Source organism: Paraburkholderia sp. RL18-085-BIA-A, assembly GCF_046027075.1.
Classification (GTDB): domain Bacteria; phylum Pseudomonadota; class Gammaproteobacteria; order Burkholderiales; family Burkholderiaceae; genus Paraburkholderia.
This window is the reverse complement of the sequence record NZ_JARESU010000016.1, coordinates 57672-112688: the sequence shown is the minus strand read 5'-3', so window position 1 is coordinate 112688 and position 55017 is coordinate 57672. Positions and strand designations below refer to the sequence as shown.

General features: G+C 63.7%; 54 protein-coding genes and 2 pseudogenes (2 of these 56 running past the window's edge). 38 read left to right on the top strand and 18 right to left on the bottom strand.

The window, feature by feature from the left end; genetic code table 11:
- Window positions 1-575, top strand: a pseudogene (gene phoU, locus P0D89_RS14235) (phosphate signaling complex protein PhoU); it begins 134 nt to the left of the window's first position.
- Window positions 576-1183: 608 nt separating this feature from the next.
- Entirely contained in the window at window positions 1184-1606 is a 423-nt protein-coding gene (locus P0D89_RS14230) for a hypothetical protein (RefSeq protein ID WP_408358530.1), read from the top strand.
- 754 nt (window positions 1607-2360) lie between these two features.
- On the opposite strand, the gene P0D89_RS14225 is transcribed toward P0D89_RS14230, so the two are convergent.
- From P0D89_RS14225 to P0D89_RS14215, 3 genes are all read right to left on the bottom strand, one after another.
- Window positions 2361-3689, bottom strand: a complete 1329-nt coding sequence (locus P0D89_RS14225) for an SUMF1/EgtB/PvdO family nonheme iron enzyme (RefSeq protein WP_408358529.1) — start codon at window positions 3687-3689, stop codon at window positions 2361-2363.
- Window positions 3690-3822: 133 nt separating this feature from the next.
- Window positions 3823-4479: a helix-turn-helix domain-containing protein gene (locus tag P0D89_RS14220; RefSeq protein WP_408358528.1), complete on the bottom strand. Its 657-nt coding sequence runs from the start codon at window positions 4477-4479 to the stop codon at window positions 3823-3825.
- 358 nt (window positions 4480-4837) lie between these two features.
- The gene (locus P0D89_RS14215; RefSeq protein WP_408358527.1) at window positions 4838-5305 is read right to left on the bottom strand and encodes a universal stress protein; all 468 of its coding nucleotides are present in this window, start codon (window positions 5303-5305) and stop codon (window positions 4838-4840) included.
- Between the two features lie 287 nt (window positions 5306-5592).
- Between P0D89_RS14215 and P0D89_RS14210 the strand changes: the two genes are divergently transcribed.
- Window positions 5593-6282, top strand: a complete 690-nt coding sequence (locus P0D89_RS14210) for a FadR/GntR family transcriptional regulator (RefSeq protein ID WP_408358526.1) — start codon at window positions 5593-5595, stop codon at window positions 6280-6282.
- Window positions 6283-6338: 56 nt separating this feature from the next.
- On the opposite strand, the gene P0D89_RS14205 is transcribed toward P0D89_RS14210, so the two are convergent.
- A complete protein-coding gene (locus P0D89_RS14205) occupies window positions 6339-6932 on the bottom strand; it encodes an acyl-homoserine-lactone synthase (protein WP_408358525.1) in 594 nt (197 codons plus the stop codon).
- 153 nt (window positions 6933-7085) lie between these two features.
- Here P0D89_RS14205 and P0D89_RS14200 point away from each other — a divergent pair, with 153 nt between their 5' ends.
- Complete coding sequence (locus P0D89_RS14200; RefSeq protein ID WP_408358524.1) at window positions 7086-7403, top strand: helix-turn-helix domain-containing protein; 318 nt, start codon at window positions 7086-7088, stop codon at window positions 7401-7403.
- Here P0D89_RS14200 and P0D89_RS14195 read toward each other — a convergent pair.
- Window positions 7387-8091 (bottom strand): helix-turn-helix transcriptional regulator, encoded by a 705-nt coding sequence (locus tag P0D89_RS14195; RefSeq protein ID WP_408358523.1) that lies wholly within the window; start codon window positions 8089-8091, stop codon window positions 7387-7389. The two genes, P0D89_RS14200 and P0D89_RS14195, sit on opposite strands and share 17 nt — an antisense overlap.
- Window positions 8092-8655: 564 nt before the next feature.
- On the opposite strand from P0D89_RS14195, the gene P0D89_RS14190 reads away from it, so the two are divergent.
- From P0D89_RS14190 to araD, 7 genes are all read left to right on the top strand, one after another.
- Window positions 8656-9591: a dihydrodipicolinate synthase family protein gene (locus P0D89_RS14190; RefSeq protein WP_408358522.1), complete on the top strand. Its 936-nt coding sequence runs from the start codon at window positions 8656-8658 to the stop codon at window positions 9589-9591.
- A gap of 30 nt (window positions 9592-9621) precedes the next feature.
- Window positions 9622-10560, top strand: a complete 939-nt coding sequence (locus tag P0D89_RS14185; RefSeq protein ID WP_408358521.1) for an SMP-30/gluconolactonase/LRE family protein — start codon at window positions 9622-9624, stop codon at window positions 10558-10560.
- Between the two features lie 270 nt (window positions 10561-10830).
- Window positions 10831-12000: an extracellular solute-binding protein gene (locus P0D89_RS14180; protein WP_408358520.1), complete on the top strand. Its 1170-nt coding sequence runs from the start codon at window positions 10831-10833 to the stop codon at window positions 11998-12000.
- A gap of 95 nt (window positions 12001-12095) precedes the next feature.
- A complete protein-coding gene (locus P0D89_RS14175) occupies window positions 12096-13175 on the top strand; it encodes an ABC transporter ATP-binding protein (RefSeq protein ID WP_408358519.1) in 1080 nt (359 codons plus the stop codon).
- The gene (locus P0D89_RS14170; protein WP_408358518.1) at window positions 13172-14062 is read left to right on the top strand and encodes an ABC transporter permease; all 891 of its coding nucleotides are present in this window, start codon (window positions 13172-13174) and stop codon (window positions 14060-14062) included. The genes P0D89_RS14175 and P0D89_RS14170 overlap by 4 nt, the downstream gene beginning before the upstream one ends.
- A complete protein-coding gene (locus P0D89_RS14165; protein ID WP_408358517.1) occupies window positions 14062-14991 on the top strand; it encodes an ABC transporter permease in 930 nt (309 codons plus the stop codon). Before P0D89_RS14170 ends, P0D89_RS14165 begins: the two co-directional genes overlap by 1 nt.
- Before the next feature lie 31 nt (window positions 14992-15022).
- Window positions 15023-16774, top strand: a complete 1752-nt coding sequence (araD, locus tag P0D89_RS14160) for an L-arabinonate dehydratase (RefSeq protein WP_408358516.1) — start codon at window positions 15023-15025, stop codon at window positions 16772-16774.
- 138 nt (window positions 16775-16912) lie between these two features.
- Here araD and P0D89_RS14155 read toward each other — a convergent pair whose 3' ends face one another.
- On the bottom strand, window positions 16913-17518 hold the full coding sequence (locus tag P0D89_RS14155; protein WP_408358515.1) for a short chain dehydrogenase: 606 nt from the start codon (window positions 17516-17518) through the stop codon (window positions 16913-16915).
- Between the two features lie 251 nt (window positions 17519-17769).
- Complete coding sequence (locus P0D89_RS14150) at window positions 17770-18222, bottom strand: DUF3005 domain-containing protein (protein WP_408358514.1); 453 nt, start codon at window positions 18220-18222, stop codon at window positions 17770-17772.
- 27 nt (window positions 18223-18249) lie between these two features.
- On the opposite strand from P0D89_RS14150, the gene P0D89_RS14145 reads away from it, so the two are divergent.
- The 3 genes from P0D89_RS14145 to epsC all read left to right on the top strand — a co-directional run bounded on the left by P0D89_RS14145 (window position 18250) and on the right by epsC (window position 19851).
- On the top strand, window positions 18250-18444 hold the full coding sequence (locus tag P0D89_RS14145; protein WP_408358513.1) for a hypothetical protein: 195 nt from the start codon (window positions 18250-18252) through the stop codon (window positions 18442-18444).
- A gap of 94 nt (window positions 18445-18538) precedes the next feature.
- Entirely contained in the window at window positions 18539-18772 is a 234-nt protein-coding gene (locus P0D89_RS14140) for a hypothetical protein (protein ID WP_149671047.1), read from the top strand.
- 152 nt (window positions 18773-18924) lie between these two features.
- Window positions 18925-19851, top strand: a complete 927-nt coding sequence (epsC, locus tag P0D89_RS14135; RefSeq protein WP_408358512.1) for a serine O-acetyltransferase EpsC — start codon at window positions 18925-18927, stop codon at window positions 19849-19851.
- Window positions 19852-20081: 230 nt separating this feature from the next.
- Here the strand turns inward: epsC and P0D89_RS14130 are convergent, their stop codons facing one another.
- From P0D89_RS14130 to P0D89_RS14120, 3 genes are all read right to left on the bottom strand, one after another.
- Complete coding sequence (locus P0D89_RS14130) at window positions 20082-20594, bottom strand: metal-dependent hydrolase (protein WP_408358511.1); 513 nt, start codon at window positions 20592-20594, stop codon at window positions 20082-20084.
- Window positions 20595-20735: 141 nt separating this feature from the next.
- On the bottom strand, window positions 20736-21086 hold the full coding sequence (locus P0D89_RS14125) for an LptM family lipoprotein (protein WP_408358510.1): 351 nt from the start codon (window positions 21084-21086) through the stop codon (window positions 20736-20738).
- A 249-nt stretch (window positions 21087-21335) separates the two neighbouring features.
- A complete protein-coding gene (locus P0D89_RS14120) occupies window positions 21336-22487 on the bottom strand; it encodes a porin (protein WP_408358509.1) in 1152 nt (383 codons plus the stop codon).
- A gap of 633 nt (window positions 22488-23120) precedes the next feature.
- Here P0D89_RS14120 and P0D89_RS14115 point away from each other — a divergent pair.
- On the top strand, window positions 23121-23657 hold the full coding sequence (locus P0D89_RS14115) for a hypothetical protein (protein ID WP_408358508.1): 537 nt from the start codon (window positions 23121-23123) through the stop codon (window positions 23655-23657).
- A 40-nt stretch (window positions 23658-23697) separates the two neighbouring features.
- On the opposite strand, the gene P0D89_RS14110 is transcribed toward P0D89_RS14115, so the two are convergent.
- Window positions 23698-24129 carry a hypothetical protein gene (locus tag P0D89_RS14110; protein ID WP_408358507.1) on the bottom strand — a complete coding sequence of 144 codons (432 nt, stop codon included), beginning with the start codon at window positions 24127-24129 and terminating at the stop codon, window positions 23698-23700.
- 239 nt (window positions 24130-24368) lie between these two features.
- On the opposite strand from P0D89_RS14110, the gene P0D89_RS14105 reads away from it, so the two are divergent.
- The 5 genes from P0D89_RS14105 (at window position 24369) to P0D89_RS14085 (ending at window position 29274) form a co-directional block, all read left to right on the top strand.
- Window positions 24369-25070 carry a CDP-alcohol phosphatidyltransferase family protein gene (locus tag P0D89_RS14105; RefSeq protein ID WP_408358506.1) on the top strand — a complete coding sequence of 234 codons (702 nt, stop codon included), beginning with the start codon at window positions 24369-24371 and terminating at the stop codon, window positions 25068-25070.
- Window positions 25067-25882: a HalD/BesD family halogenase gene (locus P0D89_RS14100; RefSeq protein ID WP_408358505.1), complete on the top strand. Its 816-nt coding sequence runs from the start codon at window positions 25067-25069 to the stop codon at window positions 25880-25882. The genes P0D89_RS14105 and P0D89_RS14100 overlap by 4 nt, the downstream gene beginning before the upstream one ends.
- The gene (locus P0D89_RS14095) at window positions 25879-26904 is read left to right on the top strand and encodes a lysylphosphatidylglycerol synthase domain-containing protein (RefSeq protein ID WP_408358504.1); all 1026 of its coding nucleotides are present in this window, start codon (window positions 25879-25881) and stop codon (window positions 26902-26904) included. The genes P0D89_RS14100 and P0D89_RS14095 overlap by 4 nt, the downstream gene beginning before the upstream one ends.
- A 27-nt stretch (window positions 26905-26931) precedes the next feature.
- Complete coding sequence (locus P0D89_RS14090; protein WP_408358503.1) at window positions 26932-27696, top strand: phosphocholine cytidylyltransferase family protein; 765 nt, start codon at window positions 26932-26934, stop codon at window positions 27694-27696.
- A 174-nt stretch (window positions 27697-27870) separates the two neighbouring features.
- Complete coding sequence (locus P0D89_RS14085; protein WP_408358502.1) at window positions 27871-29274, top strand: MFS transporter; 1404 nt, start codon at window positions 27871-27873, stop codon at window positions 29272-29274.
- Window positions 29275-29378: 104 nt separating this feature from the next.
- Here the strand turns inward: P0D89_RS14085 and P0D89_RS14080 are convergent, their stop codons facing one another.
- Complete coding sequence (locus tag P0D89_RS14080; RefSeq protein ID WP_408358501.1) at window positions 29379-30422, bottom strand: S1C family serine protease; 1044 nt, start codon at window positions 30420-30422, stop codon at window positions 29379-29381.
- Window positions 30423-30552: 130 nt separating this feature from the next.
- Here P0D89_RS14080 and P0D89_RS14075 point away from each other — a divergent pair, with 130 nt between their 5' ends.
- Together P0D89_RS14075 and ppk2 are read left to right on the top strand one after the other, a co-directional pair.
- The gene (locus P0D89_RS14075) at window positions 30553-30957 is read left to right on the top strand and encodes a VOC family protein (RefSeq protein WP_408358500.1); all 405 of its coding nucleotides are present in this window, start codon (window positions 30553-30555) and stop codon (window positions 30955-30957) included.
- 264 nt (window positions 30958-31221) lie between these two features.
- A complete protein-coding gene (gene ppk2, locus P0D89_RS14070) occupies window positions 31222-32148 on the top strand; it encodes a polyphosphate kinase 2 (protein ID WP_408358499.1) in 927 nt (308 codons plus the stop codon).
- 97 nt (window positions 32149-32245) lie between these two features.
- Here ppk2 and P0D89_RS14065 read toward each other — a convergent pair whose 3' ends face one another.
- Complete coding sequence (locus P0D89_RS14065; protein WP_408358498.1) at window positions 32246-33832, bottom strand: inorganic phosphate transporter; 1587 nt, start codon at window positions 33830-33832, stop codon at window positions 32246-32248.
- Window positions 33833-34035: 203 nt separating this feature from the next.
- Entirely contained in the window at window positions 34036-34629 is a 594-nt protein-coding gene (locus P0D89_RS14060; protein ID WP_408358497.1) for a short chain dehydrogenase, read from the bottom strand.
- Between the two features lie 305 nt (window positions 34630-34934).
- Between P0D89_RS14060 and P0D89_RS14055 the strand changes: the two are divergent.
- Window positions 34935-35488: pseudogene (locus tag P0D89_RS14055) on the top strand (GGDEF domain-containing protein); the annotation flags it as partial.
- A 73-nt stretch (window positions 35489-35561) separates the two neighbouring features.
- On the opposite strand, the gene P0D89_RS14050 reads toward P0D89_RS14055, so the two are convergent.
- The 3 genes from P0D89_RS14050 to P0D89_RS14040 all read right to left on the bottom strand — a co-directional run bounded on the left by P0D89_RS14050 (window position 35562) and on the right by P0D89_RS14040 (window position 38943).
- The gene (locus P0D89_RS14050) at window positions 35562-36593 is read right to left on the bottom strand and encodes a VTT domain-containing protein (protein ID WP_408358496.1); all 1032 of its coding nucleotides are present in this window, start codon (window positions 36591-36593) and stop codon (window positions 35562-35564) included.
- A 592-nt stretch (window positions 36594-37185) separates the two neighbouring features.
- Window positions 37186-37824 carry a GTP cyclohydrolase I FolE gene (folE, locus tag P0D89_RS14045; protein WP_408358495.1) on the bottom strand — a complete coding sequence of 213 codons (639 nt, stop codon included), beginning with the start codon at window positions 37822-37824 and terminating at the stop codon, window positions 37186-37188.
- A 189-nt stretch (window positions 37825-38013) separates the two neighbouring features.
- On the bottom strand, window positions 38014-38943 hold the full coding sequence (locus tag P0D89_RS14040; RefSeq protein ID WP_408358494.1) for a LysR family transcriptional regulator: 930 nt from the start codon (window positions 38941-38943) through the stop codon (window positions 38014-38016).
- A 463-nt stretch (window positions 38944-39406) separates the two neighbouring features.
- On the opposite strand from P0D89_RS14040, the gene P0D89_RS14035 reads away from it, so the two are divergent.
- The 5 genes from P0D89_RS14035 (at window position 39407) to pcaC (ending at window position 43623) form a co-directional block, all read left to right on the top strand.
- Window positions 39407-40114, top strand: a complete 708-nt coding sequence (locus tag P0D89_RS14035) for a 3-oxoacid CoA-transferase subunit A (protein WP_149671026.1) — start codon at window positions 39407-39409, stop codon at window positions 40112-40114.
- Between the two features lie 13 nt (window positions 40115-40127).
- Complete coding sequence (locus P0D89_RS14030) at window positions 40128-40787, top strand: 3-oxoacid CoA-transferase subunit B (protein WP_408358493.1); 660 nt, start codon at window positions 40128-40130, stop codon at window positions 40785-40787.
- A gap of 264 nt (window positions 40788-41051) precedes the next feature.
- On the top strand, window positions 41052-42431 hold the full coding sequence (locus P0D89_RS14025) for a 3-carboxy-cis,cis-muconate cycloisomerase (RefSeq protein WP_408358555.1): 1380 nt from the start codon (window positions 41052-41054) through the stop codon (window positions 42429-42431).
- Window positions 42432-42436: 5 nt separating this feature from the next.
- Window positions 42437-43228, top strand: a complete 792-nt coding sequence (pcaD, locus tag P0D89_RS14020) for a 3-oxoadipate enol-lactonase (protein ID WP_408358492.1) — start codon at window positions 42437-42439, stop codon at window positions 43226-43228.
- Window positions 43225-43623 (top strand): 4-carboxymuconolactone decarboxylase, encoded by a 399-nt coding sequence (gene pcaC / locus P0D89_RS14015; protein ID WP_408358491.1) that lies wholly within the window; start codon window positions 43225-43227, stop codon window positions 43621-43623. The genes pcaD and pcaC overlap by 4 nt, the downstream gene beginning before the upstream one ends.
- 58 nt (window positions 43624-43681) lie before the next feature.
- Here pcaC and P0D89_RS14010 read toward each other — a convergent pair whose 3' ends face one another.
- The gene (locus P0D89_RS14010; protein WP_408358490.1) at window positions 43682-44455 is read right to left on the bottom strand and encodes a TetR family transcriptional regulator; all 774 of its coding nucleotides are present in this window, start codon (window positions 44453-44455) and stop codon (window positions 43682-43684) included.
- A 372-nt stretch (window positions 44456-44827) separates the two neighbouring features.
- Here P0D89_RS14010 and P0D89_RS14005 point away from each other — a divergent pair, with 372 nt between their 5' ends.
- From P0D89_RS14005 to P0D89_RS13960, 10 genes are all read left to right on the top strand, one after another.
- Window positions 44828-46441 carry a 6-hydroxynicotinate reductase gene (locus P0D89_RS14005; protein WP_408358489.1) on the top strand — a complete coding sequence of 538 codons (1614 nt, stop codon included), beginning with the start codon at window positions 44828-44830 and terminating at the stop codon, window positions 46439-46441.
- Window positions 46442-46498: 57 nt separating this feature from the next.
- Window positions 46499-47455: a UPF0280 family protein gene (locus P0D89_RS14000; RefSeq protein ID WP_408358554.1), complete on the top strand. Its 957-nt coding sequence runs from the start codon at window positions 46499-46501 to the stop codon at window positions 47453-47455.
- Entirely contained in the window at window positions 47431-48021 is a 591-nt protein-coding gene (locus tag P0D89_RS13995; RefSeq protein ID WP_012426218.1) for an amino acid synthesis family protein, read from the top strand. The genes P0D89_RS14000 and P0D89_RS13995 overlap by 25 nt, the downstream gene beginning before the upstream one ends.
- Window positions 48022-48104: 83 nt before the next feature.
- Entirely contained in the window at window positions 48105-48689 is a 585-nt protein-coding gene (locus tag P0D89_RS13990) for an amino acid synthesis family protein (RefSeq protein ID WP_149671018.1), read from the top strand.
- Between the two features lie 164 nt (window positions 48690-48853).
- On the top strand, window positions 48854-50797 hold the full coding sequence (locus tag P0D89_RS13985; protein ID WP_408358553.1) for an ABC transporter permease: 1944 nt from the start codon (window positions 48854-48856) through the stop codon (window positions 50795-50797).
- Window positions 50794-51603 (top strand): ABC transporter ATP-binding protein, encoded by an 810-nt coding sequence (locus P0D89_RS13980; RefSeq protein ID WP_408358488.1) that lies wholly within the window; start codon window positions 50794-50796, stop codon window positions 51601-51603. The genes P0D89_RS13985 and P0D89_RS13980 overlap by 4 nt, the downstream gene beginning before the upstream one ends.
- Window positions 51600-52313: an ABC transporter ATP-binding protein gene (locus tag P0D89_RS13975; protein WP_408358487.1), complete on the top strand. Its 714-nt coding sequence runs from the start codon at window positions 51600-51602 to the stop codon at window positions 52311-52313. The genes P0D89_RS13980 and P0D89_RS13975 overlap by 4 nt, the downstream gene beginning before the upstream one ends.
- Window positions 52314-52385: 72 nt before the next feature.
- Window positions 52386-53585 carry an amidohydrolase family protein gene (locus tag P0D89_RS13970; protein WP_408358486.1) on the top strand — a complete coding sequence of 400 codons (1200 nt, stop codon included), beginning with the start codon at window positions 52386-52388 and terminating at the stop codon, window positions 53583-53585.
- A 31-nt stretch (window positions 53586-53616) separates the two neighbouring features.
- Window positions 53617-54123, top strand: coding sequence for a (2Fe-2S)-binding protein (locus P0D89_RS13965; protein ID WP_408358485.1), 507 nt, complete (start codon window positions 53617-53619; stop codon window positions 54121-54123).
- Window positions 54120-55017 carry the 5' end (the start) of a molybdopterin cofactor-binding domain-containing protein gene (locus P0D89_RS13960; protein WP_408358484.1) on the top strand. Its footprint extends 2723 nt past the window's final position, so only the first 898 of its 3621 coding nucleotides appear in the window; it begins with the start codon at window positions 54120-54122; the stop codon falls past the right edge of the window. The genes P0D89_RS13965 and P0D89_RS13960 overlap by 4 nt, the downstream gene beginning before the upstream one ends.

Below are 55017 nucleotides of genomic sequence, written 5' to 3'. Positions count from 1 at the left end.
AACTTGTTCAACAAGTCCTCGACGGCGAACGCCGACTCAACGAGATGGAAATCGAAATCGACGAAGAAATTAGCAATATCATTGCGCGTCGACAGCCGGCCGCGCGGGACCTGCGCCTATTGATGGCCGCTTCAAGGTGTGTCACCAACCTCGAGCGTGCTGGAGATGAGGCGCGGAAGATTGCGAAGCAGACACGCCGCATCGCCATGGGTACCGCGGCCCGGAGCATCAACATCTCTGAAATCAAGGCTTCCGGCGAAATGGCCTTACACATTCTCCGCCGAGCGCTGGATGCATTTGCGCGGATGGATACCGTTGCAGCAGCTAAAAATATCAAGGATGACGAAGCCATCGACAATGAGTTTCGAGCCTTCGTACGCAAGCTCGTGACGTACATGATGGAAGATCCTCGGACAATCTCGATTGGACCGGACCACCTGTTTATTGCGAAGGCCATCGAGCGTATTGGTGACCACGCGACCAATATCGCCGAGACGGTTGTGTATGTGGTTAGCGGCACCGATGTTCGTCATGTACCCCGAGACCAGCTTGGATGCGACGCCTTGGGCAACTGAGACCACAGTAAGGAGAGGCAACATGCGCCACTTTGGTTGTCGAAGCATTTGGAATACGGCTGCACAGTGTTGCTCGAATGGAAATCTCAGGTCACGCAAAGGCACATAACGACTTCGACCTCATCTGGTCCGGACGCGACGTCCGCCTCTATATCCCTCTGGAAAGCGCTCTCTCGGTGTACTCTCCGCTGATAGCCAGAGCACACAGGGGCGGCAAACAAGAACACGCTCCACGGCAAGACGGAGTCGACGCAAACGTCTATGCGTAACCAGGAAAGTCAGAGGTTACGGCGGCCGCTATAGGCAATGCTCGGGTGCCGCATCGGCGTCGTAACCGAAAAACTGAATCTGCCTTTGGAGTCCTTAAGCTTGCATTCAGTTGTTCCGGCTAGACTTCGCTGAGTGTTGAAGAGGCCTTACGGTTCGATCGATAGTTTGGTTGTATAGCGCAAGCGAATGCAGAGGTAACTGGTGAGTGATCGAGTGAGGGGGCGCAGACGGTTTGCAGAGCCGTAATATATTGCCGGTCGAACTAGAGCGACATCTGGCGCTTTTCTAGCTTCTTGTATGACCGAGTAGAGAAAGTCGGCACACACAAAGGTGGCGGAGTGCTTTTACTCGATTTAGGGAGGTGCGAGACAGTGAGGAGCCCAGCTTGGCTTCGAATCCTGCTGATTCCGAGCGTTGATGACAGCCCATTTTTCAGTGACGGGTTTCAAGCCGAGCTACGGGCCTTTTTCCAGGCGCTTGATGCCGGCGACATCCAGGTCAATTCTGTAGCCTTGAACATGGACATTGTTGACGCTCGCAGGCCCCCAATGGGCGAGTTCGTTTTTTCTCTCGCCCAAGTAGGACCGGCACTTAGTGCCGCTGTAGGGGCGTGGTTAGAGGCGGATTCTGGCCGGAAAATACGCCTGAAAATGGATGATGTTGAATTCGAGGTCAACACGATGACGCAGCTAATCCAGGTGCTCGGTAAGGCGATCGCGCTGAGAGAACAACGTGTGAAGCAGGCAGGCTGCGACAAATGAAATCGCAGGGGCGATTCAGTCCCGGCACGCCGGGTTCGTGTCGCCACCTCGGCAAGCAAACGCGGGTCTGCGATTCATGGCGATCCCCAACCAACACACTCGATACGCGTTGTGTCGTGATCGAGTGAATTGCTCGTGGGATGCGCCGTGCTGGCGTGAGGAAGTTGACGCGTGCCCAGTCGCGGCACGGGGCTGCTTCACGTTGAAACTGCGCAACACGATCCGATGAGACGCCGCAGAACTTCTCAGCAAAGCCTGTATCGGTCAAAGCTCACCTGGTATGTTTAAGCGTCCGCAGCCTGGATACATCCTCGTCATTTGAAGGCGGCGATGTGTTCCAGCTTCCAGGTCCTGTCGAAAAACGATGACATCGGCCCATAGAAACGGAACTTCGGGAACCGGCCTTTTCCGGGCACCGTCCTGATCCAGTTTGCTTTTTTCTTTCGGTTCCTTCGCATCAAAAACGATATCTATCGAACGTTCTGCGCTGACGCCTGGTTTGGTGAATGTGCTAACAGACGGGAAGGGTTGCCCATTCTGCAATTCCGATCTGCTTAGGTGATCGTAGACAGGTCGTGCATGAGCGATATTTCGGCCTATCCATAGGGTTGCTGAAAGACGAAGAACTTTATAAGAGAAGTCGAGCCAAAGTGAGATCAAAAAAATCGGAATAGCGCCAGCCGTTAAGCAATAGTTGCTCGTTCCTTTCGCTAAAGCAAAAGGTGGCCTTTTGAGTCACTTTTTGCTTTACTTGTCATCGCGACACACACCGAAACCCCGCATACACATACTGATAATGCGGCTGAAACCAGTTCCGGAAGGCAGGTCGCAGCATGCACTCAGCGGTGCGTGCCGAACCGCCTTTGAGCACGTAATGTTGCCCATCGAAAAAATTGGCCGAATAGCCGGCATAAAACGGAAAAGCTTCGAAGCCGGGCAACGCGTCGAATAGCGTCGAGGTCCACTCCCATCCATTGCCGAACTGACCTTCCACGCCGAACGCGCTGACGTTGTCTGGATACGCGTCGACGGGCTTCGGGTCCCAGCTGCGGAAATCGAAATTGCCCGATGCGGCGTGCGGTGCGCCATGTGCCGCACGTTGCCATTGCGCCTCGGTGGGTAGGGCCTTGCCGGCCCAGCGTGCATACGCACTGGCTTCGGCATGACTCACGTATGCGGGCCAGTCGAGCGGCAGCGGCACTTCGTCGAACATCGTGCGCAGCAGCCATGCGTGATCCGAATTTGGCGCGCTGCCTGCCGCTGTGTCGCGCCGCGACCAGCAAGCCGGATGCGCGATATGCTCGGCCACTTTCCACGCCCAGTCCTTTTCCGACCACCACTTCGGCTCACGATAGCCGCCGGCCTCGATGAACTCGCAAAACGCGCCGTTTGTCACCATGTAGCGATCAATCTCGAACGCGGGCACGTCGATACGCACTTCCTCGAATTCGTTGTCCCAACCGAAATGCCCCCCATCGCGCGACATGCCGAGCGTGGTCGCACCGGCCGGCACACCGACCGTCGACGACAACGCCTGCCGGCGCCCGGGCCGTGTCACCACGTCCTCGCGCAATTCAGTGACCTTCTGTGCAAGCGGCAACTGATGGAGCATGTACGCCAGCGTTTCGGCGTGCATCAACCGATGCTCGATCGCGACGTTCAGCAACTGCCCGGAGCCGCCGGCCTGCGCGCCGTCGCGGCGAAACTGCGCGGCGTCCGCCAACCCAGCGAGCGCCTGGTCGATCTGCGCGCGCGCACGCGATCCGTATTCGCGTATGGTGTCGAGCGACGGCCAGTCGCCAGGTTGATCGGTCGGAAAGCCGCCGTCCACGGGGTCGATGCCAAACGCGAAAAGCTGGTCGAGTTCCGGACTGAATGCCGGCAACTCGCACACCCGTTGATCGAACAGATTGCGATCGAACGCTTCCAGATGGCCGATGTAAAACACGATCCGGTGACGTTCGCGGATCGGCCGCTCGTACAGGAATTCGGGTTTGACGATCGCAAACAGTGCGTCAGTGACCTGGCGGGCATCGATCAGACGCTGGACGAGCGGGTGATGTGGGGCGGGGTCGCGATTCATTTCGCTGGGTCTCCTTGCGGGGGACGGACTAAAGACTGTACCCGCTCGCAGGAGCCGTGCCAAGACGCAAGCGCCTCGGGCAGAAGATGAGCGGCGCACGGCGGCGGGCGCCGGCCAGCCCCGGCAGGGCGGCTCAGACCTGCCGCAGACCCGCCAGGTCGACGATCCGGATGTGCTTACCCTGTGTGTCGATCAGGCCGCGCTTTTGAAATCTTGACAGGGTGCGGCTGACGGTTTCGAGCGTCATGCCGAGGTAACTGCCCATGTCCTCACGCGTCATGCGCAGATTGAATTCCGCCGAAGAGTAGCCGCGCTGCGCGTTGCGCTCCGACACATCCAGCAGAAACGCGGCGACCCGTTCGTCCGCGGAAAGCGAGCCGAGCATCATCATCTGCGCGGCCTCGCGAACGATCTGCGAGCCGAGCAGTTTATGCATGCGCTCCTGCATCGAGCTGATTTCGCGGCACAGCAGCTTGAGCGCGCTGTAGGGGACGATGCAGACGGTGCTGTCTTCGAGGGCGACGGCGCTGCATGCATGCACGTCCTCGCTGATGCCGTCGAGGCCGAGCGCTTCGCCGGCGAGCCGCAGCCCGGTGACCTGCTCGCGGCGGTCGCGGTGCGCCATCACGGTTTTCATCGAACCGGAGCGCACGGCGTAAATGCTGTCGAAACGGTCGCCGCTGCGATACAGCGCTTCGCCGCGCTGAACTGAGCGCGCCGAGCAGATGAGCGTCTCCAGTTTCGAGAGTTCATCGGACGACAGGCCTTGCGGCATACAGAGCTGCCGCATCGAACAGCTCGAGCAGCGCGCCCTGGTGCGCGCGGTTGCCCGCACCGGAGCCGCCCGGCGGCGGCCGCGCGCCGAGGGCAAACCTGCGGCGGAATTGTCAGTGCCGGTGGAGCGCGTAACAGCGGAAGGATTGAGCATGTTCTGCAAGTGAATGTCGGAGTATTGGCGGATTGTCCCACCCGCCACACCAGGCGTTCGGCGACAAAGTGACTCGTTGCGCCGGCTAGGGAACTTGAGCGATATCGCGCGCTCGCGGGTGAACCGGGTTATGGACTGCTATGCATCTCACGAACCGCGGTGCAATGCGCACTGCCGCTCGACACGGCGAATGACAGGTGCCACGCGAGCCGCCGCCGGATCAGGCCGGTTCCTTGTCCTGACCGGCCGCGGATGGAATCAGCAACACGGGTAGGCTCGCCTGGCGCACGCAGCGCTCGGCGACACTGCCGAGAATCAACCGCTGGAAACCGCGTCGGCCGTGCGTGCCCATCACCAGCAGGTCGGCATTGAATTCGGCGGCGGCGTGCAGCACGATCTCCGACACGTCGCCGAGCGACGACGCCTCGCTCACGGCGGGGTCTCCCTTCACACCTTGTTCGGCCATGGTCTTGGCGAATTCCGCGCGCAGTTCCTTGCCTTCTTCGATCAGACGGTTGCGCAGAATGGACGGGTCGTAGCCCGGCGCTTCGAAATACATCGGCGTGTTCTCGACGACGTAGAACGGCCGCAGAACAGCGCCGCTGGATTTGGCGAGCTCGAGCGCTGCTTCGAATGCACGGCGGGAGGTATTGCTGCCGTCGACCGCTACAAGGATGCGTGTGTACATATCGGCTCCGCGTCTGAAAAATCCGTTTGCCGCAGCCGTTCTTCACGGCGAGGCTCATTGATCTTTTATACCAACGAAGCTTAGATGATCGCTGAAAAAGATGCACTCAACCAGGATGTAAATCAAATACTTGTCAAATTTTCGTCGTTGGCGCTTCGGCGGCGAGGCCTGATCGGGCGGGCGTCGGCGCGCTTCGCATCAATCGGAACGCATATTCGCGAAGGAGTGCCAGCCAAGGTTGGCCTTACAATCAGGCCATATTCAGACAAGCTGCTTCAGCCCCGCTGATGACCGAACGCAAAACCACGGGCCTGCCCGAGAAGATTTACGGCGACATCCTCAATCGCATTCTTGAGGGCGAGTACAAGGAAGGCGAGCGCTTGCCGACCGAACACGCGCTGGCCGAACGCTTCGCCACGTCGCGGCCGACCGTGCGCGAAGCGTTGGCGCGCCTGCGGGCGGACGGCATCATCACGACGCGGCACGGCTCGGGCACCACGGTCGCTCGGCGGCCCGATCCGGACGTGCGCCGCTTCGCGCCGCTGGAAACGCTGTCCGATATTCGCCGCTGTTATGAGTTTCGGATCATCACCGAGGCCGGCGCGGCCGAGCAGGCGGCGCTCAAAGCCGATTCCGACGACATCGCCGCGATTCAGCATGCCTGGGATGAACTGGAGCGCGTCATCGAAACGCGGGGCATCGGCGCGCAAGACGACTTCATGTTCCATCTGGCGGTGGCGCGCGCGTCGAAGAACCCCTTTTTCATCACGGTCATGTCGTTCATCGAGGAGCAGATCCTGTTCAGCATGAACCTGTCGCGCAATCTGTCGCTCGTCAAGACGGTGGAGCGGCAGCGACTCGTACAGGCCGAGCATATGGCAGTGCTCGACGCGATTCGTCGCAAGGACGCCACAGGCGCCGCAACGGCGATGCGGGTCCACCTGCAGAATGCGCTGGAGCGGATGTTCGGCTCCTGAGTTTTCGCGCATCGATCCAACCGGGTCATCGGAAAAGCCGGCGCTGCGCCGGCAGCCTAGGCAGCCACTGCGATCGGCCCGAACAGGGCCGTGAGCGTCTTGGGACTCACCGCGACATTCAGCGCGACCGCCCGCTCGACGCCGATCTGCACCGGCGCCCCGAGCCGGCTAATGTCGATGCCGGTTCTGCGCAGCAGCCGTTCGATTGGCGTCGTGGTCACGGTGACGTAGCGCGTGATGCCCATCCGCTGCGCGAATTTCATGACTTCCTGGATAGCCTGAATCGTCAGGTCCGTGAAGCCAAACGACTGTTCTTCGCCACCGGTTTCGATGGCAAACCGGCTCAACTCCCAGATCTCCCGTCCGACCGGCGCCTGCGCACCGTGCAGCAGTTGGGGGAAGGTGTCTTTCAGCATATTGGGGCCTTCTGTCGGCATCATGCGCCAGCAGCCGCGCAACTTGCCGCCATCTGCATGAATCAGCATGTAGTGCGGGCCGAGGGCGTCGTACCCGTCGATCTCCATGCCCGCGATAGTCGGGATGTCCCATCCGAGCCGGCCGTGAAACACCCGGGCCCGCAGGCGATACATCTCGTTGATGTCCGCGTTGTCAAATTCTTGCCGCATTCCGATCCGGATGGCTGTTTGCATGACGTTCTCCTGAACGTGTTGGGATACCAATACGCTGGAAAACTTATGCATTTTGAATTGTTACGCCACCTACCTACCTGGATAGGTGTGCATGCTTATCGGGTCACGCAGAATTCGAGACACGTATCCGCACTCAACCGACAGGGCATCCAAATGGAACTTCTCGAAAATCACTGGCAACCGCAACCCGGTCTTCAGGCGCGTCCGGCGGAGGTTTCTTCGGCGGTGGATCGTGTACTGATCATTGCTTACCGCAAGAAGAAAAAAGAGAGCCAGCGCCGCTTCTGGGCACGCTTTGGCGTTACGCAGTCGCGCGGCAGCCGGTTTGAATCGGGTGCGGAAATCCCGGCGCCGGTCTCGATCCTGCTGGGCCTGTACTTCACCAAGACCGTTTCGGACGCCGATCTGGGCCGCGCCGAGCGGGTGCTGTACAGCCGCGACGCCGCTGCGTTGCTCAACCCGGGTCAATAAGCCCGAGTTGCGCCGCAATCACGGCAGCCGCACGCCGCGAATTCACACCGAATTTCGTCCTGATGTTTTTCATATGGAAGTTCACCACGGCTTCCGAACAGTTCAGGATATGGGATATTTCCCAGGTGGATTTGCCGCGTGCGGTCCATTTGAGGCACTCTCGTTCGCGCGGCGTGAGCTTGGGCAATAAGGTCTGAGCGTGCGTCTCCAGATGGCGCTGGCTGGTATCGATCACCAGGTCGCGCAATAACACCAGATTCGGCAGTGCCGCGTTGACATGGCGCTGAAATTCGTCGGTCGAACTGCTGTCATTGACAAAGCACATCATGCCGGCTTCCTGGTTCGGTCCATGGATCGGTATTGTTACCCCGGCGCGCAACCCGTATGAGCAGGCTTCCTCGTACATGGATCGCTGCGCGGTGGTCGCGAAAATTCCGGGCGACCAGATCAGCGGTGCGGCGCGTGTCATGCAATGCTCGACGGTCGGGTCGATATGAGCCAGCCCCTCTTTGTCATACGTCTGGCGCCATGCCGCCGCGTAGGTGCTGCGTATGTATGCATCTTCCAGGCGCATGGTGGGGCGCGGCAACATGGCGATCAAAAGCCTGTCGAAGCCCCACGTCTCGGCGAGCCTTGCGATTGCACCGAACCATTCCGCCTCATCGGCGGCGTCCAGTAGCGGTGCCATCTGCTCGATAAAATGTAGCGACAATTTCTTAACTCTCTCAGGCTCGCAAACATCCTGTTGCGGTTAATTGCGGCACGGCATGCCGTGCCGCTGCTTTTGTGTCGACAATCTAACACTAAATTTATTCCACAGCGCCGGCAGCGCTTCCGGATAAGAGCCGCTGCAGCGGGGGTTCCACGAGCAAATCAACACGTCGCTATTCGAATCCGCTTTTTAGCCTGATTAAGTTTCGCGGATCATGAAATTGTAATTCCCCTGCGGCAGTCATTTTGATGCCTTTCGTTCCCAATATTATTATCGATCAATTTTAATTAACCGCTACTAGCCAATTGTCGGACACAACCGCACTAATTTGCCAGAGCGCCTGCGGCTGCCCACAATGCGGCAACGTCGGGGCGCTGCGCTTGGGCCCTATTGTCGTGCAGAACAACCGCCCCGCAGTTCGCTATCTTCGCAAATTTCGATGGCAGATCCGCTACGCCAGCCGTGATCCAAGTTGTTTGACAACATTGCGAAACCGATGCTACCGTGAATGCCTCCATCCCGCTGGAGGCTTGAGGCGTCATGAACGAATCCCCGCTCCACAGTGGCGAGCTCGCCGCGTCGGTCATGGCGGTGCCACCATTGGCGCGACGCGCCGACTATACGCTCGACCCCGCCGGAAATCGCGCGCTAATCCGCCATATTGAAGCCGGCGGCGTGCGCACGCTGCTCTATGGCGGCAATGCGAACCTCTATCACATCGCGGTCAGCGAATACCGCGATTTGCTGGACCTGCTGGCCGAGGCCGCGAGCCCCGTCACGCGCGTGATCCCGGCCATCGGTCCCGACTACGGGAAGATGCTCGATCAGGCGCGCATCCTCGCGCAAACCCACTATCGGACGGCCATGGTGCTGCCGCTCGGCGGCTTCACGACTTCCGGGGGTGTCGAGACGGGGCTCACGCGCATCGCCGACACAGCGGGCATGCCGCTGACGCTGTATATCAAGAGCGAAAACTACGTGGAAGTGGACGCCCTCGCGCGGCTGATCGAGCGAGGCACGCTGCTCGCCGTCAAATATGCGATCGTGCGCGACAACCCCGCGGACGATCCGTATCTGCGCCGGCTTCTGCAGCACGTGCCGGCCGGCCAGGTCGTGTCGGGCATGGGCGAGCGGCCGGCGCTCGTGCATCTGCGCGAGTTCGGCCTCGCGGCATGGACCACGGGCTCGGGCTGCATCGCGCCGCGTATGGTGATGGCGTTGCTGCAAGCGGCCAAAAGTGGCGATCGCGAGACCGCGCAACGTCTGTACGAGGCATTCATGCCGCTCGAAACCCTGCGCGACGAAATCTCGCTGATCAGCGTGCTGCACGACGCGGTCAGCTTCACGCAGATCGCCGACATGGGCCCGCTTTTGCCGTTGCTCAGTTCGACGCCGCCCGAACATCATGCGAAGATCGGCCAGGCCGCGCGAGCGTTGCTAGGACAGGAGCGCGAGTTCGCGCACACCAGCCCGTAAATTTCCCGACCCAAAGCACCAAGCACCAGCATGACTGACAACAGCCGACGCTATCCCGACCCTTCCATCCGCACATTCGATCCGCGCTTCAAGTCGCTGATCCTCGCCTCCGCCTCCGTCGAGTGTCTGTATCAGGGCACGCGCTGGTCGGAAGGGCCGGTCTGGTTCGGCGACGGCCGCTATCTGCTGTGGAGCGACATCCCCAACGACCGCATCCTGCGCTGGGACGAACCGAGCGGCACGGTCAGCGTGTTCCGGCAGTCATCGAACAATGCGAACGGCAATACGCGCGACCGCCAGGGCCGCCTCGTCAGTTGCGAGCACCTCACGCGCCGTGTGACGCGCACCGAATACGACGGCTCGATCACCGTGCTTGCCGACCGTTATCGCGGCAAGCGTTTCAATTCGCCGAACGACGTGATCGTCAAATCGGACGGCTCGATCTGGTTCACCGATCCCACCTTCGGTATCGACGGTTTCTACGAAGGCGAGCAGCAGGAGTCGGAGCTGCCAGCGTGCGTGTATCGCATCGACGGGCAATCCGGCGAAGTGTCGATGGTCGCCGACAACGTGCTCGGCCCGAACGGCCTCGCGTTTTCGCCGGACGAGTCGGTGTTGTACATCGTCGAATCGCGCGGCGAGCCGCGTAAGATTCGCGCATTCGATGTCGATGCCAATGGCGCCACGCTGTCGAACAACCGTGTGCTGATCGACGCGGGCCCAGGCACGCCGGACGGCTTTCGTGTCGACGTGCACGGCAACTTGTGGTGCGGCTGGGGCATGGGCACCGACGAACTCGACGGCGTGCGTGTGTTCACGGCGCAAGGTGAGCCGCTTGGCCACATCGCATTACCGGAGCGCTGCGCAAACGTGTGCTTCGGCGGACGCCATCGCAATCGCCTCTTCATGGCGGCGAGCCACGGGCTGTATTCGCTGTACGTGAACACGCAGGGCCTGCAGGGAGGCTGATCGCAAGCGCAGGCACAACGCGTTCGGAGCTTGCCTGACAACGCGCGCGGCGGCCTCGCCAGATGCTCCGGGTTTGCCCTTGGATATCGCGCAAAAACCATTGCACGACAAGGATTCCCCGCAAAAAGCGGCCGATTCTTCGAGCCGTATGCCGTCGAGAGTATTTGCTTGACATCGGCTGTTCCGCTTCGCTATGTTCCGTTGGTAGAGAGACACCGCCCGCAGCGCATCTGACAGGCGGACTTCCATACCAAGAAGCGAGGAGACGCAATGACTGTTTCACGCAGGTTGTCGCTCAAGCTGGTGTCAGTATGTCTCGCGGCAAGCGCCGCTTTCGCATCCGCCGCGCACGCGGCCGATCCGGTCACCATCAATATCGTCGACGTGGCCGGCGATCTCCAACTCACGCAAAAGGGCTTCGAGGCCTTCAAGGCGAAGTATCCAAACCTCGTCGCCAATCTCACGTTCACGAACGCACCCGCTCCGCAGTTGCCCGGCAAGATCAAGGCGATGCAGGGCGCGGGCCGCTCCGACATCGACCTCGTGCTGACCGGCACTGACGCGCTGGCCGCCGGTATCGAACAGAACCTGTGGATCAAGCTGCTGCCCGACAACGCGGCGCAGTTCCCCGGCGTGCTCGACAAATACGCGCCGGGTCCGCGCAAGATGCAGGACCTCGCGCAAGGCTACGGTCTCGAAGTCGCGTATATGCCGGCCGGTCCGCTGCTCGAATTCAACCCTGCCAAAGTCAGCGATCCGCCGAAGACACCGGAGCAGCTATTGCAATGGTGCAAGGCGCATCCGGACAAGCTGATCTACGCGCGGCCGGCGAACTCCGGTCCGGGCCGCACGTTCCTGATGGGCCTGCCCTATGTGCTCGGCGACAAGGACCCGCAGGACCCGATCCACGGCTGGGACAAGACGTGGGCCTTCCTCAAGCAGCTGAACGATTGCATTCCTTATTATCCTGGCGGCACGTCGGCGGTGATGAAGGAACTCGGCGAGGGCACGCGCGACATGACCGTGACGGTGACGGGCTGGGACATCAATCCGCGTGCGCTCGGCATCGTGCCGGCTGAATTCCGTGTGCAGGCATTCGACAACATGACATGGGTGAACGATGCGCACTACATGGTGATTCCGAAGGGCGTGCCGAAGGAAAAGCTCGACGTGCTCTACAAGATGATGAACTTCATGCTCGAACCGGCGCAGCAGGCCATGACCTATGACGACGGTTATTTCTATCCCGGCCCCGCGATCAAGGGCGTGAGCGTCGAGCAGGCGCCCGCGCACAGCCAGGACGTGCTGAAGAAGTACGGCCGCCCGGAATACGCGAAGCTGCTGGCCGATCGTCCGCATGTGTTGCCGTTGAATGCGTCCGCGATGGTTGCGGCCTTCAAGAAGTGGGACACCGAGGTCGGCGCACAGAAGACCAAATAGTCCGTGCCTCATCGATGCATGCCGTCGCGATTCACGCGTGACACGTCGACCGGGCGCGAGGCACGTCGACGCGTTGCGCGTATCAGGAAACCGCCATGAAGCATCACTTTGAGCAGTTGCGGCTCGATTCGGTGAGCCGCAGTTTCACGAATGCGCAAGGCCACGCGATCGCGGCGCTACAGGAACTCGATCTGACGATCCAGCGCGGCGAGTTCATCGCGTTGCTCGGGCCTTCCGGTTGCGGCAAATCGACGGCGCTCAATTGCATCGCCGGCTTGCAGCCATTGAGCGGCGGCGGCATCTGGCTCGACGACAAACGCATCGACGTGCTGCCGCCGGAAAAGCGCGGCTTCGGCATGGTGTTTCAGAACTACGCGCTGTTTCCGCATATGAGCGTGCTCGATAACGTCGGCTTCGGGCTGAAGATGCGCGGCGTCGGCAAAAGCGAAGCGACGCGCCGCGTGCTCGAAGCGTTGCAGCTCGTGCAACTGGTCGGGCATGAGCACAAGCTGCCCGGCCAACTGTCTGGCGGTCAGCAACAGCGCGTGGCGATTGCGCGCGCAATCGTGATCGAGCCGCCGCTGATTCTGATGGACGAACCGCTATCCAATCTCGATACCAAATTGCGCATCGAAATGCGCGCGGAAATTCGCCGCATCCATAGCCAGCTCGAACGCGCGACGCTCTACGTGACGCACGATCAGGACGAAGCGCTGTCGATGGCGGACCGCATCGTCGTGATGAGAGAGGGCGTGGTGCAGCAGGTCGCGTCGCCCAAAGAGGTCTATACGCGGCCGCACAACCTGCATGTCGCGCGGTTCATGGGTTATCGGAACGTGGCCGAATTCACGCTCGAAGGGACCGAGGGCGAAGGCGTGGCGGTGAGCGCGAATGGCGTGCGTCTGATCGGTACGCCGATGGCGGGCTTTAACAGCAAACGCGTCAGCGTCGCGCTGCGTCCCGAGGACATGGAGCGCACCGCGCCAGGCACGGACAACGCGTTCGACGCGCTGGTCGACGCGGTCGAATACGGCGGCCACGATTCGCTGCTGCGCGTGCAGACCGCCTTTGGCAGCGTGTGGGCGCGCAGCGTCGGCGAATTCACGCAGGGCGAGCGCATCAGTCTGCGCGTGCCGCCGTCGCGCGTGCTCGTCTACGACGCCGAGGCTGTATGAACACGCCCACGCTGTCGTCGCCCGGCTCGCCGCCGCTCGTGCCGCGCAACGCCAAGGCGTGGCTGGTCGCGCCGGCGTTGCTGTTCATCGCCGCGACGTTCATCTATCCGTTCGCGTACGGTCTCGCGCTGTCGTTCCGGCCGATGAACGGCGGCGGCCTGTGGGCCAACTATCTGACGTTCTTCACCGACACGTCGATGTGGCCGACGATTCTCGTCACCCTGAAGCTCGCGGTGCCCGCGACGCTGATCAACGTCGGCGTGTCGGTGCCGGTGGCGTTCGCGTTGCGTCGCTATTCGCGCTATCAGAAGATCGTCACGACGCTGCTGGTGATTCCCGTGACGCTTGGCACGGTGCTGATCGCCGACGGCATGCTGACCTACTTCGGCCCCAACGGCTGGTTTCCGCAGGCGTTGCAGGGCTTGCATCTGTACACGCGCGAGGTGCGCCTCACGCATAACTTCTGGGGCGTGCTGATTTCGCTGATCGTGTCGGGCTTTCCGTTCGCGTTTCTGCTCACGCTGTCGTACGTGACCGGCATCGACCCGACGCTCGCGAGCGCGGCGGCGACGCTCGGCGCGAGTCCGTGGCAGCAGTTTCGCCGCATCTATTTGCCGCTGCTGGTGCCGGGGCTGACGATGGCCGCGTGCCTTTCGTTCGTGCAGGCATTCTCGGTGTTTCCGTCGGCGGTGCTGCTCGGCGCGCCCGCGGGCCCGACGCGTGTGATGTCGATCGCCGCGGCCGAAGCCGCGTTCGAAAGCTATGACTATTCGCTGGCCTCCGCGATCGCGATGGTGATGGGCTTCGTGCAATTGCTGGTGGTGGCCGCGCTGCTGGGCGCGCGCCGCTTCTTCTACAGCGGTCCCGCAACGGGAGGCAAAGGCTGATGACGAGCGAGCGTCGTGCGGCGCAGCCCGCGTGGTCCGCGGCCGCTTCGAAAGATCAGGGCGACGGCGCGCGCGAACCCGTCAAGCGCGCGACGCAGCGCGCCGGTTTGCCGGGCCGCGTGTGGCGGGTGCTGGTGTGGGCCGTGATGGTGTTCTTCCTGCTCAACGTGGTGCTGCTGATCGCCACCGTCGCGGTCAATTCGGTAGCGACGCGCTGGTTCGGCACCTTGCTGCCGCAAGCCTTCACGTTGCACTGGTATGCGCAGGCATGGAGCGATTTCCAGCTCGCGAGCGTATTGTGGGTGACCGTCGAAGTGGTCGGCGCGGTCGTGCTGCTGTCGGTGCTGCTCGGCGTGCCGGCGGCGTATGCGCTCGCCCGCGTGCAATTTCGCGGCAAGCGCATCGCGATGCTGATCTTCCTGCTGCCCTTGATGGTGCCGCCCGTCACCTACGGTATTCCGATGGCGACCGTCATGTACAAGGTCGGGCTCGCGGGCACGCTGAGCGGCGTGATTCTCGCGAACCTGGTGCCGGCGCTGCCGTTTGTGATCCTCGTGATGACGCCGTTCATCGAGCAGATTGACCCCAATCTCGAAGCGGCCGCCCGCATTTTCGGCGCCAACACGTTCCGCTATTTCCGCTACGTGCTGCTGCCCTTGCTGGTGCCCGGCATGCTCGCGGCCGGGCTGTTGGTGCTGGTGCGCACCATCGGCATGTTCGAGCTGACTTTCTTCACGGCGGGGCCCGCTACGCAAACGCTCGTGGTCGCGTTGTACTACGCTGTATTTTCAACCGGCGTGCGCGCTCCGCAATCGATCGATGCGATGGCGATGATCTACATGGCGATCACGCTGATCTGGGTGCTGATCGCGCTGCAATTCGTGAGCCCGACGCAGATCGTGTCGCGCGTGAAGGAGCAGAAGCGCTGACGCACGTCCGACGACATTCGTGGAGCCGACGTTGACGAAGAGAAAGACCCCCGAGGAGTTGCGCAGCCACCGCTGGTACGGCGTGAACGATCTGCGCTCGTTCGGCCACCGCTCGCGCACCGCGCAGATGGGCTACAACCGCGAGGAATATGCGGGCAAGCCGGTCATCGCGATTCTCAACACGTGGAGCGAGATCAACGCGTGCCACACGCATTTCAAGCAGCGCGTCGAAGAGGTGAAGCGCGGCATCTGGCAAGCCGGCGGCTTTCCGGTCGAACTGCCGGTTCAGACCCTCTCCGAGCCGTTCCAGAAGCCCACCACGATGCTGTACCGCAATTTCCTCGCGATGGAAGCCGAGGAGACGCTGCGCTCTTATCCGGCCGATGGCGTCGTGCTGATGGGCGGCTGCGACAAGACCACGCCCGCGCTGCTGATGGGCGCGATCTCGATGGACCTGCCGGCGATCTTCCTGCCCGCCGGTCCGATGCTGCGCGGCAACTGGAACGGCGTGACGCTCGGTTCCGGCTCGGACGTGTGGAAGTACTGGTCCGAACTGCGCGCGGAGACGATCACGCAGGAGGATTGGCAAGGCATCGAGGGCGGCATTGCGCGGTCGCCTGGGCACTGCATGACGATGGGCACCGCGTCGACCATGACCAGCGCAGCCGAAGCGCTCGGCTTCACGCTGCCCGGCTTCGCGTCGATTCCCGCTGCGGATTCGCGTCATGCGCAGATGGCGGTGAAGACCGGCATGCGCATCGTCGACATGGTATGGGAGGATCTCAAGCCCTCGGACCTGCTCACCGCCGGCTCGGTCGACAACGCCGTGACCACGTGCCTGGCGCTGTCCGGCTCGACCAACGCGATCGTGCACATGATCGCGCTCGCGCGCCGCGCGGGCATCGAGTTGACGCTCGATCGCTACGACGAGATCTCCCGCCGCACGCCGGTCTTGGCTAACGTGCGGCCGACCGGCGCGTATCTGATGGAGGACTTTTTCTATGCGGGCGGTTTGCGGGCGTTGCTCGCCGAACTGGGCGAGCTGATCGACCGTTCGCAGAAAACCGTCAATGGCCGCACGCTCGGCGAGAACCTCGAAGGCGCGCGGATTTTCAACGACGAAGTGATTCGCCGCCTGGACAAGCCGCTGTTGCCGAATAGCGGGCTCGCGGTGCTGCGCGGCAATATTGCGCCCGACGGCGCGGTGATCAAACCCGGCGCGGCCGAGCCGCGTCTGCTCGTGCATACCGGCCGCGCGGTCGTGTTCCAGGACTACAAGGACATGGCCGCGCGCATCGACGACGAAGGGCTCGACATCGACGAGACCTGCGTGATCGTGCTACAGCATGCCGGGCCGGTTGGCGCGCCGGGCATGCCCGAATGGGGGCAATTACCGATCCCGCGCAAGTTGCTGCAAAAGGGCGTGCGCGATATGGTGCGGATCTCGGACGCACGAATGAGCGGCACGAGTTACGGCGCATGCGTGTTGCACGTCGCGCCAGAGTCGTTTGTCGGCGGGCCGTTCGCGCTGGTGCAAAGCGGCGACATGATCGAGCTGGATGTGCCGCGCCGCAGGCTCAACCTGCTGGTGTCGGATGAAGAGCTCGCGCGCCGCAAGGCGGCGTGGATCAGGCCGGCCCCGCGTTTCACGCGCGGCTACGGCGCGATGCATCAGGTGCATGTGATGCAGGCGAATCACGGCTGCGACTTCGATTTTCTGCAACGCGGCGGCGCGCATGCCACCCCGGATGCGGACAAGCCAGGCGAGCCGGAGATTCACTAAGCGAGGTTAGCCGCACGAGCTGCGACGGGTTCACCGAAGGCCGTCGTAAGGCAGAGCAGGCGTTGCGGAGCGGCTATATGCCGAGAAAGGGACACGCGATGCGGCGAGCCCGCACCGCGTGATTCCGTCAGGCCGTCATCAATACCCCACGCGATACACCCGGCCCGTCTGCGCGCCTTCCACGCTGCGTACATAAGCGAGCGCTGCGCGTTGCGCCGTCACCGGTTCGAAGCCGCGGAAGTAGGGCGCATAAGCGTCCATCGCTTCGGTGAGCACCGTCGGACTCACCACGTTGATGCGGATGCCCCGCGGCAACTCGATCGCCGCGCCGCGCACGAAACCTTCGAGCGCCATGTTGACCGTGGTCGCGCTCGCGCCGAGGCGAATCGGCTCGTCGGCGATAATCCCGCTCGTCAGCGTGAACGAACCGCCGTCGTTCACGTATTGCTGTGCGGACAGCACCACGTTGATCTGGCCCATCAGCTTGTCGCGCAGACCGACCCAGAACTGTTCGACGCTCATCTCCGGCAGCGGCCCGAAATGCACTTTGCCGGTCGCGGTGACGACGCCGTCCACTTTGCCGATCTCGCCAAAGAGCCGCTCGACGCTCGCCGGATCCGTGATGTCGGCGCGATACTGCCCACGCGTCGCGCCCACTTCGATCACTTCATGGCGCGCCCGCAACTCCGCGCTGACCGCCTGGCCCAGCGTGCCGGTGGCGCCGATCACGACGATTTTTTTCATCCGATGCTCCGTTGAGTGAGATGGGGATGCAACCTGCTTTCGACCTGCGTGCAACCGATTGTGCCGCTGTTCGTCCGCGCGAAAAAGCCCCGCCGCGACAGCGGGATTCTGCAACCCCAGTTTCCAGCGCGGAAAAGAAAGCAAGGCGCGCACCATTATTCAAACGATGCGCACCTTGATATTCATTGATTAATCGGAATAAACGGCAAATTTCAAACGCCGCCACAAACGCAACCACACCGCAAGCACGTTTATTTCACACGATGTAATTCGATCACGCGTGTGGGCCGCAAATGATTCACCGCGTAATGGATGCGCCCACGCTCTCTGTAGCTGCTGAGCGGCCGCGAGTCGTCGAACGGATGGTCGGCGGAATAGGTGGCTTGCGGTTCGACCATGCCTTTGTCGATTACCGTGTAGCCCGGCTCGAGCGCGAGCAGCAGATGGTTGCCGCCAATCCGGCTGTCGAAGCCGGCCATGCCGTCGAGCGCCTCGGGCACGCTATTGTCCAGGCTTGCGTTGCTGGTGGTGATCTCGTCCGGCGCGATCGGGCTGTGTCCCGCGATGCGCGCGGCTTCGCGGTTCTTGCCGTCGGTGTCGACGGTGCTGTCGTGCGTGCGGTCGTTGTGCATCTCCGTCGTACTCGGGCCGCGCTTGGCCGGTGGCGTCGCGGCGTCTGCCGGCTTGTCGATATCGCTGTTCATCACGCATTCTCCTTGAAGAGGACATGGTTGAAGGTCAGCAAAACCCATTCCGCCCGGCACGACCCGCTCGTCGCGGTGCGCGGGCGCGACGCCCGCAATGCGATTCATGTGACGGGCATTTCACTGGCGATTGCGTCGGGGATTCTTTTCGTTTTTTTTAATGGACGCGTATTTTCTACAGAGTATCATCTTACTCCGACGAGCGAAGCGCGGTTAAATTGACGACATGGCCCGACTAATCCGATCCTGGTCGGAAACAATGAACAACGGTCGCGCGACTCAAAACATTTTACGGGGCTGTCAGGGCGGGTGACACATGCACTTCGATGCTGCATTCACACATCGCGGCTATTTGTTGAATTGCGCGCCGGCGCGCGCGGTCGATGGCACTTGGCAACCTTATGTGGTCATCTCGCGCTCGAGCGACGGCGAACTGGTCGCCAACCGTTTCTTCCCCACCGAGTTGCGCTTCTCCGACGAAGCCACCGCCATCGCCCATGCGCGCGACTGGGCAGTGCGCTGGATCGACGCGAGTAGCGTGACCATCTGAAGAAGACACGCGGCCGAAAGGCCATGAACGCCCGAATGCAGGCGCCTCGGCGCGCACCAGCCGGCCGGGGCTCCGCGCGACGCGCGGCAAAACGCGGTAATCTCTCTGCATAATCACTTCGAACCGTGCTCGCCGCACGGCGCTGTCCTTCTATGCCTAACGTGCCTTTCCACAACTGGGGTCTCGAACAGATCGTCGCGGACCTGCGCGCATCGCGCGAACAATTGCATCGCACGCGGCATCCGCTCGGCATTCGCGAGCTGCCATCTCGCGACGCCGTGGTCGGCATCGTGAACGGTCTGCGCGCGGCATTGTTCCCCACGCATTACGGCGCCCCCGATCTGACCGACGAAACCGTCGACTATTACGTCGGCCATACACTCGAGAGCACCTTGCGCCTGCTGGCCGAGCAGATTCGCCGCGCGTTGCGCTTTCTGCCCGAGTTCGCGACCACCTCCGATGCGGAACTGAAAGAGCGCGCGTTCGACGTCGCGCGCGAATTCGGCACGCAGTTACCGGGGATTCGCGCGCTGCTGGTCAGCGACATACAGGCGGCCTTCACCGGCGACCCTGCCGCGCAGCACATCACCGAAATCCTGCTCTGCTATCCGGGCGTGTGGGCGATGACCCATCACCGGCTCGCGCACGCGTTGCATTGCCTCGGCGTGCCGTTGCTGGCGCGTTTCATCAACGAGATCGCGCACTCGGCCACCGGCATCGACATTCATCCTGGCGCGAAGATCGGGCCGAGCTTCTTTATCGACCATGGCACGGGCGTCGTGATCGGCGAGACCGCGATCATCGGCGAGCGCGTGCGCGTGTATCAGGCGGTGACGCTCGGCGCGAAGAGCTTCGCGGCGGATGGCGACGGCGCGCTGATCAAGGGCAACGCGCGTCATCCGATCGTCGAGGACGACGTGGTGATTTATGCGGGTGCGACGATACTCGGGCGCGTGACGATCGGACGCGGCTCGGTGATCGGCGGCAATGTGTGGCTCACGCATAGCGTGCCGCCGGGCAGCAGCGTGTCGCAAGGCAAGGTGCGTGAAGGCGAGCGCAACGATGACGGGCGGCATTGAGGCCCTACGTGCGTTGAGAGGGATGGGGCCGCCGCACGCTTGCGCGATGCAGCGGCGCATGGCCCTTGAAATGCAACGGGATGCACGAGGCGCGACACCTGCCGGCGCGGTAGCAGCATCAAGCTTCGTCAACCAAAGGTACAGCGCACACGTCTTCGCTTAGCGCGCATAGCGAGCCTCGCCTCGTGAGCGTAAAGCCCCACCGCAAGGCAGCCGCAACGCCCCGACGTTCACCCCGCTCGCAAATGCCGCAACACCGCGAATTCATGCGCGCCATGCCACCACACATGTTCGCCGATAAACCAGGCCGCCGCCCACGAAGCCGCTACCACGATCAGATCGCAATGGCCGCTCTTCCACAGATTCAGCGAATGCCGTCCGGCAATCCACGGCACGCCTAGCGGATTCGGCCAATCGGCGAACAGGTGCATCAACCCGCCGCACGCGAATCCGAACGCAGGCGCCGCATAGATCGAATGCCCGAGCCAGTGATAGGAGAACGCAAGGAGCGCGAGCCACCCCACGCCCCAATGCGTCAGCGTGCGATGCGTGATCCACAGACGCCGCGCGCGCGACCACCACGCGAGCTCCAGCCAGTCCGGCGCCGTGCTCCCCGCGACGCCGGCGACGAAACTCAACAACATGCCGGGCAATGAATCGCCGCCGCCGATGCGCGCGACGACTGCCGCCGCGATCACGCCGGCTGCGAAACCGGTCGCGTGATGTGCCTTGCTGGATGCCATCGAAACTCGCGACGCACTGCGTCGCTGGAAAGATAAAGGGCGGCTATGTTCGCAGATGAGCGGCTAAAAAAATAGCCGCCGCACGAGATAAAAAGTCGCGCAACGGCCCGGCTTTCACGACGCCGACGCGTGACAGAAATGTCAGGTCGCGCAGCGCGCGATGTCGACGCGCATTTCCGGTTCAGGCGGATCGTCCGGTGCGTTCGCGGGACGCATCACCTTGATGACCGAGCCCGCGTTGAGCGGCGTCAGCGTGACGAAGTACGAGTTGTTCGAGTCCGACCCGACGGCGAGTTCTGTTCCGGTGCCGACGTGCGACGTGCGCACGCGTGGCAAACGGCTTTCGAGGCAATCGGCGATATAGGCGGGAGCGCGTTGCGACGACACGTAGATCATCGGCACGGACGCGTCGCGGGTGGGGCCGCTTGAACCGCAGGCAGCGAGAGAGGCAATGACGGCAACAGCGGCAGTGATGAGGAGAAGTCTTTTCATGGTCCGATCGTCGGCGTCCCCGGTCGTGCACGGGAACTTGGGGCGCGGGCGAAGCGCAACGTCATGCTTCGCGACGAAGCAGCCGTTCGAGCGCCACGATGTGGGCAACAAGAGCGGTAGCCGGCCTCAGTATACCCACCGCGCGCAGGCGTCGTCACCCATAAAGAAGCCCGCGACGTGATCGTGTCACGCGCGGGCCGACGTGCGGCGCGAACCGGGGACTCGCGCCGCAAGCACTGCGTGGAGAACTTAGAAGCGGTGACGCATCCCGACAGCCGCGGCCACCTGGTTGCCGGTCGACGACGGCGCCAGCGTGTTGATCGTCGCGACGTTCGCGCCGAAGTCGCCCAGCTCTCCCGACGCATGCTGGTACACGCCTTCCACATACACGTCGGTACGCTTGCTCAGCGCGTAGTCGCTTTGCAGCGACACCGTTTGCCACTTCGGATCGCCCGAGCCGTTCGAACCCGTCATCCGGCCGTCGGTGAACGTGTACGCGGCCGCGAGGCTCAACGCCGGCGTCAGCGCGTAACGGCCGTTCACTTCGTAGTTGTCCAGATGCAGGTTGGTGCCGCCGATGCCAGGCAGCGTCGCGCCGCCGACGCTCACGCCGGTGATGCCATCCAGTTGCGTGTGCGTGTACACGAAGCCGGCAGTGGCTGCGCCGTACGTATAGTTGACGCCTGCGCCGAACGAGCGTTGGAGGTTCGCCGCGATCGCCGCGCTGCCGTCGCCTTGCGACACCGCGCCGTTCAGGTTGGAACTGCCCGAGTTGTTCAGTTGCAGGTAGGAGGCCGCGAAGCTCAGCGGGCCGTTGTCATACGAAGCGCCTGCGCTCCATGCGCGGTTGTTCGAGAATTGGCCGGCCGAGTTGCTGAAGCCATACAGGCCGCCGAACTTGAGACCCCCGTAATTCGCGCTCGTGTATTTGACCGAGTTTTTGATCGAGAACGAGTTGTCCAGATTGTCGTTGTCGAACGGGTGAGCGGCGAGGTTGTTGCCGTAGCCTCCGCCTGCTTCGGACAGCGGCGCCAGATAGTCGACCATCGAGTCATATTGACGGCCGAGCGTCAGCGTGCCGTATTGATCGCTCTGTAGACCAACGAACGCCTTGCGATTGAACAACGTGCCGCTTTCCGAGTTCTGGCCGTTGTTCAGATTGAAGCCGCTTTCCAACGTGAAGATTGCGTGCAGACCGCCGCCGAGGTCTTCGCTGCCGCGCAGGCCGAAGAACGTGTTCGACACCGAGCCGCTGCCTTGTTGCCAGTTGCTGTGGCCGCCCTGGTTGTTCGAATACACGAGGCCGGCGTCCAGCGAGCCGTATAACGTGACGCTGCTTTGCGCGTGCGCCGTGACGGCGAACGCGCCCATGAGACCGGCTGCGATGAGGGTTTTTTTCATACTCAGATAACTCCGGGACAGTGCGTAGGGAATCGCATTCCAGTGCTTGCCGGCGACTGCGCAAATTGCGCCGGTTGCGTGACGATTCGTTGCGAAGTGTATTTCCCTGCAATCGAACTTTTAATCCCCGATGGCGCAACAATCAATTTTTGAATTCTTCACGGTTAATTTTAATTGCGTAAATTCGGATAAATATAGAAGAAACTTTTTAGAGGTTTATTTGAACAGGGCTTGTCAATCGCTGCGATGTTGCTGGATCGCGACGTTGCGCCGGAGCTTTGTAGGGTGGTCGTTACAGTGCATTACCCGATTCCTGACGATTCATGCCGTTTTCCGTAATTCACTTTTCCGGATTACACAAACTATCCGGCTCAATGGCGGTTATACAATTCGCTCGCCCTTTGACCGAGGGTGCCTTTTCATTTTATACGCGGCTTTCGGGCCGCGTTTTTTTATGGGCTTTTTCTAATGAAATCGTAAGTCGGGTGAATGGCGAAATAGAGTATTTCGTTTGGTGATCGGCTCAGCGGGACTTGTCCATTCGTCCTATGGGCGTGGGCGGCGTGCGCCGGGCGGGTAGAATTGCGGGCTTCAGATGTGTTTTTCCGCCCCGCGAACGTGAGTGAACCTGTAATGACCGATACACCCCTTCCATCGTCCGACACCGCTGCCGATCTCACGACGGAAGGCTCGTCCGAGCTGGGCGAAAGCGTGCACGAAGCGCGTTTGTGGCGTGACGACGGCTGGACCGCGCGCGTCATCAAGAATGAAGACGACGAAGGCTGGGCCGTCGAAATGATCAAGGACGGCGAAGCGGAACCCGCGCTCGTCGGACCATGGACGATGGGCCGCAACAAGAAAGATCCGAAGCCGCTCGACACGTCGGCGTTCAACACGCTGGTGAAGACCGCATCGGAAGTGCTTCGCCGTCATGAACAGCAACTGCGCGCGCAATTGCACAAGCAGGTGCGAGTGGCGAGCGCGGACGGTAACGACGAACTCGACATCACGCTGGACATCGTGCCTGACGAAATCGAACCGTATGCGTTGCTGAGCGCGCTAGACACGTTCGGTGAACAGCTCGCCCAGGTGCAGGTCGCGCCCAATTTCAAGCTGACCAAGGCGAGCGCCGCGGCATGGGTGGAAAACGAGTTTCGCCGTCCGGGCTAGTGGTCGAGCGCTTGCCCTCGCGGTGAGCCTTGACTGCGCCTCAGCTGCGCTTGCAGAAGATTGCCGTAACGAGCGGTGCCACGTGATGCACGATCGCCGTGCTGCCGGTGCTGGCCAGCGCGTCCTGCACCTTGGATTCGCTGCCGAATACCACCGCGCCGTAGGCCGAACGCGCGAGCGGCTCGCCGTCGCCGACGCGGAACATGGGGTCGTCCTTTTCGTAGCCGACCACCGCGAACACGCGAAAGCCGAACGCGGTCAGATCGGCGCCCGATGCCGGCGAGAACGCGTTGATCGAATTCTGTTCGACGCGCATCGGCTTCGGGTCGATCATCTGCTGCTGCGCGAGATCGGCGATGAACTGATGGCCGCTTTCATTGCAGCTGAGCGCGGTGTCGAGCGATGCGGCAAAAGCGGCTGGCGACAGCGCGGCTGCGAGAAGAAGGAGTACAGAGGAAATAAGGCGTTTCATAAGCGTTAGCGGCGACCTGCATTCGATGTCGTGGTTTTGCAACGGGTGGCGGCATGACGTCCAGTCCCGCAAGACGTTGCGCATCGAGGCGATTTCATTTGACAGGCGCAACTGGGTTCGCACTGTATCGCGATTCGGCACATCTTGCTTGGCGGCTGACACACGCCGGTAACCAAAGAGCCGCCAGGAATGTAAGGGAAGAAAGCAATCTTTTTCGATCCCGTATATATTTGCGGGTTATGACTTCGCAACCCCCTCCTCCAATTAAAGTTCCGCCGCCCCGCACGTGGGACGCCCGGCTAGCTCGCCGGCTCGTGACTCCGTTGGTGAATACCTGGGTCACGCCTAACCATCTGACCACGCTGCGCTTGCTGATCGGGCTGGCAGGCGCACTGTGCCTTGCGCACGGCGAATTCGCATGGGCCAATGCCGGCGCGCTGCTCATCGTGTTGTCGAATTTCGTCGACCACACTGACGGCGAACTTGCGCGCATCGGCGGCAAGTCGAGTCGAATCGGCCATTTTTACGATCTCGCGTGCGACGCACTCGTGACCGTGATGTTGTTCGTCGGCATGGGCATCGGCGTGGGCGCTGCGCAGATCGGCGGACTGAGGGTCGCGCCGGGCGTGCTTGGCGCAGTGGCCGGCGTGGCGGTCGCGCTGATTTTCTTCCTGCGCATGCGCATCGAGGAGATGGCGGGCAAGGCGGGCACGAAGCAGGCATCGGTCGGCGGCTTAGAAACGGAAGACGTGCTGTACCTGCTGCCGATCGTCACGCTGACAAACGTCGTGATGCCCTTCGTGGTGGTCGCATCGATCGGCGCGCCGCTGTTCGCCGCCTGGGTCGTGGTCGACTACTGGCGCGTTGCGCGCCGCGCCGCTCGTCCGTCGGGCAAGGTAGCCAGCACTTCCGAAACCAGTCGACGGTGGGCTAGCGAATGAGTACGCGCGCCGAAGACGACGTGATCGCAGGGGCGCCGCTTGAACGTTCGCGCGCTTCGGCGCCGGCGGCGCCGAATGCCGACCACGCGGTTGCGCGCCGCACGCGCACGTTCGACAACCCGCGCCTGCGCAAAGACTTCGCCACCCAGGGCGCGTTTCTCTATCTGGAAGACTTCCTCGCGCCCGAAGTCACGGCCCAGTTGGTCCACAGCGCGCGTGCGCTGCTCGACGAAGTGAACCGCAACTATCTGCCAGGTCACAAGCAGGGCGGCAGCGTGAGCCGTCATACGATCGACCGCCTCGCGCCGTTCATCGCCGAGCTGTATCGCTCGAAGGAACTGATCGGCTGGCTGGAGCAGCTGAGCGGCGACAAGCTGCAGGTGTCGCCCGTCGACGACCCGCACGCGTACGCGCTGTACTACTACACGCGACCGGGCGACCACATCGGCTGGCACTACGATACTTCGTATTACGACGGCCGCCGCTACACGCTGCTGCTCGGCGTGATCGATGAATCATCGTGCCGGCTCGACTACGAACTGCATACGCGCAACCCCGATGTGCCGGACCAACCGGGCTCGGTGCAGATTCCGCCGGGCGGCCTCGTGTTTTTCGACGGCGACAAGCTGCGTCATCGCATCACGCCGGCTGGCCCTAACGAGATACGCGTGTCGCTCACGTTCGAATACGTCACCGACCCCAACATGCGCCCGTTGCGCCGTTTCATTTCGAACATGAAGGACGCGATTGCGTACTTCGGTTTCCGCCAGGTGTTCCGTCAGATGGCATCGCGCGGCAAGGATCGCGCATGAGTCGCGCGGCCCTGCTTCTGCTGTCGATCGGCACGGCGCTGTTCGTCGGCCTGCTCGCGTGGCAGGGGTTCGGCTCGGTCGCCTCGACGCTGCTCGCGGCCGGTTGGGGGCTCGCGCTCGTCGCGGCGTTCCACGTGGTGCCGCTCGTGCTCGACGCCGGCGCGATCTCCGTGTTGTTCCAGCGCAGCCGCGACGGCGCGCAGCACCATCACGAACCGTCGTTGCGCGACGCGTTGTTCGCGCGCTGGATCGGCGAATCGGTGAATAGCCTGTTGCCGGCGGGGCAGATCGGCGGCCCGGTGGTGATGGTGCGTCAACTGTCCCAGCGCGGCATGCGCATGCGCGACGCCGCCTCCGTGATCACCGTCAGCACGACCGCGCAGGCGCTCGCGCAGATCGTCTTCGCACTCGGCGGGCTGCTGCTGTTCGGCGCCTATGCCGCGCACGGCGCGCTGCACGACCTGCGAACCGCGACGCTGCTTGCCACCGGCGTGCTGGGCGCGATGATCGTCGGCTTCTACTACGCGCAGCGGCGCGGCCTGTTCGGCCGGCTGCTCGGCGTGGTCTCGAAAGTATTCGGCAAGCGCGACTGGTCCGCGCTGATGACGCGCGCGGAAGCCGTCGACGCCGCCGTCGAGGCGCTCTACCGCGAGCGTGCCCGGGTCGCGGCGAGTTTTGCATTGAGTCTCGTGGGCTGGGTGGTCGGCACGGTCGAAGTGTGGCTCGCGCTGCGCTTTCTCGGCCATCCGGTCGACTGGATCGACGCGCTGCTGCTCGAAAGCATCGGGCAAGCGATTCGCGGCGCGGCCTTCATGATTCCGGGCTCGCTCGGCGTGCAGGAGGGCGGCTATCTGCTGCTCGCGCCGCTGGTCGGTCTGCCGCCGGATACGGCGCTGGCGCTGTCGCTCGCCAAGCGCGCGCGTGAAGTCCTGCTAGGTCTGCCGGGCCTGCTGGTTTTGCACTTCAGCGAAAGAAGCTGGCAACGGCGGCGCGCCACGGCGCGCGTGCCGGTTGCCGATTAATCTGGGTATTTTTTCAAAGGACCGCGCATGCGTGCCATCATCCTCGCGGCGGGCCTCGGCCTGCGTCTTCAGCAACCGCCGCAAGCTCAGTTCCCGAAATGTCTGTTGCAGTTCGACGGCATGAGTCTGCTCGAACGGCATCTGCAAATGCTCGAAACCGCCGGCGTGACGGATGTCGTGCTGGCGCTCGGCTTTCAGCCGGAAGCGGTGCGGGCGGAACTGGAGCGCATCAACTGGCCGCACACGGTGGAGACCTTGCTGAACCCGCGTTTCGATCTGGGCAGCGTCCTGACGGTGCATACGGTGGCCGAGGCGCTCACGCGCGGCGGCGACGTGCTGCTGATGGACGCCGACGTGCTCTATGACGAGCGCATTCTGAGCGCGCTGGTGGCGGGTGAGACGGTCAACCGGCTGTTGATCGACCGCGATTTCGAAGCCGGCGACGAGCCCGTCAAGCTGTGTCTGAAAGACGGCGTGCCGGTCGAATTGCGCAAGCAGCTCGCGGTCAATCTCGAGTACGACACGATTGGCGAGTCGGTCGGATTCTTCCGCTTCCGCGAGGAAACCGCGCGGCGTTTCACGCAGATCGTGGCGGGTTATGTCGAAAGCGGACGGGCCAACATGCCGCACGAAGAAGCCGTGCGCGATCTGCTGCTGGAGCGCAGCCAGGTGTTCGATACCGCCGACGTGACCGGCGCGCCGTGGATCGAAATCGACTTTCCGAACGACGTCGCTCGCGCGAGCACCGAGATCCTGCCGCAATTGCAACCACTCGTCAGCGCGTCGCGGTAAGCCGCTGTCAGACGCATCCCGTTGCATGACGAAGGGGAACCGGCTGCACGCCGGTTCCCCTTCGTCGCGTTGCGCGCTCGCGCACGCAAAGCCCTCAACGCAACAACATATGTTGCCGCTGCAATGCCATAATTGTCGCTTTACATCGACGGCCTAGCAGCCCTTCGTCCCGCAATGCCTCTTGCCTTAGGCGCATTCATTGTTCCGCTGATCGTCGCGTGCGCGATGTTCATGGAAAACGTGGACGGCACGGTGATCGTGACGTCGCTGCCCGTTCTGGCGCGCGATCTCGGCCAGGACCCCATCACCCTCAAGCTCGCGGTCACGGCCTATGTGATCGGCCTCGGCGTGTTCATCCCGATCTGCGGCTGGGTGGCCGACCGCTTCGGTTCACGCACCGTGTTCCGCACGGCCATCGGCGTCTTCATGGCCGGCTCGCTGATGTGCGCGGCGTCCACCTCGCTCGGCACCTTCGTGGTCGCGCGTTTCGTGCAAGGCATTGGCGGCGCGATGATGGTGCCGGTGGGCCGCATCATCATTTTCCGTTCGGTGCCGAAGTCCGAGTTCATCCGCGCGGTCAACTATCTGACGGTGCCGGCCTTGCTCGGGCCGGTGGTCGGACCGCCGCTCGGCGGCTTCATCACGACGTATCTGCACTGGCGTCTGATCTTCGTCATCAATATTCCGATCGGTCTGCTGGGCATCTGGCTCGCGAACAAGCACATCGCCAACGTGCGCGAGGCGCACCCCGGCCGGCTCGACTGGACCGGCTTCGTGTTGTCCGCCAGCGGCGCGTCGCTGTTCATGCTGGGGCTCTCGCTGGTGGGCGGCGAACTGGTGTCGAACCGCGTGTCGATCGGCATGTGCGCGACCGGCGTGGTGCTGCTGGTGCTTTACGCGCTGTACGCGAGCCGCGTCGAATTGCCGGTGCTCGATCTGCGGCTTCTGCGCATCCCGAGTTTTCATGCGAGCGTGGCGGGCGGCTCGCTGTTTCGCATCGGGCTCGGCGCGGTGCCGTTTCTATTGCCGCTTGCGTTGCAGGAAGGTCTGGGCATGACGGCGTTCCGCGCCGGGTCGATCACCTGCGCGTCCGCGTTCGGGTCGATATTCATGAAGGCGGTGGCGTCGCGCATTCTCGGACGCTTTGGCTTTCGCACCGTGCTGATGTTCAATGCGGGCTGCGCGGGACTGGCTATCGCGGTCTATGGTTTGTTCTTTCCGGGCACGCCGCACTGGTTGATCTGGTGCGTCGTGCTGTTCGGCGGCTTCTTTCCTTCGTTGCAGTTCACGTCGTTGAACACGCTGGCCTATGCGGATATTCCGAGCAGCGACGTCGGCCGCGCGACGAGTGTCGCGAGTGTGATCCAGCAGATTTCGCTGGGACTCGGCGTGACGATCGCCGGCATCGTGCTGCAAATCTCGCACAACGTGCAGGGCCACTCGACCATCGTGTTCTCCGACTTCTGGCCCGCGTTCCTCGTGGTCGGACTGTTCTCGTTCCTGTCAATCCCGGTCACCGCGCGTTTGCCGCCAGGCGCAGGCGATGAAATCGCGCGCGGCCATCGCGGGCGTGCGTGAAGCTGAATGAAGGTGCGGAAGGTGCGAGAACCGCAGGCGGCACGCACCTTTTGAAATATCGCGACTTCGCAAATGCGCTGGAAGCGACCGGAGCGTTACATCGATCAACCCGCCTGCTCGACCGGCGTCAACGTGAGTTCGAGCCGTTGTGCGCCCCGCAGCACCGTGACGTTGACCGGCTTGTCGATACGCGACACGTCGAGCGTGCGTTGCAGGCTATCCACGTCGTGCACGGCCTGCGCGTCGATCGCGACGATGGTGTCGTCGGTGCGCAGACCGCCGAGCGCGGCCGGGCTGCCTTTGACGATCTCCATCACGTGCACGGCGCTTTCCAAACTCCAACCGAAATAGCGCTGCACGCGACGCGATAGCGGCGTCGTGGTGCCGGCCACGCCGATATAGGCGCGCCGCACACGGCCATGCGCGAAGATCTGCATGATGACCCATTTGGCCGTGTCGATCGCGGTGGCAAAGCAGATCGCCTGCGCGCCGGGAATGATCGCGGTATTCACGCCGATCACCTGGCCCGCCGAATTGATCAGCGGGCCGCCCGAGTTGCCGGGATTGAGCGCGGCGTCGGTCTGGATCACGTCGTAGATCATGCGGCCGGAGTTCGAGCGCAGCGAGCGGCCGAGCGCCGACACCACGCCCGTCGTCACGGTTTGCGCGAGGCCGAGCGGATTGCCGACGGCGATCGCAATCTGGCCGACGCGCAGCTTCGACGATTCGCCGAGTTCGACGTGCGGCAGCGGTTCAGGCGAGCCGACGCGCAGCACCGCCAGATCGCTGCCGGGGTCGTCGCCGACCAGATCCGCGTCGAATTTCGCGCCGTCGGCGAGCGTCACCCGAATGTGCGTGGCGCCATGCACGACGTGGCTGTTGGTGAGCAGGTAGCCGTCGGGCGTGAACAGAAAGCCTGAGCCGGTGCCGCCGCGCGCGCCTCGGCCGCGACCGGACGGCTCGCCGGGCAGCCGGCGTTCGACGGAGATGAAGGCGACCGCCTGCTGGACGCGTTCGAGCGCACCGATTACGGTGCGGGAATAGGCGTCGAGCAGGGCGTCGTCGGATAAGGGGTTGAGTGACTGGGGCCCGGGGGCGTCGGATGCGGCGCGCGACAGGTCATCGATGAAGCGTGGACGGCTTCCCATGGCGATGCTCCGGATTAGCGGACCCGCAGATGCAGGGCGCGGCGGGGGTTTTCAAGGGCGGGTGGGGGTTGGGTTGGGTTGGGGCTGGCTGTGAGACACTTGGTTCGCCCACGCCACAAGGAGACACCCAATGTCCGCAGCCACGCCGTCATCCTCCGCCAGCGCATCGACCTCGGCCGAATCGCAGATCGAATCGCTCAGTGCGATCACGCTCGCCACGCACGACATGTCGCGCGCCGTGTCGTTTTATGAAGCGCTCGGCTTCCCGATCAAGTTCGGCGGTCCGCGTGAGGCGTTTACATCGTTCACGTTCGGCGGTTCGTACCTGAACCTGATTGCCGATACACGCGCGCCGGTCAACTGGTGGGGCCGCGTGATCTTCTACGTATCGGACGTCGACGCGTTCTACCGCAAAGCGCTGGCAGCCGGACTGAAACCATCGCTCGAACCGTCCGACGCGCCGTGGGGCGAGCGCTATTTCCACATCACCGATCCGGACGGCCACGAACTCAGTTTCGCGCGGCCGCTGGGTTAGGCCGCTGCTTTAGGCCGCTGCTTTAGCCCATTACATTAGCGCCGGACGTTCGTGCAAAACTCGCTATCATGAAGTTCACAACGCGTGCTAACCGCACACGTGCGCAAGCATGCGGCGCCCAAGCGAACGCACGCCCGCCGCCGGCGAGCCGCCCGGGTGGCCACGGTGGTAACACGGCTGACACCTGGCGCTTCGATAATCGAACGCGTTCGCGTCGCGCTGGCCGCCGCGCGCTTAACCATTTCTGTTGCCTGGAGAGCCGCAATGAAAGAGCAGGATTCGAGACCTGAAGCCGAATGGCTGGCAGAGCGGCAGCGCCGTTTCGAGGAAGACCTCATCGACGCCTACGACGAGGAACTCGAAATGGAGGTCGACGACCGCATCATCGACGGCGCGGATGGCTTCACGCCCGAGCATCGCGAAGCGCGCAAGCTGTATTTCCGCGAGCTGTTCCGCTTGCAGGGCGAACTCGTCAAGCTGCAGGACTGGATCGTGCAGACCGGCCATCGCCTCGTGGTCATCTTCGAAGGGCGCGATGCGGCGGGCAAGGGCGGCGCGATCAAGCGCATCACACAGCGGCTCAATCCGCGCGTGTGCCGCGTGGCGGCGCTGCCGGCGCCGAATAATCGCGAGCGCACGCAATGGTATTTCCAGCGCTACGTGTCGCACCTGCCGGCGGGCGGCGAAATGGTGCTGTTCGATCGCAGCTGGTACAACCGTGCGGGCGTCGAGCGTGTGATGAATTTTTGCAGCGACGAAGAGTACGAAGAGTTTTTCCGCTCGGTGCCGGAATTCGAAAAGATGCTGGTGCGCAGCGGCGTGCAGATTCTCAAGTACTGGTTTTCGATTACCGACGAAGAGCAGGAAATCCGCTTTCAGAACCGCATTCACGATCCGCTGAAGCAGTGGAAGCTCAGTCCGATGGACCTGGAAAGCCGGCGCCGCTGGGAAGCCTATACGCAGGCCAAGGAAGTGATGCTGCAGCGCTCGCATATTCCGGAGGCGCCGTGGTGGGTCGTGCAGGCCGTCGACAAGAAGCGCGCGCGACTGAACTGTATTCATCATCTGCTGAGCCAGGTGCCGTATCACGAGATCGAGCATCCGCAGATCGAATTGCCGGCGCGCGTCTATAACGACGAGTACAGCCGCCAGCCGGTGCCCAACTCGATGATCGTGCCCGAGGTGTATTGAGCGGTGCGTGGTGCAATGAAAAAGCGCGGCCTGGCCGCGCTTTTTTCATGCAGAGGCAAGACCGGTCGCGAAACCGGCCGCCCCTGGCCGGGCGTCGTTAGAACACCATCCGGAACACCCAGTACAGACCGGCCGCCAACGCGATCGACACCGGCAGCGTCAGCACCCACGCGAGCACCAGGCTGCGCACGGTGCCCCATTGCAGGCCCGAGCCGTTGGCCGCCATCGTGCCGGCCACGCCCGATGACAGCACGTGCGTCGTCGAGACCGGCAAGCCGTACATGTCGGCCGCGCCGATCGTCACCATCGCCACCATTTCGGCCGACGCGCCCTGGCCGTAGGTCAGATGCTGCTTGCCGATTTTCTCGCCGACCGTCACGACGATGCGCTTCCATCCGACCATCGTCCCCAGACCCAGCGCAATCGCCACCGCCACCTTGACCCATGTCGGGATGAACTTGGTGGCGTGATCGGTTTGCGCCTTGAAGTTGGCGATGACCTTGGCGTGCTCCGGCGCGAACACCGGCTGTTGCGCTTTCTGCATCAGGCGGATCGCTTCGGACGCGACGTACATGTTGTTGCGCACGTTATCGACGATGTTTTGCGGCACGGCGGCCATCGACCCGGATGCGCCGACCTGTTTGCCGATCTGCTCGGTCAACTGCTGCAAAGCGGGCAACGTGGCGGGCGTCAGCTGACGGGTGCGCACGAACGCTTCGACGTCGGCGCGCGGATTCGCCGACGGCGCGGCGCCTTGCGTATAGAGGGCGAGCGTCGCCGTGGTCTGCTGCGCGACCGCGACGAAGGTTTGCGTTTGCGCCGGCGTGACTGCTTTGTTCAGCGCATACGCGGTCGGCACTGTGCCGATCAGGATCAGCATGATGAGGCCCATGCCTTTCTGGCCGTCGTTCGAACCATGCGCGAACGACACGCCCGTGCAGGTGAGAATCAGCAGGCAGCGAATCCAGAACGGCGGCGGCGCCTTGCCTTTGGGCTCCGCGTACAACTCGGGGACGCGCACCACCGCTTTCAGGATCAGCAGCAGCAAAGCGGCCGCGAGAAAGCCCACCACCGGCGAGAACAGCAATGACTTGCCGACGCCGAGCGCCTGATTCCAGTCGACGCCGCTCGTGCCGTTGGTGCCGTGCATCAACTGGTTCATCAGGCCCACGCCGATGATCGAGCCGATCAGCGTGTGCGAGCTCGACGACGGCAGTCCGAAATACCAGGTACCGAGGTTCCAGATGATTGCCGCGATCAGCAACGCGAACACCATCGCGAAGCCGGCGCTGCTGCCCACCTGCAGAATCAGCTCGACCGGCAGCAATTGCAGAATGCCGAATGCAACCGCGCCGCTCGAGGTCAGCACGCCGAGAAAATTCCACGCCCCGGACCACACCACCGCGATGTTGGGCGTTAGCGAGTGCGTGTAGATCACTGTGGCGACCGCGTTGGCGGTGTCGTGAAAGCCGTTGACGAATTCGAAACCGAGCGCGATCAGCAGCGCGACGCCGAGCAACAGATAGGGCAGAGCCGAGCTCTCGCGAACCGATTGCAAATCGTCCAGCAGATGCACGGCGCAGTAGATTGCACCGGCGACGATCACGGCGATAAAAACGAAGAGGCTGAGATTGCGCCCCTTACTGCCTGCAGCACCAGGTTGCGGATACGAAAGTTCCGGCATGACGTGAGCCCCAGAGTTTGTCGCGGAACTTACGATCGTGAGAGGCCTGTGTGTCGCAATGATGACAGTGGCGTGACGGTCGCGCGCGCGCCCTCTGTGCGGGCTTCGGCCCCGCCGGCCGGGCCGGGTGCGCCGATTCGTCGCGCGGCCGGTGGCGGATAAAGATAGTCAGATATCCGAAAAGACCTATATTGGCGAGGCGCTCACGAAGCGCCGATCACCTCGCCGCTGGCGCTGCCGCCGAGGCTCCGTTTGTACGCTTGCGCGACCATCGCGGCAGGCACGCCTTGCGACGGATCGCGGCCCATCGACTCCAGTGTCTCGGCAACCCAGCCTGGGCTGACCACGTTGACGCGGGCCTTGCCGCGCAATTCGAGCGCAGCCGAACGGACGAACGCCTCCACGCCCGCATTCACGATGCTCACCGCCGCGCTGCCCGCCATTGGCTGTTGCGCGAGTACGCCGCTCGTCAAGGTGAACGAGCCGCCTTGCGACACGTGAGCCGCGCCGCAACGCACCAGGTTGACCTGGCCCATCAGCTTGTTGGCGAGACTGAACGCGATGTCTTCGTCGGAAAGCGCGGCCAACGGTGCGAATTTCGCCGCTCCTGCCGCGCAGATGACAGCGTCGAACGTGCCCGCCTGCTGGTACATCGACTCGATGCTGGGTTTGTCGGAGAGGTCGACGTGCAGATCCGAGCCCTTGCGGCTCGCGGTGACGATCTCGTGTTCGGCCGAGAGCAGCTTGACGATCTCGCCGCCGATCAGCCCCGTCGCACCGACGATAAGTATTCGCATACATCCTCCTAAGCAAAGCCATGTGCATTAACAGCCCGACCGATATGACGCGCGGACTCGCGCATCGGCCCAGCGCCGAATCATAGGTTCAAAGATAGTCGCCCGCAGCGCGTTGTGCCATGCAGCCACGGGGTGGGACGCGGACATCACGCGTGAACATCACGCTTCGTTCACTAGCAAAAAGCATGCATCGCGCTCCTTCGATGCGTGCCGGCCGAGAAATGCGCGTGCTTTTCCGTGACGAACTATTTTTGCTACGCTGCAAAGAACAATGGATTCAGGGGGCGCAGCGATGAAGCGAGACAGCCGCGTTGTTGCGCCTCGCCGCCACCGACCCGCTGACCGGCCTCAGCAATCGCCGGGTGCTCGATTCCCGGCTCGACGAAGAATGGCGGCGCGCGCGGCGCAGCGGGCGGCCGTTGTCGGTGCTGTTCATCGACGTCGATCACTCAAGCAATTCAACGACGCATACGGCCATGCGTGCGGCGACGAGGCGTTGAGCGCGGTCGCCGAATGCATCTCGGCGACGGTGCGGCGCTCGATCCACGTCGTGGCGCGCTATGGCGGCGAGGAGTTCGCGGTGGTGCTGCCGGAAACGGCGGCCGAGGGTGCGTACGGCGTCGCGGAGAAAATCCGCCGCAAGGTGCAGGGCCAGCATGTGGAGCAGAGCAACGGAGAAAACATCGCGGTGACGGTGAGCATCGGCTGCGCGAGCTGTGTGCCGGCCGAGGGCGAGAACGCGCTCGATCTGCTGGCCGCCGCCGACCGGCAGCTCCACGCGGCCAAGACGGGCGGGCGCAACCGGATCTGCTCGGCGCAGTGGACGGCGCGTTCGATGGCGAAGGACTCGTCGGCGTGAAAGTGAAGTTGAGTGCGAGCATGAGCATTGAGCGCGGCGCGGCGACAGCCAATGCGTGTCCCGGCCGGCGGCCTCACGTGCCTGGACTGCTGCGCGGCGCAAACCCGCGCAGCGTGATCGCGCCGCGCGTGTCGCCGCGTGACTGCAGCACGCGTTGGCCACCCAAATCGTCCGCCGACGCAAGCGGCTCGACCGGAAAGCCGCGCCGCTGCCATGCGTCGAGCCCGCCGGGCAATGCGCGAATCCGCGTGTAGCCATTGCTGCGCATGCGCTGCGTGACTTCGCTGGCGGTCGCACTGTCCGGGCAGATGCAGTAGATCACGCTGTCATAGGCGCGCAGCGCGTCGTTCAACTGCTCGGGCGAGTGAGGATCGAGCGCCAGCGCGCCGGGAATGCGGCGCGGCCCATCGAGCGCCGGCCCGGCGGGACGCGCGTCGAGCACCCTGGGCGGCGCAATGCGGCGCCTTGCTCGAGCGGCACGTTGCGCCGCCGTGTCCGCGAACTTGCGCCGCTCGCGGCGTCGCAGATGTAGACGGTACAGCAGATAAATCAGCCCCGTGCCCAACAGAATATCGACGACCGTGCCGCCGCGCGATCTGACGAACCCGAGCAGCATGTGCAACTCCCGCTCCGCCGCGGCGCCGCCGAGCAGCCAGAACGTGGCCCACGCAACCACGCTCGTCAGATCCCAGGCTGCATAGATGCGGCTGTCGACGGCGGTGCTGCCCATCAGCGGCGGCGTGATGAGCCCGAGCCCGGGGACGAACTTCGAGACCGACACGAGCGGCACGCCAAAGCGCTCGAACAGCGAGCGGGCGGTCTCGACTTTCGAATCGACGGCGGGCGACAGACGGCCGAGCGCAGCGAGCAGCTTGCGGCCATAGAGGCGGCCGGCGGTAAACCAGGTGCCATCGCCGATCATCGCACCGAGGACCGCCGCGCCGAGGATCGGCCAGAAGGAGAGGGTGCCCGCGGCGATCGCCGAACCCGCGAACAGCAGCATCGGAACCGCGGGGATTGGCACGCCGAGACGCGTCAACATGACGTTGACAAACACGGCTGCGCCGCCCCAGGTTGAAACCGCCGAAGACGGAATTTCTACCAATTGAGGAGCTCCTGTTAATGCGGTTGGGCCGGCGAGTTTCGAGGTCGCCCGACGCTCATGCAAGGGCTGTTCCCGACGCGCGGGCCGGTGGATCGTTTGTCCAACCGGTGCTCCGTGCGCTCAGCATACCCGACGGATCGTGGGCCGGGATGGCGTAGGGGGCGCCCGCATGATCACGCGGTCGGTTCGTGGCGAGCGCTGGGCGGCGAGGCTGGCGAGGCGGTGTGGTTGCCGCGCGGGTTGTGTGCGGTTTCGAGCCGGACTGGGGATGTCCGCGCATGAACCTGGGGATAGACGGGGTGTCTGCTTTGAGCGCTGACGATGGTCTGGACCGGCAGCCTTGTCCGTCGACGCGAACGCGCCGCGCTCGGTTTTGTGCCGTGAGGACCGTGCCGGGTTTTGCGTGTGGGGATATGCAAGCACCAGGCGGGCTAGCGGCGCGCAAACCCGGGCTGAGGATCGCGCTCGCGCCGACTGGCGCGGCGCGAAGGAGCCGCTAAGGCAGCGGCCAAAGTGGTAGCGTGAGCGTGCCGCCCAAAGGGGCGGCATGAAACACCTCACAGCCCGGCCCGCCGCTCCACCCGGTTTCCGCTCAGGTATTCGCGACCGACACCACTCCCGGGTTCCCAACGATCGACAAAAACTCCCTGCGCGTCGATGGATCGGTGCGGAACGTGCCCAGCATGCGCGACGTGACCATCGTCACGCCGGCCTTGTGCACGCCGCGCGTCGACATGCACTGGTGCGCCGCTTCGAGTATCACGCCGACGCCCGCCGGTTGCAGCACTTCGTTCAACGTGTCGGCGATCTGCACCGTCATCTTTTCCTGAATCTGCAGCCGCTTGGCGAACGCATCGACGAGGCGCGCCAGCTTCGAGATGCCGACCACCCGATGCCCAGGCAAATACGCGACGTGCGCGCGCCCGATGATCGGCACCATGTGATGTTCGCAATAGCTTTCGAAGCGGATGTCTTTCAGCACGATCATCTCGTCGTAGCCGTCCACTTCGGAGAAGGTGCGGGCGAGAATCTCGCGCGGGTCGACCTGATACCCCGCGAAGAACTCCTCGTACGAGCGCACCACGCGCGCCGGCGTGTCGATCAGACCTTCGCGCTGCGGATCGTCGCCGGCCCAGCGCAACAGCACGCGAACGGCGGCTTCAGCTTCATCGCGGCTCGGACGTTGCGCGGCCGCTGCGGGTTTGGTTTTCTTTGCCTTGCTGCTGGTCATGCGTTGCTCCTCCGGGATCGCGCGTCGACCCAGTACGGAGCGCGCGGGTTCAATGAGTGCGGCCATTGTTCCATGTTTTGCGTTCAATCGTGTCGATGTCCCCTTTGGGAGTCGGGGCGCAGCCGTTGGGACTATCGTGGGATCGCTTCGGGACCGCTCTGGGCCGCTTCCGGACAACTCCCGTTTGGTTCACTTCGGCCACTCGTCCATCGCGTCGTTGAACAGTTCGGCGACCACGCCGCGCAGCCAGCTCAGGCGCGGATCGTTGTGAAACTTGCGATGCCAGTGCTGGCGCAGATCGAAGCGCGGCAATGGCAGCGGCGGCTCGACCAGCGTGATCGACGCATGCTCCGACACATAGGCGAAGCCGATCGCGTGCGGCACCGTCGCGAGTAGATCGCTGCGCGCGAGGATGAACGGCAGGCTCATGAAGTGCGGCGTTTCGAGCACCGCGCGGCGCTTGATGTGTTTCTTTTCCAGGTAGTGTTCGAGGACTTCCTGGCTGCGGCCCTCGGCGCGCACCACCGCGTGACCGGCTGCCACGAACTGCGCGAGCGTGAGCGGCGCCTTGGACAGCGGATGCCCCGTGCGCATCAGGCATATGAAACGGTGCGTGAAGAGCCGCTGCTGGAAAAAGTTGTTGCCCGCGAGGTCCGGGAAATAGCCGACCGCGAGGTCGACGTCGCCCGATTCGAGGCCGCGTTCCACCTGCGACGGCGACAGCGTCACCGAGCGCAGATTCGCGCACGGCGCGCGTTCGGCAAAGAGTTGCAGAAGCCGCGGCAGGAACACGATCTCGCCGACATCGGACAGCGCGATCGAGAAGGTATGGGTGCTGGTGGCCGGATCGAAGTCCTGCACGTCGAGCATGCCTTTCTCGATGCGCAGCAGCGCGTCGCGGGCGGCGGGCAGGATCGCGAGCGCGCGCGGCGTGGGCTCCATGCCTTTGGACGTGCGCACGAACAGAGGATCGTTGAAGTATTCCCGCAGGCGGCCCAACGCGGTGCTCACGCGCGGCTGGCTCACGCCGAGCTGTTCGGCGGCGCGGCTGACGTTGCGGGCGTCTTCCATTGCGACCAGATAGGGGATCAGGTTCAGATCCAGTTGTGTCTCGGACATGCTTTTGATTTGCCTGCGGCGCTGGATAAGGCGGGGAGTGTACGGCTATTCGCCAGTGACATAGAGGGTAGCCGAGAAATCGCCGTTGTAGATAGTAGGTTTTTCCTTTGACGGACCGGCGCGCGGCATGCCGCATGCGGCGCGGCGGGCCTGTACCTTGCTCACCGCTAACAACCGGTCGCGCCCAGCGAACCCGTCATTGTCGCGGACAAGAACCTATGATTAAGGGGATTTCCCCGCCTTGACAACCCGCCCGAAGGGCAACCATAATCGCCGGAACGTTCGCTAAACGAATCCATGTTCATACATCGAACAAATCGACAGTGAACCCACCGAAGGCGCCAGCTTGCATCCCCACTGCGCGAGCCGCCGCCCGCATTGGCCCGGAGACCGTTCCGCGGCAGCGCTGCCGGCCCATGGCAGTCAGCTCCACGGCACGCAGCGCCCCAAAAGGAAATTCGACATGATCAACAAGATTTTCGAGTCACTTCAATCGGCGGTCGCCGATGTTCACGACGGCGCGACCGTCATGATCGGCGGCTTCGGCACGGCCGGCATGCCGTCCGAGCTGATCGACGCGCTCATCGAGCAGGGCGCGCGCGACCTCACCATCGTCAACAACAATGCGGGCAACGGCGACATCGGCCTCGCGGCGCTGCTCAAGGCCAAGCGCGTGCGCAAGATCATCTGCTCGTTCCCGCGCCAGACCGACTCGTATGTGTTCGACGCGCTGTATCGCGCGGGAGAGATCGAACTCGAACTGGTGCCGCAAGGCAACCTGGCGGAGCGCATTCGTGCGGCGGGCGCGGGCATCGGCGGTTTCTTCACGCCCACCGCTTACGGCACCAAGCTCGCCGAAGGCAAGGAAACCCGTCTGATCGACGGCCGGCATTACGTGCTGGAGTCGCCGCTGCATGCGGACTTCGCGCTGATCAAGGCGTACAAGGGCGATCGCTGGGGCAACCTCGTCTATCGCAAGACGGCCCGCAATTTCGGCCCGATCATGGCAAGCGCGGCAAAAACCGCGATCGTGCAGGTGTCGGAAGTGGTGCCGCTCGGCGCGCTCGATCCGGAAAACATCGTGACGCCCGGTATTTTCGTGCAGCGCGTGATTGCAGTGCCGCAAGCGGCACACGCCCCGACGCCCAATCCTCACGACGCTGCTGCCTGAACCGGAGACCGACATGAAAAAACTGACCCGCGATGAAATGGCCAAGCGCGTTGCGCTGGACATCCCCGAAGGCGCTTACGTGAACCTCGGCATCGGCGTGCCGACGCTGGTGGCCAACCACCTCGGCGCCGACAAGGAAATCTTCCTGCACAGCGAAAACGGCCTGCTCGGCATGGGCCCGGCGCCCGCCAAAGGCGAGGAAGACGACGAACTGATCAACGCCGGCAAGCAGCACGTCACGCTGTTGACGGGCGGCGCTTACTTTCACCACGCGGATTCGTTCGCGATGATGCGCGGCGGCCATCTGGACTTCTGCGTGCTCGGCGCGTTCCAGGTGTCGTCCAAGGGCGATCTGGCGAACTGGCACACCGGCGCGCCCGACGCGATTCCGGCGGTCGGCGGCGCGATGGATCTGGCGATCGGCGCGAAGCAGGTGTATGTGATGATGGAGCACCTGACCAAGCAGGGCGAAAGCAAGATCGCCGCCGAGTGCACGTATCCGGTGACGGGTGTGCGTTGCGTCGACCGCATCTACACCGACCTCGCGATGATCGACGTGACCGAGCAGGGCCTCGTGGTGCGTGAGATTTTCTCGGACATCGACTTCGATGAGCTGCTGAAGCTGACCGGTGTGCCGCTGACCGACGGTACGCAGGCGGCTCGCGCGGCCTGACGCGGCCCCGCCACGTCTTCCGGTTATGCAAGCGCGCATGAGGCGCCAGTCTCATGCACGCTTGCATGACAACCTCGGCGACAGACCGACCGCGTTTGGCGCACAATACAGCGCAACCCCGCGTGCGGCACTGTGTACCGTTCATGCGGCGGCGGGCGATGCTTTAGCGTTCTGGCGCTTGGGGTCGACGTATCGCATCGTGACGCACCGCGCTCTGCCCGCATGCAACCTTCACTCCCGATTCCCTCGAACATCGACGTCATCATGCTCGACTCCAGCGCCCGTCTGACCGGCCTTCTTTGCGGCACACAGCCGATGAACGACATCTGGGCGCCGCGTGCCACGCTGCAACGGATGCTCGATGTGGAAGCCGCGCTCGCGCGCGCTTCGGCCGCGCATCAAGTGATACCCCAGTCCGCCGTGCCCGCGATCGAAGCGGCCTGCCAGGCCGATCAGCTCGACGCCGACGCGCTCGCGCGCGACGCCGCGCTCGGCGGCAACCTCGCGATTCCGCTCGTCAAGCAGCTCACCGCACGCGTCAAAGCGGCCGACGCCGAAGCGTCGAAATACGTGCATTGGGGCGCGACGAGCCAGGACATCATCGACACGGCGACGGTGCTGCAATTACGCGACACCTTCGATCTGCTCGACGCGAGCCTGCAATCCACCTGCGACGCCGTGGCGAAACTCGCGGCCACCCATCGCGCGACACCGATGATCGGCCGTACCTGGTTGCAGCAGGCGCTGCCCATCACGCTCGGCCTGAAATTCGCGCAATGGCTCGACGCGCTGCTGCGTCATCGCGAGCGGCTCGATGCATTGCGCGCTCGTGTGCTGGTGCTGCAATTCGGCGGCGCGGCAGGCACGCTCGCGAGCCTGCGCGAAGCCGCGCCGCAAGTCACACAGTCGCTCGCGAAAGAACTCGGTCTCGCGGTGCCCACCTTGCCGTGGCACACGCAGCGTGACCGCATCGCTGAAACGGCGTCGCTGTTCGGCATGCTGATCGGCACGCTCGGCAAAATCGCGCGCGACATCTCATTGCAGATGCAAACCGAAATCGACGAACTGGCCGAGCCCGCTGCTGCCGGTAAGGGCGGTTCGTCGACGATGCCGCACAAGCGCAATCCGGTCGGCTGCGCCGCCGTGCTGACCGCCGCCACGCGCGCGCCGGGGCTGGTCGCCACCGTGTTCGCCGGCATGGTACAGGAGCACGAGCGCGCGCTCGGCGGCTGGCAAGCCGAGTGGGACGCGCTGCCGGACCTCGCGCGCCTCGCGGGCGGCGCGCTCGCCAACGTCGAACAGATCGCCGCCGGGCTGAACGTGAACGTGCCGCGCCTCGCCGCGAATCTCGACGTCACCCATGGCCTGATTCTCGGCGAAGCGGTCATGCTTGCGCTCGGCGACAGCATCGGCCGGCTCGACGCGCATCACCTCGTCGAGCGTGCGTCGAAAGCCGCGATCCGCGACGGGCAGACGCTCTTCGACGTGCTCGCCGCCGACCCGGCCGTCACCACGCATCTTCCGCTCGAGCGTCTGAAGCAATTACTCGATCCCGCTCAATACGTCGGTCAGGCGCACGCTTATGTGGACGCCGCGCTGGCACTTCACACCACGCGCGCCCAGCGCGCCCATTCCAAGGAGTAACCGGCATGCCCTACGCCGCAGTCAACGGCACCGAGCTTCACTATCGAATCGACGGCGACCGTCACGGCAACGCGCCGTGGATCGTGTTGTCGAATTCGCTCGGCAGCGATCTGTCCATGTGGACGCCGCAAGTCGCGGCGCTGTCCAAACGCTTCCGCGTGCTGCGCTACGACACGCGCGGTCATGGCCACTCGGAAGCGCCGAAGGGTCCGTACTCGATCGACCAGTTGGCCGGCGACGTGCTCGGCCTGATGGATACGCTGAAGATCGCCCGCGCGAATTTCTGCGGGATCTCGATGGGCGGCCTGACCGGCGTCGCGCTGGCCGCGCGTCATGGCGACCGTTTCGAGCGTGTGGTGCTGTGCAATACGGCGGCGCGTATCGGTTCGCCGGAAGTGTGGGTGCCGCGCGCCGCGAAGGCGCGCGGTGAAGGCATGCTCGCGCTGGCCGACGCGGTTCTGCCGCGCTGGTTCACGGCCGACTACTTCGAACGCGAGCCGGTGGTGCTGGCGATGATTCGCGATGTCTTCGTGCACACCGACAAGGAAGGCTACGCATCGAATTGCGACGCGATCGACGCGACCGATCTGCGTCCCGAAACGGCTGGCATCAAGCTGCCGACGTTGGTGATCAGCGGCACGCACGACCTGGCCGCGACGCCCGCGCAAGGCCGCGAACTCGCGCAGTCGATTCCGGGCGCGCGTTACGTCGAACTGGACGCTTCGCACATTTCCAACATCGAGAAGGCCGACGCTTTTACGAAGACCGTGCTCGATTTCCTGACGGAGACGAAATGAACGACGAGGACCGCTACGAAGCTGGGCTCGGCGTGCGTCGCGCGGTGCTGGGCAGCGCGCACGTCGACCGGTCGCTCGCGAACCGCACCGAGTTGACCGAAGAGTTTCAGAACCTGATCACCCGCTATGCGTGGGGCGAAATCTGGACGCGTGACGGCTTGCCGCGTCATACGCGCAGCCTGCTGACCATCGCGATGATGGTTGCGCTCAATCGCAGCGAAGAACTCGCGCTGCACTTGCGCGCCGCGAAGAACAATGGCGTGACGCGCGAGCAGATCAAGGAAGTGCTGCTGCAAACGGCGATTTATTGTGGTGTGCCGGCGGCTAATTCGGCGTTTCACCTCGCGGACAAACTGTTCCGCGAAGACGACGCGGCGGCAGCCGCAAAGCCGTAACGCTGTTCGTTTGTAGTCTCGCAATGAAACGCGCGCCGCTTGTCCGGCGCGCGTTCGTTTATGCAGCGCCGCGCCCGTGTTCGTTTTCGCTTTCCTTTCCGCTGTCATTCGCCGAAGCCGTGACCGCAGCCGCAGTTGCACCCGCCGCCGGGTTCGCCGCCGCACTCTCCGGCAACTGCAAACGCACCGCACGCAACACCGTGTCCTTGATGACCTCGCGCCAATGTTCGAGCGCCGCCTTCTCCATCAACGGCTCGCCGAGAAACGCGCCCAACGTGTACTGGTTGGCGTTATAAAAATAGCCGAGCGACGCGATCATCAGATACACGTCTCGCGCCCTGATGTCGGCGCGAAACACGTTTTGCGCGTGACCGGCGTCCAACAACTTTTGCACGACCGAAATCGCGTAGCCCGAAATCTCCTTCAGTTTCAGCGATTTTTTCGCGTGCTTGCCCTGGTGCAGATTTTCGCTCGACAGCAGCGTGACGAACTCCGGATGATCGAGGTAGTACTGCCAGACGAATTCGACCATCTGTTCTAGGCCGTGGACCGGATCGTCCAGATCGAGATCGAGTTTGCTTTCCGCTTCGTTGAACTGCGTGTAGATCGTTTCCAGCACTTTGACGAACAACTGTTCCTTGCTGCCGAAGTAGTAATAGATCATACGGTCGTGCGAACGCGCGGCCTTCGAAATACTTTCGACGCGGCCGCTTGCATAGCCTTGTTTCGCGAAGACCTTGATTGCCGCTTTCAGAAGCTTGGCGCGAGTGTCCTGCGCCTGTTTCGCACGGATGCCGGTGGCGCCCGGCTTGCGGACGGCAGTGGGACTCATGGCGGTCTCGGATCTCTTTGTTGGTGTCAATAAAACGGCATGCACGGCAGCGACTCGTGCACGAGCGAGGCATGCTCGCGCCATCATCATACCGCCCGCTTCAGGTGCTGCGCGCCGCGCCGCTTCGGCGTAGATTGAAGCGTGATTCATCCGCCGATGCCGCGTCGCAACATTCTCTCGCGCGGCCGGAAACACGTTGCACAGTCTATTTTGATCGAGTAGATTTCAATCGAGTTTGGTGTAGAAGATACTACATCAATGGTGAGTGGCCGCAACATGAAAATGGGCGTGCCACGCAAAAGTCCCCTGAAACAAGGGTGATTTGGCAGTCGGGCAGGACCGCTTGTAATGTCGTCGTATGGGAACCCCGCCATGACAGAACATACGAAGGTCGATTTCGGCGCGGACAGTGTCGACGGCGAAACCGCGTCGACACCGGGTCCTACCGTGCTCGACAAGGCGGCGCCGCGCAGCGAGCGCATGGCGTCGAACAAGATCGAATGCAATGCGTGTCCTGTGCTGTGCCAGATATCGGCAGGGCGCACCGGCGCGTGCGATCGTTACGCGAATGCGGACGGGCGGCTGATCCGCGTCGATCCGGTGGTGTTTCTCGCGCGCTCGCCGTTAGTGGCCGAAGCGGGCGCAAGTGGGCCTGAGGCGGAACCCACCGTCGAATTCGGTGCGCCGTCCGGAGCGAATGATCGCGCCGCCGACGAGGCGCTATTCGTCACCGGCATCGGCGCATCGTCCACCTATCCCGACTACAAGCCCGCGCCTTTCATCGTTGCGTCGAAGCTCGACGACGTCGATATGATCACTGTCGTCACCGAAGGCATCTTCAGCTACTGCAGCTTCAAGGTGAAAATCGACACCGATCGCTTTCTCGGGCCGGAGCAATCGAACGTGCGCTGTCACGGCGAGATTGTCGGCCACGTGAGCACCGCGGAGTACGGTTCGCAGATGCTGAGCCTCGGGGGCGTGCACCATCTGACCGGCGGCAGCAAGAAAGAAGGCCGCGTAACGTGCGACATGATGCTCGCGCTCGGCAACAAGGAAGCGGTGGAGTTGACCATCGACGGCGGCGCGAGTCTCGTGATTCGCGCGGGTGCGGCACCGGTGGTCGACGGCGTCGAGGAACAGCGCATGCGCGTGGGCTGTGGTTCCGCGACCATCGGCATCTTCGCGAAGCAATGGTTCGGTCATGCCGACGAAGTGGTGGTCGTCGACGATCACATCACCGGCGTGCTTACCGAACACCAGGCCGGCCGATGCCTCGGCATGACGCGCTCGGGGCTGAAGATTCGCGGACGCAAATCGACGCCCGGCCGCTACTTTCAGGTCGCTAATCCCGGCACCGGCTGGGGCGGCACCGACATTCAGGACCCGCTGGCGATCGTCGAAGGCTTCGACCCCAACGTCGCGAAACCGGGCATGCGATTGCTGATGGTGTCGACCACGGGCGAACACGCGCAGTGGTACGAACTCGATCGGGATCTCGTGCCGCGTATCGCGCCGATGCCGGACGCGGTGCGCCGCACGGTCGAACGCATCGGCGAGAACTGCGAGCCGTCGCTCGCCACGGTGCTGTTTCTCGGCGGCGCGGGCGGCAGTCTGCGCGCGGGCGCCACGGAGAACCCGGTGCTGCTCACGCGCGCGATCAAACAGAAGCTGGTCAACGTGACGTGCGGCGGCGCGCCGGCGTATGTGTGGCCCGGTGGCGGCATCACCGTGATGGTCGATGTATCGCGGATGCCCGACCGCTCTTTCGGCACGGTGCCCACACCCGCGATCGTCGCGCCGATCGAATTCACGATGACGTATGACGCGTATCGTGACCTCGGCGGCCATCTCGACGCGGTGCGCTCGATGGAGAGTGTGCTGGCGAACGGACCCGGACATACGGAAGGCGCACCGCTCGCGCGCCGCACGTTGGTGCGCAATCCCGACAATCCGTGGCCGCCCGCGATGCCGCCGATGCTCGGCTGACCGCGCGTCGCCCGCCAACACGAAACACATGCCCACACGACGAAAGCGACGAACGTGATGACTCCCACCCGCACCCGGCTCGATGCAAACCGCTGGCATTGGCAGCATGGGCCGATCGATCTGATCCTCGGCGCCGACGGCGAGCCGGCCGCGGTGCAGGCCGCGTATCACGCATGCTGGGCGCGTTTCGCGGATGTGCTGCCCGAGTTGGTCGGCGAGTTGAAACTGCTCCGGCAGCCCGTGCCGTCCGACGCCGCGTTGCACGACACCGCGTTGAAAGGCCAGGTGGCGCGCCGCATGTGGTCCGCGTGCCATCCATATCGCGAGCGTTACATCACGCCGATGGCGGCCGTAGCGGGCAGCGTCGCCGACGAACTGATCGCGGCGTTCGCGCGCGAAGGCGTCGCGCGCGCGTTCATCAACAATGGCGGCGACATCGCACTCTATCTGACCGAAGGGCAGCAGTACCGCGTTGGCGTGTTCGCCGATCTCGCGAACTGCTCCGGCGCGCATCTCTCACGCGATCATGCGCTCGACGCCAACCTGACGCTCGACGCGAGCGTGCCGGTGCGCGGCATCGCGACCAGCGGCTGGCGCGGCCGCAGCTTCAGCCTGGGCATCGCCGACAGCGTGACCGTGCTCGCCCGCGACGCCGCCACTGCCGACGCCGCCGCGACGATGATCGCGAACGCAGTGAATCTGGACCATGAACATGGACTGGACCATGCGGGAATCGTACGTCGTCCGGCGTCGTCGTTGAAGGACGATAGCGATCTGGGCGACTTGCTCGTCACCGTCGACGTCCCTGCGTTACCGCAGCCGCTGATCGAACTCGCGCTTGCGCGCGGCGTAGCTGTGGCACAGCGTCTGCGAGAGCAAGGCTTGATCGAAGGCGCCGCGCTGTTCCTGCAAGGGCGGGTGCGCGTCGCCGGCATTCATGAAATCGCCGTGTTGCCCGCGCGTCGCGCCCCTACAATAACGGAGGCTCCGTGTTCGAAATACGCCGCGTGCTGACGCACGTCGAAGATATCTTCCACGAGTTCGGCCCCGCGCCCGCGCAGCCGCTCAGACGCGGCGCGATTGCCGCGGTGATGACCAACCCGTTCGCCGGCCGCTACGAAGCGAAAATCGAGCACGCGATGGAAGCGCTCAAACCCATTGGCTTCGATATGGCGCAACGGCTGCTCGCGGCGATGGCGGTGCCGCACGCGTCGATCGAAAGTTATGGCAAGGGCGCGATCGTCGGCGCACGCGGCGAACTCGAGCATGGCGCGTTGTGGCATGTACCCGGCGGCTATGCAATGCGTGAACTGCTGGAGAAAAACGGCGTGCCGACCAACGCGATCGTGCCGTCGACGAAAAAAGTCGGCGCGCCGTCCACCGCGCTCGACGTGCCGCTCACACATGTCAACGCGAGCTACGTGCGCAGCCACTTCGACGCGATCGAAGTGCGCGTCCCAGGCGCGCCCGCCGCCGACGAACTCGTGTACATCCTCGTGATGAGCACGGGGCAGCGCGTACATGCGCGCGTCGGCGGCCTCGCGAAAGAGGCGATCGTAGGCAAGGACGGTTTGCGTTGAAGCGTTGCATCGACGCAGCGAAAAGTGGCAGCGCCGCAATATCGAACAACGCGCAACAGGCATCGAAATCCGGAGAGAGCGAAATGGCAATCAAGCTTCGCAAGCTGGTCGTGCAGGTGGATGAAACTCGCATTGAAATGGGCCAGGCTATCGATCCACCCGCGCGTCGCGCGGTCGCGATCGCGGTGATCGACAATCCGTATGCGGGCCGCTACGAGGCCAAACTCGACGCGCTGATCGAAGCCGGCGAAGAGCTCGGCGCGTTGCTCGGCAACCGGTGCGTCGAGGCGCTCGGCATCGCGCCCGGCGACGCGCAAAGCTACGGCAAGGCTGCGATCGTCGGCGAGGCGGGCGAGCTGGAACATGCGGCCGCGATCCTGCACCCGAAGCTCGGCGCGCCGCTGCGGGCCGCAGTCGAAAAGGGCGCGGCGCTGGTGCCGTCGGCGAAGAAGATGGGCACGCTCGGCACCGCGATCGACGTGCCGCTCGGCCACAAGGATGCCGCCTTCGTGCGCAGTCATTTCGATGCGATCGAGGCGCGCGTGTCGGACGCGCCGCGCGCGAATGAAATCGTCGTGGCGGTTGCGGTGACCGCGTCGGGCCGGCCGTTGCCGCGCATCGGCGGCTTGCAGGTGAGTGAGATCAAGGGCGAAGACGGTTTGCGCTGAGTTTGCATCCGGTTGCTTCGCCGCTTCCCAAGGAGAATTCTTTCGGGTTACTGTCCCGCCGTTGACGCGTGCGCGCATGGGGCCGCACGCGCTGCAACGATCTGCCGATCGCGCCGTCTGCGCCTGCCGCGCATGCGCCGTTCAGCAAGCTGCCGAGGGTCGTGATGCTTTCGAATTTGCTGGTACAGCTGGTCAACGGACTCGCCGACGCGTCGACGCTGTTTCTGGTCGCCGCCGGTTTGTCGCTGATCTTCGGCGTGACGCGCATCGTCAACTTTGCGCACGGCTCGTTCTATATGTTCGGCATCTACGTCGCGTACAGCATTGCGAGCCGCTTCGGACATACGGCGGGCGGCTTCTGGCTGTCGGTGCTGGCTGCCGCGCTGGTGGTCGCGGTGCTGGGCGCGCTGGTCGAGATGATCGTGTTGCGGCGCATCTATCAGGCCCCCGAGTTGTTCCACCTGCTCGCCACCTTCGCGCTGGTGCTGATCTTTCGCGACGCCGCGCTGTGGCTGTGGGGCCCCGAAGATCTGTTCGGGCCGCGCGCGCCGCATCTGGCCGGCGCGGTCGATTTTCTCGGCCATCCGCTGCCTACCTACGACATCGCGCTAATCGTAATCGGGCCGGTGGTGTTGCTGCTGCTGTGGTACGCGTTGACGCGCACGCGCTGGGGCACGCTGGTGCGCGCCGCGACGCAGGATCGCGAGATGCTCGGCGCGCTCGGCATCAATCAGGCGTGGCTGTTTACCGGCGTGTTTTTCGTCGGCGCGTTTCTCGCCGGTCTTGGCGGCGCGCTGCAAGGGCCGCGCATGTCGGCGAATCTGTCGCTGGATCTGGAGACCATCGGCAATGCGTTCGTTGTGGTCGTGGTCGGCGGCATGGGTTCGATTCCGGGCGCGTTCGTCGCCGCTCTGATCATCGCGGAGATCAAGGCGCTGTGCATCGGAATCGGCCATGTGACGATCCTCGGTGTCGGCTTGTCGTTGAGCCGCTTTACGCTGGTGGCCGAATTCGTCGTGATGGCGGTCGTGCTGGTGGTGCGGCCCTGGGGTCTGCTCGGCCGCGCGGGCGCCGTGGTGCGTGGGATGGCGGCGCCGGAAACGCCGTTGCGTCCGGCGGGCAAGCGCCTGAAGTGGCTGGCCGCGCTCGCGTTGCTGGTCCTCGTGCTCGCGCCGCTGGCGGCTAACGCGTTTCCGTATATGCCGGTGCTGCTGGTCGAAATCCTGATCGCGGTGTTGTTCGCGACGAGCCTGCATTTCATCATGGGACCGGGCGGCATGCATTCGTTCGGCCACGCCGCTTACTTCGGCCTCGGCGCATACGGCGCCGCGTTGTTCCTCAAAGTGCTGAATCTGCCGATGGAAGCCGCGCTGTTGCTCGGACCGCTGCTCGCGGTCGGCGGCGCGCTGGTGTTCGGCTGGTTCTGCGTGCGCCTCTCCGGTGTTTATCTCGCGATGCTGACGCTCGCGTTCGCGCAGATCGTCTGGTCGGTCGTGTTCCAGTGGGACGACGTGACAGGCGGCAGCAATGGCGTGCTCGGCTTATGGCCGTCGAACTGGTTGTCGTCGCCGGTGGCGTTTTACTACCTGACGCTGGTCTGCGCGGTGATCGGCGTGTGGTTGCTGCGCAAGATGCTGTTCTCGCCGCTCGGCTACGCGATGCGGGCGTCGCGCGATTCCGTGTTGCGCGCCGAGGCGATCGGCATCGACGTGAAGCGCGTGCAGTGGGCGGCGTTCGTGATCGCGGCGCTGTTCTGCGGGCTCGCCGGATCGCTGTACGCGTTCTCGAAGGGGACGATCTCGCCGGAAGTGATCAGTGTGAGCCGTTCGGTGGACGGCCTCGTGATGGTGCTGCTCGGCGGCTTGCAGACCTTGAGCGGACCGATCGTCGGCGCGGCCGTGTTCACGTGGCTGCAGGACACCGTCGCGCGGCAGACCGACTATTGGCAGGCGCTGCTGGGCGTCGCGATCCTGCTGCTGGTGATCGCGTTTCCGCAAGGGATTGTCGGCTTCATTCGCGAGCGTTTCGGCGACGACACCGCCGACGCCGCCGACACAAGCGCCGTGTCGCCGTCGCAACGCGCCGCCGCGATCAAGGAGGGACTATGAGCTTGCTGCGCGTCTCGGGTCTCTCCAGATCGTTCGGCGGCCTGAAGGCTGTCGACAATGTCTCGTTCGATCTCGAAGCCGGTCAACTGCTCGCGCTGCTCGGGCCGAACGGGGCGGGCAAGTCGACCTGCTTCAACATGGTCAACGGGCAGTTGCAGCCGTCGTCCGGATCGATCCGTCTCGACGGTCAAGAACTGGTCGGCATGCGTCCACGCGACATCTGGCGGCTCGGCGTCGGCCGCACGTTCCAGATTGCCGCGACCTTCAATTCAATGACCGTGCTCGAAAACGTACAGACCGCGCTGGTGTCGCGCGAACGCAAGACTTTCGGCCTCTGGAAGCCCGCGGGCTCACGCTACGCCGACGAAGCGTTCGCGCTGCTCGAACAGGTCGGCATGGGCGCCGATGCGAAACGCGCGTGCGGCGTGCTCGCGTATGGCGACGTGAAACGCGTCGAACTGGCGATTGCGCTCGCCAATCGCCCGAAGCTGTTGCTGATGGATGAACCCACCGCCGGCATGGCGCCGAAGGAACGCAACGAGTTGATGGCACTGACCAAACGTCTCGTCACCGGGCACAAGATCGGCGTGCTGTTTACCGAGCACAGCATGGACGTTGTATTCGCTTACGCCGATCGCATGATCGTGCTCGCGCGCGGCAAGCTGATCGCCGAGGGCGACGCCGAAACGATCCGCAACGACCCGCGCGTGCAGGAAGTCTATTTCGGCACCGGCAAGACCTTCCGGCCGCACGCACCGCTAGATGACACCGCGGCGGGCCAAGCGGGACAAGGAGCGCTGCAATGAGCGAGCCGATGCTGAAAGTCTCCGGCCTCAACGCGTTCTACGGCCGCGCGCATATCCTGTTCGATGTCGGCCTCGAAGTCGGCCGCGGCGAAGTCGTCGCGCTGATGGGCCGCAACGGCGCCGGCAAATCGACCACGATGAAAGCGGTGATGGGTCTGCTGCCGCGCCGTCACGGCGAGGTGACGTTTCGCGGCCAGAACATCACTGCGTTACCGCCGTACAGAATCGCGCGAATGGGCATGGGCTTCGTGCCCGAGGACCGCCGCGTGTTCGCGGATCTCACGGTGATGGAGAACCTCGACACCGGCCGTCAGCCGCCGCGCGAGGGCGCGCCGCAATGGACGCCGGAAAAGCTGTTTCGCCTCTTTCCCAATCTGGGCGAAATGCCTCGCCGTCCAGGCGGCCAGATGAGCGGCGGCGAGCAGCAGATGCTGACCGTGTCGCGCACGCTGATGGGCAATCCATATCTGGTGCTGCTCGACGAGCCGTCGGAAGGCGTCGCGCCGCTGATCGTCGAACAGATGGCGAACATGATTCTCGAACTCAAGCGCGAAGGGCTATCGATTCTGCTGTCCGAACAGAACCTGCACTTCGCCGAGCTGGTCAGCGACCGCGCGTATGTGCTCGAAAAAGGGCAGATCCGTTTTAGCGGCACGATCGGCGAACTCGCACGGAACGAAGCAGTCAGGCGCGCTTATCTGAGCGTGTGATTCCAGCGGCGCGCGCGGCGTGCGGGGTGCACGCCGGCGTGGCCGAGGCAGTCGTTGCGAAAGGAGAAGCAGATGGCAGCAGAGACGTTGACAGGCTTGTCGGGCAAGGTCGCGGTAACGAACATTGGGCTGCTGTTATCCGGCGACATCGACCAGCCGATTCTCGACGCGGACACGCTGGTGATCGACGATGGCGTGATCGTCGCGCTCGGCAAGGAGAAGGACTGCGACCTCGAAGGCGCGCGGACTACGGTCGATTGCAAAGGCACCACGGTGGCGCCCGGCCTGATCGACTCGCATGTGCATCCGGTGTTCGGCGACTGGACGCCGCGCCAGAACCAGATGGGCTGGATCGAATCGAATCTGAACGGCGGCGTGACGACGATGATCTCCGCCGGCGAAGTGCATTTGCCTGGTCGTCCGAAAGATGTGCTCGGCGTGAAGGCGCTTGCGATCACCGCGCAACGGTCGTTCGAAGGGATGCGCGGCGCGGGTGTCGGCGGCGGCGTCAAGGTGATGGCGGGCGCGCCGGTGATCGAGAAGGGCATGGTCGAAGAGGACTTCAAGGAGCTGTCCGAAGCGGGCGTGAAACTGCTCGGCGAAGTGGGCCTCGGCAGCGTGAAGGGCGGTGAGGAAGCCGCGCAGATGGTCGCGTGGGCGCGCAAGTACGGCATTCAAAGCACGATCCACACGGGCGGCCCGTCGATTCCCGGCTCGGGGCTGATCGATCGCGACGTGGTGCTGGCCGCCGATGCCGACGTGATCGGCCACATCAACGGCGGGCATACGTCGCTGTCGTACCGGCATGTGTGCGACCTGTGCGAGCAGTCGAGCCGCGCTCTGGAGATCGTCCACAACGGCAACGAACGGATCGCATTGCTGACCGCGCGTCATGCGATCGAACTGAAGTGTCCGCATCGGATCATTCTCGGCACCGACAGCCCCGCCGGTTCCGGCGTGCAACCCCTCGGCATCTTGCGGATGATCGCACTGATTTCGAGCCTGGCCGACGTGCCCGCCGAAATCGCGTTCTGCTTCGCGACCGGCAACACGGCGCGGCAACGCAATCTGCGCCAGGGCCTGATCGAAGTGGGCCGTCCCGCCGACCTGGTGTTCATGGACCGCGCGCAACACACGGCAGCCGACACGCTGCTCGAAAGCGTGCAGCTCGGCGACATTCCGGGCGTGGGCATGGTGATGATCGACGGCTTGATCCGCTGCCGGCGCAGCCGCAACACGCCGCCGGCCACCGAAGTGCCGGTGGTGTTCTGAGCGCGCGCCGCAAGACGTGGACAGCATGGTGATGAACCGTCCCGCGCCGCTCGTGCTGAATGTAAACGGCGCGACCCATCGGGTCTGCGCCGCCGCCGACACGCCGCTGCTCTACCTGCTGCGCAACGACCTCGCGTTGAACGGGCCGAAGTTCGGCTGCGGCCTGGGCGAGTGCGGCGCGTGCACGGTCCTGCTCGACGGCATGCCGACGCGCGCGTGCGTGACGACCGCGCAAGTGGCCGTGGGCCGCGAGATCACCACGCTCGAAGGGTTGGGCACGCGCGCGGCGCTGCATCCGGTGCAGCAGGCGTTCATCGAAGAGCAGGCCGCGCAGTGCGGCTATTGCCTGAACGGCATGATCCTGACCGCCAAGGCATTGCTTGATCGCGATCCGCATCCGAGCGTCGCGACGATTCAGCGCGAGTTGTCGCGTAACCTGTGCCGCTGCGGTACGCATGTCGAGATCGTGCGCGCGGTGCAGCGCGCCGCGGAATTGCTGGCCGCGCAAGCGGCCGTGCATGATGGAGCGCGCGCATGACGGGACCGGATTTCAGCGTCGATCGACGCGCCGTGCCGCCGTCGCGCAAACAGTTGTATGACGCGCAGAGCGTGCTAATCGTCACGCGGCCGCCGCAAGCGCCGGTGAAGGCCGCCATCGGTCAGCCGGGCTCGCGTTCGTCGTTCGTGCCGACCGAGGCGGACCTGTTCCTCGTTGTGCGCGACGACGGTAGCGTGGTTGCGTTCAACGGGCACGTCGATCTCGGCACCGGCATCGGCACGGCACTCGCGCAGATTGTCGCGGAAGAACTGGATGTGCCGCTCACGCGGGTGTCGATCGTGCTCGGCCACACCGGCGAGGCGCCGAATCAGGGACCGACGATCGCCAGCGCGACGATCCAGATTTCAGCGGTGCCGTTGCGGCACGCGGCGGCGCAGGCGCGTCAACATCTGCTCGCGGAAGCGGCGGCACGCTTGCAGGTCGGCGTCGAGCAACTGGACGTGCAGGACGGCCGCGTGTTTCAGCGCGACGGCGATCCGGAAAAAAGCATTCAGTACGGTGAACTGATTAAAGGCCGGCGGGTTGAACTGAATCTCTCCACCGACGCGCCTTTGAAATCGCCGCACGCGTACCGGATCGTCGGCAAAAGCGCGCCGCGTATCGATCTCCCCGCGAAGGCGACCGGCGAATTGAGCTTCGTGCACGACGTACGCGTGCCCGGCATGCTGCACGGCCGCGTGGTGCGTCCGCCGTATGCCGGCGTCGCGCAGGGCGACTTCATGGGCAACAGCCTGCTGAATGTCGACGAAAACGCCATTCGCGAATTGCCGGGCATCGTCAAGGTGGTGGTGATTCGCGACTTCGTCGGCATCGTCGCGGAGCGCGAGGAAATCGCGCAGCAAGCGGTGAAGCGGCTCGACGTGCGATGGAAAG

What these genes read in the sequence shown, in the direction of transcription:
- P0D89_RS14225 (WP_408358529.1), bottom strand. Translation starts at nt 3,689, where the DNA reads ATGAATCGCGACCCCGCCCCACATCACCCGCTCGTCCAGCGTCTGATC.
- P0D89_RS14220 (WP_408358528.1), bottom strand. Translation starts at nt 4,479, where the DNA reads ATGCGGCAGCTCTGTATGCCGCAAGGCCTGTCGTCCGATGAACTCTCG.
- P0D89_RS14215 (WP_408358527.1), bottom strand. Translation starts at nt 5,305, where the DNA reads ATGTACACACGCATCCTTGTAGCGGTCGACGGCAGCAATACCTCCCGC.
- P0D89_RS14210 (WP_408358526.1), top strand. Translation starts at nt 5,593, where the DNA reads ATGACCGAACGCAAAACCACGGGCCTGCCCGAGAAGATTTACGGCGAC.
- P0D89_RS14205 (WP_408358525.1), bottom strand. Translation starts at nt 6,932, where the DNA reads ATGCAAACAGCCATCCGGATCGGAATGCGGCAAGAATTTGACAACGCG.
- P0D89_RS14200 (WP_408358524.1), top strand. Translation starts at nt 7,086, where the DNA reads ATGGAACTTCTCGAAAATCACTGGCAACCGCAACCCGGTCTTCAGGCG.
- P0D89_RS14195 (WP_408358523.1), bottom strand. Translation starts at nt 8,091, where the DNA reads ATGGCACCGCTACTGGACGCCGCCGATGAGGCGGAATGGTTCGGTGCA.
- P0D89_RS14190 (WP_408358522.1), top strand. Translation starts at nt 8,656, where the DNA reads ATGAACGAATCCCCGCTCCACAGTGGCGAGCTCGCCGCGTCGGTCATG.
- P0D89_RS14185 (WP_408358521.1), top strand. Translation starts at nt 9,622, where the DNA reads ATGACTGACAACAGCCGACGCTATCCCGACCCTTCCATCCGCACATTC.
- P0D89_RS14180 (WP_408358520.1), top strand. Translation starts at nt 10,831, where the DNA reads ATGACTGTTTCACGCAGGTTGTCGCTCAAGCTGGTGTCAGTATGTCTC.
- P0D89_RS14175 (WP_408358519.1), top strand. Translation starts at nt 12,096, where the DNA reads ATGAAGCATCACTTTGAGCAGTTGCGGCTCGATTCGGTGAGCCGCAGT.
- P0D89_RS14170 (WP_408358518.1), top strand. Translation starts at nt 13,172, where the DNA reads ATGAACACGCCCACGCTGTCGTCGCCCGGCTCGCCGCCGCTCGTGCCG.
- P0D89_RS14165 (WP_408358517.1), top strand. Translation starts at nt 14,062, where the DNA reads ATGACGAGCGAGCGTCGTGCGGCGCAGCCCGCGTGGTCCGCGGCCGCT.
- P0D89_RS14155 (WP_408358515.1), bottom strand. Translation starts at nt 17,518, where the DNA reads ATGAAAAAAATCGTCGTGATCGGCGCCACCGGCACGCTGGGCCAGGCG.
- P0D89_RS14150 (WP_408358514.1), bottom strand. Translation starts at nt 18,222, where the DNA reads ATGAACAGCGATATCGACAAGCCGGCAGACGCCGCGACGCCACCGGCC.
- P0D89_RS14140 (WP_149671047.1), top strand. Translation starts at nt 18,539, where the DNA reads ATGCACTTCGATGCTGCATTCACACATCGCGGCTATTTGTTGAATTGC.
- epsC (WP_408358512.1), top strand. Translation starts at nt 18,925, where the DNA reads ATGCCTAACGTGCCTTTCCACAACTGGGGTCTCGAACAGATCGTCGCG.
- P0D89_RS14130 (WP_408358511.1), bottom strand. Translation starts at nt 20,594, where the DNA reads ATGGCATCCAGCAAGGCACATCACGCGACCGGTTTCGCAGCCGGCGTG.
- P0D89_RS14125 (WP_408358510.1), bottom strand. Translation starts at nt 21,086, where the DNA reads ATGAAAAGACTTCTCCTCATCACTGCCGCTGTTGCCGTCATTGCCTCT.
- P0D89_RS14120 (WP_408358509.1), bottom strand. Translation starts at nt 22,487, where the DNA reads ATGAAAAAAACCCTCATCGCAGCCGGTCTCATGGGCGCGTTCGCCGTC.
- P0D89_RS14115 (WP_408358508.1), top strand. Translation starts at nt 23,121, where the DNA reads ATGACCGATACACCCCTTCCATCGTCCGACACCGCTGCCGATCTCACG.
- P0D89_RS14110 (WP_408358507.1), bottom strand. Translation starts at nt 24,129, where the DNA reads ATGAAACGCCTTATTTCCTCTGTACTCCTTCTTCTCGCAGCCGCGCTG.
- P0D89_RS14105 (WP_408358506.1), top strand. Translation starts at nt 24,369, where the DNA reads ATGACTTCGCAACCCCCTCCTCCAATTAAAGTTCCGCCGCCCCGCACG.
- P0D89_RS14100 (WP_408358505.1), top strand. Translation starts at nt 25,067, where the DNA reads ATGAGTACGCGCGCCGAAGACGACGTGATCGCAGGGGCGCCGCTTGAA.
- P0D89_RS14095 (WP_408358504.1), top strand. Translation starts at nt 25,879, where the DNA reads ATGAGTCGCGCGGCCCTGCTTCTGCTGTCGATCGGCACGGCGCTGTTC.
- P0D89_RS14090 (WP_408358503.1), top strand. Translation starts at nt 26,932, where the DNA reads ATGCGTGCCATCATCCTCGCGGCGGGCCTCGGCCTGCGTCTTCAGCAA.
- P0D89_RS14085 (WP_408358502.1), top strand. Translation starts at nt 27,871, where the DNA reads ATGCCTCTTGCCTTAGGCGCATTCATTGTTCCGCTGATCGTCGCGTGC.
- P0D89_RS14080 (WP_408358501.1), bottom strand. Translation starts at nt 30,422, where the DNA reads ATGGGAAGCCGTCCACGCTTCATCGATGACCTGTCGCGCGCCGCATCC.
- P0D89_RS14075 (WP_408358500.1), top strand. Translation starts at nt 30,553, where the DNA reads ATGTCCGCAGCCACGCCGTCATCCTCCGCCAGCGCATCGACCTCGGCC.
- ppk2 (WP_408358499.1), top strand. Translation starts at nt 31,222, where the DNA reads ATGAAAGAGCAGGATTCGAGACCTGAAGCCGAATGGCTGGCAGAGCGG.
- P0D89_RS14065 (WP_408358498.1), bottom strand. Translation starts at nt 33,832, where the DNA reads ATGCCGGAACTTTCGTATCCGCAACCTGGTGCTGCAGGCAGTAAGGGG.
- P0D89_RS14060 (WP_408358497.1), bottom strand. Translation starts at nt 34,629, where the DNA reads ATGCGAATACTTATCGTCGGTGCGACGGGGCTGATCGGCGGCGAGATC.
- folE (WP_408358495.1), bottom strand. Translation starts at nt 37,824, where the DNA reads ATGACCAGCAGCAAGGCAAAGAAAACCAAACCCGCAGCGGCCGCGCAA.
- P0D89_RS14040 (WP_408358494.1), bottom strand. Translation starts at nt 38,943, where the DNA reads ATGTCCGAGACACAACTGGATCTGAACCTGATCCCCTATCTGGTCGCA.
- P0D89_RS14035 (WP_149671026.1), top strand. Translation starts at nt 39,407, where the DNA reads ATGATCAACAAGATTTTCGAGTCACTTCAATCGGCGGTCGCCGATGTT.
- P0D89_RS14030 (WP_408358493.1), top strand. Translation starts at nt 40,128, where the DNA reads ATGAAAAAACTGACCCGCGATGAAATGGCCAAGCGCGTTGCGCTGGAC.
- P0D89_RS14025 (WP_408358555.1), top strand. Translation starts at nt 41,052, where the DNA reads ATGCTCGACTCCAGCGCCCGTCTGACCGGCCTTCTTTGCGGCACACAG.
- pcaD (WP_408358492.1), top strand. Translation starts at nt 42,437, where the DNA reads ATGCCCTACGCCGCAGTCAACGGCACCGAGCTTCACTATCGAATCGAC.
- pcaC (WP_408358491.1), top strand. Translation starts at nt 43,225, where the DNA reads ATGAACGACGAGGACCGCTACGAAGCTGGGCTCGGCGTGCGTCGCGCG.
- P0D89_RS14010 (WP_408358490.1), bottom strand. Translation starts at nt 44,455, where the DNA reads ATGAGTCCCACTGCCGTCCGCAAGCCGGGCGCCACCGGCATCCGTGCG.
- P0D89_RS14005 (WP_408358489.1), top strand. Translation starts at nt 44,828, where the DNA reads ATGACAGAACATACGAAGGTCGATTTCGGCGCGGACAGTGTCGACGGC.
- P0D89_RS14000 (WP_408358554.1), top strand. Translation starts at nt 46,499, where the DNA reads ATGACTCCCACCCGCACCCGGCTCGATGCAAACCGCTGGCATTGGCAG.
- P0D89_RS13990 (WP_149671018.1), top strand. Translation starts at nt 48,105, where the DNA reads ATGGCAATCAAGCTTCGCAAGCTGGTCGTGCAGGTGGATGAAACTCGC.
- P0D89_RS13985 (WP_408358553.1), top strand. Translation starts at nt 48,854, where the DNA reads ATGCTTTCGAATTTGCTGGTACAGCTGGTCAACGGACTCGCCGACGCG.
- P0D89_RS13980 (WP_408358488.1), top strand. Translation starts at nt 50,794, where the DNA reads ATGAGCTTGCTGCGCGTCTCGGGTCTCTCCAGATCGTTCGGCGGCCTG.
- P0D89_RS13975 (WP_408358487.1), top strand. Translation starts at nt 51,600, where the DNA reads ATGAGCGAGCCGATGCTGAAAGTCTCCGGCCTCAACGCGTTCTACGGC.
- P0D89_RS13970 (WP_408358486.1), top strand. Translation starts at nt 52,386, where the DNA reads ATGGCAGCAGAGACGTTGACAGGCTTGTCGGGCAAGGTCGCGGTAACG.
- P0D89_RS13965 (WP_408358485.1), top strand. Translation starts at nt 53,617, where the DNA reads ATGAACCGTCCCGCGCCGCTCGTGCTGAATGTAAACGGCGCGACCCAT.